The following is a 57,369-nucleotide window of genomic DNA, read 5'->3' as shown; positions in this document are numbered from 1 at the left end:
AATCACCCCTTATCGAATTCAGGTTGGATAAATTTCGCGCAAACGCAAAGCGAGTGGTCGACATGACCGAATGAATGAATCAACCTCAGGCTGAGTTGGTGTGCGCGCGTTGCGCTCGTTAAGTTGGCAGAGAAGGTCGGGCAGGAGCAGCACTGAATGGAGGGGATTGGATGAACCAACTTGTCGCGGGGCTTTTAGAAATCAGCGCTGTCGCGCATGACGATGCAACGCTGAGAGCCGCCCTGGCGGATTTGGCAGAAGGGTTCGAATTTTCCGGCTACGACTATGCCAAAATGCTGCCGGGCGACTTTTACGTGATATCGAACCTCCATCCCGATTGGCTGAAACGAAGTCGAAAGTTGGACCTGGACCGACGACATCCGATTATGAAGCGTGCCCAACAATCACGCCGCGCCTTTATCTGGTCTGATAACCCCCAAACGGGAACGCAGCTGGAGGAAGACCAGGCTTTCTATGAAACTGCAGCGCAGTTCGGGATCCGTTCAGGCATCACCATTCCAATCGCTATTTCCAGCGGCGCCATCTCAGTCCTCAGCTTCGTCTCTCCAAAGTCCGTTCTGACCGCGGAGGTCGAAATCGATCCGATCGCCGCATCCTCTGCGGTTGGGCAGCTACATGCCCGCATTGAGCAGCTAAAGATAACTCCTTCAATCCAGGAACCGTTTTACCTCTCTCCGAAGGAGGGGACCTACACGCGATGGCTTTCACTCGGCAAAACGGTGGAAGACACGGCCGATATTGAGCAGGTTAAATATAATACCGTCCGCATTGCGCTCGCCGAAGCAAGACGGCGGTACGACCTGTGCAACAACACGCAGCTCGTGGCTCTGGCAATTCGACGTGGCCTGATTTGATCAGACTTTCGGCGTTCGACCAAGGATGTTGAGAAGTGTTGTGAGCGCAGACATTTGCGCATGCATTTCGATCGTTGCTTCCAGATAGGCTAGGTGAGCGTCACTAGGCTTGTTCTCGTCGTCTCGGTCACCGGCATGGGCGACCTGGAACATTCTTTCGGCGCGGTCGACAAGCTTGCGATGTTTCTTGATCGCGCCGACCGTCAGGATTTCGACAACTTGCTGGGACTCGTTGGAGAGCAATCCGATGATTGGCCGCAGGTCGATGTCCGTGGCAGTGTCATTTCTCTCGTAACCCATAAGATCTCCCAACGCCCACGCTCAGCCTGCGGTGTACGCCTAGTTTGCTCGACTGAGAATCGAGCAACGCAGTGCGTACAGCCTTGGGAGTTATTTTAGCGATTGGCTGGGGACTCATCCACTGCAGTTTTGCAGCGATTTTTTATTTGGTCGACGGAGCCGGTATCCGTCGCCTGCACGTCACCTTCCATCGTGCTCATATCTCAGTTGCTGTAATTACCCGGGAAAATGATGTCCTGATCGACTAGGATATTGAATCGGAAGCCGGGTCGGATCTTGATTGTCGGTTGGACATTGAGGTTCTTCGAAATGGTCTGTTCCGCAACACGCCCAAAGGTCTCCGCAAAATTCCTGCGGGCGGCGTCGGAGGCCGTGTCTTGTGTGGCAAGAGTCGAGCTTTGAGGCATCGACATGTCGATCCCTGTCCCGATAAGCGCGACAAGCGCAGCCGAGCCGAAGGTCCGGAGATAGTGGTTGTCGACCTTGTCGCTGAAACCGCCATAACCTTCCGAGTCGGTCCCGGCCATACCGCCGATCTGCAGAGTCGATCCATTCGGGAAGATGATATCGGTCCAGACCACGAGCACGCGGTTTTGGCCGAATGAGACCTTGCTGTCGTAACGGCCAAGGAGCTTCGTCCCCTGCGGCACCAGCGTGTAATGGCCGGTCGCGCTATCATAGACGGTCTGGCTAGCCTGGGCAGTGATGCGGCCTGGCAAGTCGGAATTGATGCCGGTGATCAGTGTCGCGGGGATCACCGATCCACGTTTCAGTTCGTAGCGTGACTGCTGAGGCACGACCTGATTGGGCAGGTAGCCGAGATCCTTGATGTCCGCGTTGAAGAAATCTTCCTTGGACCCTTGTCCGTTCTGATCGACCTGACCCGCTGCGCCGGCTCTCAAAGCTGCTGCATAGAGATCCTGCGAGCCGTTTGGCGCGGAATTCGATTGACGCGATGCGGCAGACGCAGTGCCTGGCGCTTGTGCGGCGACATCGTTGATGTCGACTTTCAGCGGCGAGTCGAGGGCCGCGCCCCTTGCCTGAAGGCGTGCCATGCGTTGGCGCTGCTGTTCACGAAAGATCTGTTCGCGCTGTTCACGAAGCATCCGAGCATTCCACTCCTCGTCCGACTCCATGCGAGACCTGCGCGGCTCACGCAGTTCGACCTTCGGTTCGACTTCCACCGGACGGGCATTGGTCTGCTGCTGGGGGACCGGGCTCGGCTGAAATACCGGCCGCTGTTGTTCCTCCCGGTCGCCGATAATTCCATCTTTAACACCCCGCTTCAGCTGATCGGCGAAGGTCGAAGCCGGCGTGCCAGAACCGCTCTCGTTCGGGTCGTGCTGCCCAAACCTCAGCCCACGTGAGGAGAGGCCGTAAACGAGAACGGCGAGGAACAGAACCAGGATCCCGATGCCGAAGAACAGGGGCACGCGATTGAGGCGCTTCATCCCTTTCTCGTCAGCAGACTGATTTGACGTTCCCAGTTGCAGCGATTGGACCATAGTCGTCTCCGCCTGTCAGTTTCGCTTCATGAGGGAAAGGGGGCTTGCCGGCGTCGCCACGCCATTGGTGACCGAATAAGCTCGGCCGAGCTCCATCGTGTCAGTCGAAAGGCGTGCCAGCACCTGTCCGTCGGCGGCGAGGATCGAATAGGCTAGCTCGACGGGCTTTGAAACATCCTTCGCGTTTGCGCTCTTGTCATCGGTGACCATCGCAAAGCCCCAACCTTTCAAAGCGGCCTCGAGCGCGACGGCGAATTCGGATGTATCCTTGTGCAGTTTGATGGGGGGGGTCGTCGATCCAGCTTGCTCGGCAAAGCGCGCTGCCATGTCGCCGGCGATGGCGCCGGCGGCGGGCCCGGAGACGTCAGCGGGTGCTGCACTGGTGGACAGTCCGTCGGTTGCGGTCTGGCATCCGGCGAGGCTTAGGATGAAGACAATCGGGAGGAAACGTTGAAACAGCATGGATCACCCTCCCCGCCGGATCGTGATCTTCTGCTGCCTCCAGCCAACCCCGGAAATCAGGATCGCCTTGTCGATATTGTAGTCGACGATCATCATGTCGTTTTTCATCCGGTAATTGACGATGCGGTTCTGTCCTCCTGACACGACGAAGAGAACTGGCGCGTCCTGGCCGGAGATCGCGCGGGGAAACTGGATGTAGGTCTTCTGACCATCGGAATAGACCCGCTTCGGCCGCCATGGGGCGCTTCCGCTCAACGAATAGGAGAAGGCAAGCTGTTCCGGAGCCACTCCGCCGTCTGGTCCGGTCATCGCCTGGATGCGCGCATTGATATCGGAGAGTTTCGTGGCGGCATCTTCGGGATATTCGAACCCGATGCGGGCCATGTATTGTGTCGGATGCGATTTCAGCTGGATATGATAAGTGCGGCGTGAGGTCGTCACCACCATGGAAGTGACAAGCCCTGGCTCGGACGGCTTGACGATCAGGTGGATCGCCTGACCACCGGCGGCGCCCGACGTTGCTGGCTCCACCTTCCAGCGAACCGTATCGCCGACCAGGACATCGCGGACGATTTCGCCACCCTGCAGCTCGATATCGCAGACCTGTAAGGGGGAGCAGACGACAGACGGCTGTGTCTCACCGAAGAGAAAGATCACCTTGCCGTCTGGTCCCCGTGTCACCAGTCCGGCCTGTCCCCGCCATTTGCCGGAAAGGCTTGTCCCCTTCGCCTCATTGCCCGTCAGACTTTGAGCAATAGTCGTCGTTGAAACTGCGGCTGATACGGCAAGCGCCAGCATGCAGCGAAGAGCGACGCGTTTGTGTTTGATCCTCATTGCAGATCCCTGCCCTTAAAGTTGCGCGGTCCAGTCGAAATCGGTCACATAGACACCGATCGGATTGAGCCGGATTGTTGCTTCGTCCTGTGGTGATGTGATCGACACGGTCGCGATGCCCCGGAAGCGTCGGGTCGCGACCTCCTTGCCTTTCCGATCGCGCTCGTACTCGGTCCAGTCGATCTGATAGGTCTGGTTCGAAAGCGCGACGATGTTGTTCACCTCGATCGCGACAGTCGCGTTGACCGCTTTTTCGAACGGCGAGTTGCCGCGGAACCAGGCGTTGACCTTTTGCGTCGAGGCATCGCTTGTTCGCAGCAGGGCATAGGTCCGGTCGATATACTGCTTCTGGACGACCGCATCTGGTGTGATCGAACGAAAGCTGGTCACGAAATTCCCAAGGGTCGCGCGAACGACCCGCGTATCCGCATATTCGATCTGCTGCGGGAAGCCGCCGGAAACCGTGTTCCCCAGCTTGTCGACCTCGACGATGTAAGGGACGAGTTTGACCTGCGTGCTCAGATAAAGCGCGTAACCGAAGCCGATGACGGCCATTCCCAGGCTCAAAATGCCGACGGCCCGCCAGGCGGAAGCCGCCTTGACGTAGGAGCCGTAGCGTTCTGACCATTCCTGCCGTGCGGCAAGGTACGGGTTCTCAGGTGCGGGATGCCCTGCCATTTGTGTGATCCTGTCCGTGAATTATGGTTTGTCCGGTCTTTCCGGAGGGGGCGTCGGAGTTGACGGATTGCCTCTTGCCTGGTCGAGCTTCGCGTTGGCCAGGCCGAGAAGGGAGCCGGCATAAGCGCCGGGTGATCCGATTGCCTTCTCCTTGGCGGCGGATCCGGCAGCCATGGCACCGGAACTGAAACTCGCGCCCATGCCCCGGAGTACTGAACCTGCGGCCGATGATCCACCGGCGCGCGCTGCCTGCGCGGCGGCAAAACCAGCGCCGACGGCGCCAGCTCCGAGAAACGCGCCGCCCGCTGCGAACGAGGCCGCCTGTCCGCCGTGGCGGATTGTCTCCATGCCGCCGGAGACGGAGGCTCCTTGCACGACGCCCTGGATGATGCTCGGAACGTACATCGCGATGATGAAGACGACCACGGAGATGCCAGCAATCGCGAGTGTGGTGATGAACTGGTCGCTTTCGGCTGTCGGAGCCTGCGCGAGCCCAAGCAGGACGTTAGAGCCGATCTTGGCGATCATGACCAAGGCCATCAGCTTCATCCCAACGCCGAAGGCATAAACGAGATAGCGGATCGCAAAGTCTTTGGTGAAGGATGAGCCGCCGAGCCCGAGCATGATCATGCCTGCCAGCAGGCCGACATACATCTCGACCATGACCGAGACGAAGATTGCCGCAACGAGTGAGAAGCAGATGACGACGATGCCCATAGCAAGCACTGCGGCGATCGCTAGGGCATTGTCCTCAAAGACGCCGAACTTCGCCTGTTCTGACATCTGAGACGCAACGCGAATGCCGGCGTCGAAGACTTCGGCCGGAGACGCAGAGCCGCCACCGGCGCCGATCTGGAACAGGCTATCGACGACGGCCTTGGCAAAAGTCGGGCCCTGTGTGAGTGCAAAGGCGAAAAAGCCAATGAACATGATGCGTCGGACGAGCTCGGCAAACCAGCTGTCGAGCGACGCTGCCTGGATCGCGAGCCACACGGCGGCAATGCCAACCTCGATACCTGCGAGGATCCAGAACAGCGATTTAGCCGCATCCATGACGGTGGTTTCCCACCCTTTGGCGGCCGTCGAGACCTGATTTTCCAACTCCGTAAGAACTTGGCCTTGTTGGGCGAGAGCCGGTGCTGCCAAAGCGAGGAAGGCGATACCCGCAACCAGGATGGTGCTTCTCCGACCGCGCTTTACCATCTCGGGCGCATCTCCTGGCCCTTTTCGATCGGCGGCAGCGCCTTGCCCGTGCCAAAGAACTTCTCGCGTGTTGCTCGTTGCTCTTCACTCATCTGCGGCGGGGCGGAGCTTTCTCCACGCACCAGAACGACTGTGGTGACCGCAGCAATCCCTGCGATCACAATGCACACGACGGCGATCAGTACGGGGCGGGTCACCAGCGAGGCTCCATCTTCTGTCCGGCGGGAATGGATTGGACGTTCGCGTTGAAGAATTTCTCGCGACGCGCCTGTGCCAGATCCTTGTCCGTCTGTTCGCTCTGCAGCCAGGTCCCCATCATCGTCGTCTGCTGGGAGACAATTCCGCGGAGCTTCTGCATCTGGGCGACTTGCTGAGCGGCGATCTGGTGGCCGACCTGAAGTGCCTTCATCTGGCCGTCCGCCGATTGCGACATTGATCGCAGTTGGCCCATCGTATCCTCTTCGCTGTCGAACTGATCGGCGGTGAGGCTTGCGGCCTTGAGCGTGCTGGAAATCGTGTCGCGGTTCGTGTTCGACCACGTCTGATAGGTGGACGAGAAGCTCTCGGCGTTCGGCAGGCTTGTCTTCAGGTCCGCATAGCTTTTGAAGCGTTGTTTCAAAAGATCGTCGGCGTTACCCATGGAGAAGGCGATGCCCTGACCCTGATTGACGATATCGCGCAGCTGGTTCAGGTCACCTTCGACCTGGCCCCAGATATGGTTCGGAAGCTGGGCCGTATTCTGCAGCATGTTTTGATAGATATTGAGCTGGTTTTGGATCTGCTCGGCAAGCTGGGTAATCTGGGTGATCTGATTGGTGATCTGCTCACTCGATTGCCCGACCAAAGATATCAGCTCGCCGTTGTTCAAGAGCTGCGTCATTTCGGTCGCGCCAGTTACTGCGCCTCCTGCATAGGAGACAGTGGGCGTAGCGGTAAGGCCGGCGGCGACCAATATAGCCACCAACGATTTGCCGAGCTTCAAAAACTGGACTGCTTCACTCATAGCGGTTGATCCCCCTTTCGATGAGCCACTGACCCGGCCATTCGTGGCCGTGGGTCGATGAGAGCGCCCTGATGCGGGCGAGATCGGCTTTGCCAGAGGCGCCGACAAAGGAGAGCGTAACCGGACCGAGAGACATGTCGAAAAGCCTGCGGCCGTCAGGCGAGGTCACGTAATATTCGCGTTTCGGGATGGCGTTCGCAACAATCTCGATCTGCCGCTCGTTGAAGCCGATCCGCTCGTAGAATTCGCGGGTGCCGGATTCCCGGGCTGCGCCGTTCGGAAGGCAAATCTTGGTGGGGCAAGATTCCTTCAGGACGTCGATAATGCCGGAGCGCTCAGCGTCGGAGATCGACTGCGTCGCGAGGATGACGGCGCAGTTCGCCTTGCGCAGCACCTTGAGCCATTCCCGGATCTTGTCGCGGAACACAGGATGGCCCAGCATCAGCCATGCTTCGTCCAGAACGATGAGGCTCGGTGAACCATCGAGCCGCTTCTCTATGCGTCTGAAGAGATAGGTTAGAACGGGAACGAGATTACGCTCGCCCATATTCATCAGCTGCTCGATCTCGAAGCACTGGAAGCGCCCAAGCGTTAGGCCATCCTCTTCCGCATCGAGGAGCTGACCCATCGGGCCGTCTACCGTGTAGTGGTGGAGCGCATCCTTGATCTCCCGCATCTGGACGCCGCTGACGAAATCCGACAGCGAGCGACCGGGCGCCGACGCCATCAACCCTATCTGCCTCGAAATCGCGTTTCGATGGTCCGGCGCAATCGTGACCCCTTGAAGCGAAACGAGGGTTTCAATCCACTCGGAGGCCCACGCCCGATGAGCGTCGGTCGAAAGCTCTGACAATGGGCAAAAGGCAAGACTGGCCCCCTCCCCGTTCTCGCCACCGATCTCGTAGTGATCACCGCCGACACCGAGCGTCAGCGGCAGCATCGAATTGCCTTTGTCGAATGCGAAAACCTGCGCCTTCTCGTAGCGGCAGAATTGCGCAGCGATCAGAGCGAGGAGCGTGGATTTGCCGGAACCGGTCGGACCGAAAATCAGGGTATGGCCGACATCGTCGACATGCAGGTTCAGTCGGAAGGGAGTCGAGCCGGACGCCACCTGCATGAGCGGCGGCGCATCGGGGGGATAGAAAGGACATGGCGCGGATGGCTGACCCGACCAGACCGAGTTGAGCGGAACAAGGTCGGCAAGATTGCGCGTGTTGATCAACGGTTCGCGGATGTTGCAATACCAGTTGCCCGGCAGGCTGCCGAGAAAGGCATCGGTCGCGTTCAGCGTCTCGATGCGGGCTCCGAAGCCTTCCGCCTGGATGAGGCGACGGACCGTTTCCGCCTTGTCCTGCAGTGCAGATCGGTTTTCGTCGAAGAGAATGATGACCGGGGTGTAATAGCCATAGGCCACCAATTGAGATGAGGCTTCGGCGATCGCATCCTCAGTTTCGGCGACCATCGCCATCGCATCCTGATCGATCGAGCGGGATTGTGTCTGGAACAGCTGATCGAAAAACGGCCGTACTTTCTGCTGCCACTTCTTGCGGGTCCGCTCGAGGCGCTGCTTGGCTTCCTCCGCATCCAGGAAGATGAAACGCGATGACCATCGATATGTCAGTGGCATTAGGTTCAGGCTATTCAAGATCCCCGGCCAGCTCTCGGCCGGAAGCCCATCGATCGCGATTGCGCCGAGAAACCGGCTCTCGACCCGCGGCGTCAGTCCATGCTCCAGCTCCGCCGTAGCGAGCCAGTCCAAGTACATGGGGATTTCTGGCAGGCGGACGGGGTGGTTCTCGCCGGTGATCGCAAACCGAATGAATTGGAAAAGATCGTCGTAGCGTGCAACGCGTGCACCTTCGCGCTCGGGAACCTCCCGGGTTTGCATCCGCTGCACGGAAAGGATGTTGCCGAGATATTGCTCGATTTCACGGATCGAGCGGCGAAATGCATCAAGAGCGGTATTGGCATATTTCGCCGAGCGGCTTTCCGTGTCCGAGTAAATGTATCGGGTCAGTCCCGATCGGCGCCGCTCTGGCGGCCGATAGGTCAGAATGAGCGCATGACGGCTTTCGAAGTGCCCGCGCTCCTGTCCAAAATGCCTGCGGCGCTCGTCGTCGATAAGCAGCGTCACGGTGTCGGGAAAGTGGCTTCGTTCAGCAGACGGGTATTCCGTCGTCGGCACGCGCACGGCCTCGACCTGGATCATCCAGCCGGTACCAAGTCGCGAGAGGACCGAGTTGATCTGACGGGAAAGCTCGTTGCGCTCGAAATCCGTAGCGCTTTCGGAATCAGGACCGGCAAAATACCACCCGGCCATCAGACTGCCGTCCTTCAGCAGGAGGATGCCGTTATCGACAAGGCCCGCATAAGGAACGAGGTCGGCGAATGATGGACCAGTCGATCGAAATGTTCGTAAAGCGACCATCGCGAGATCCTCAGTATTGGCGCCAGGGCGCGGAGGTCGAGAGGTAATGCGCCCGATACCGCATATGACGCGCATAGACTTTGCGCATCATGGGGTCCGATTTCGCCATCATGCGGAGCGCGCCGACGACCACGATCCAGATCGCGATGCCGAACAGGGCCGAATAGACGGTCAACACCACGAAGATGAGAATGATCGCCGCGAGCCCGGTCAGAAGCACGAGCTCTCGATCCGCTCCCATCAAGAGGTTCGGCCGCGACAAAGCGCGGTGGATCCGGTTGCGATGAAGCCCTGTGCCGGCGTCAGCCATGACGCCCCTCCCCTCCCCCGACCCGATTTGCATTCGGGACCGCGGTTTGCTCGGCGACAAACGAGCCACCGATAGAAGCGCCGGTCGAGCCGAAAAGGCCGACGATCGTTGTCGCGCCGAGCAGGATCCCTGCGACCAGCACCACATACATCAATCGCCGCGCGAAATCGTTGAGCTCGCCGCCGAAGATCAGCATGCCGCCGGCAATCGCGACAGCCGCCAACGCAATATAGCCAGCAACCGGTCCCGTGATTGATTGCTGGATCTGCTCCAGCGGGCCTTCCCAAGGGAGGCTTCCGCCTGAGCCTGCGAGTGCGGGGCCGGCAAGAGAGACGCAAATCAATGCGCCGATAGTTCCCAAACGGAGAAAGCGATTATGCAGCATGACTGTCCTCATCGATCTGCGGATAGTGTTCTGTGTGGTAGCGCGAGCCGTTGAACCCCTCCACATGGAGGACCTCCCTCACCCGGCGGCCCCGCCCGGCGCGCTCGATCGAGACGACGAGATCGACCGCCTCGCCAATTACGGCTTGCATTGGCTGCTGGCTGGCTTCCGACGTCAGTTGCTCGAGGCGGCGAAGCGCCGACATGGCTGAATTGGAATGGATCGTCGTGACGCCGCCGGGGTGTCCTGTGTTCCAGGCTTTCAGGAGCGTCAGTGCGGCGCCGTCGCGCACCTCGCCAACGATGATGCGGTCGGGACGCAGGCGCATCGTGCTCTTGAGAAGTCGGGCCATGTCGACCGCGTCGCTCGTGTGGAGGCAGACGGCATTTTCCGCGGCGCATTGGATTTCGGACGTGTCCTCGAGGATCACCATCCTGTCTTCCGGCGCGGCGGAAACGATTTCGGCGATGACCGCGTTCGCGAGTGTTGTCTTACCTGAGCCCGTGCCGCCAGCGATGACGATGTTCAGCCGGTTGGTGATGGCGCTGCGGATGATGGAAGCCTGGGCTTCCGTCATGATGTTCGCGGCCACATAGTCGTCGAGTGGAATGAGCCGTGAAGCGCGCCTGCGGATCGTAAACGTTGGCGAGTTGACGACGGGAGGCAGAAGGCCTTCGAAGCGGTGGCCGCCAATCGGTAGTTCGCCGGAGACGATTGGTCGATCTCCGTCGGCTTCGGATTGGAGAGCGTGCGCTACCGATCCGATGACAGTCTCGGCTGCGGTCGCCTGCATTTCACCAGCTGGCGCAACGCCGTGACCCAAGCGTTCTATGAACAGCTTGCCATCTGGATTGAGCATGATCTCGACGACTGTCGGGTCTTCAAGGGCAACGCAAAGGCGCTCGCCAAGTGCGTCCTGGAGTTTGCGGACAAGGCGGGAGTGCGACTGAAGCATGGGGAAGATCGTCTCCTCGGTTGAGTGCGTGAGGAGACAGACCCCGGTGGCCGCGCGAAGTCCATGTGCAAATTTGCACCTCGCGAGTCGCGGGTGATTCCGTCAGGGTCGCGTCGATTCGGTGGCGGGCCAGCAAGTTCCGCTATTGGAGCAGAATATGAATCACAGGAAATGTCGGCAGGGAGAATGCATCATAAGATGGATAAATCGCTGGAATCTAAGGATTAGTTGTGGTGGCGCTCGAATGTTCGTTTCGCGTTAAGGCTTTGTTAACTTTAAAAATCTTGCAAAACGCGCTGGAATGAGTTGTCCTATCCACGGCAAAAAGATGTATTTACGAAATTTACCGTGTGTACGAGAGGACGTCGTGGAGAATCCCGCTCAGCTTCAGAAGGCTATTCATAAACTGATAGCGGCGCACGCGCGAGATCTCTCGGGCGCGCTTCACGAGCATCGCGTGAAACTCTATCCACCCGAAGCTCGAAAGACGCTTCGGTCGTTTTCATCGACAGAGGCTGCGAAGCTCATAGGTGTCAACGATGGCTACCTTCGCCACCTCTCGATCGAGGGCAAGGGGCCGCAGCCTGAGATCGGAAATAACAATCGCCGTTCGTATTCAGTCGAGACTATTCAGGCGCTCCGCGAGTATCTCGACGAGAATGGCAAGGGTGACCGTCGCTACTCACCGCGTCGCAGTGGTCGTGAGCACTTGCAGGTTATAACCGCGGTAAACTTCAAGGGAGGCAGCGGTAAAACCACGACGGCTGCTCATCTAGCTCAGTATCTTGCGCTCAATGGATATCGGGTTCTTGCGATTGATCTTGATCCGCAGGCCAGTATGTCCGCGTTGCACGGATTCCAGCCTGAGTTTGACGTCGGGGACAACGAGACGCTGTACGGCGCCGTTCGTTACGATGAAGAGCGTCGCCCGCTGAAGGACGTAATCAAGAAAACCTACTTTGCGAACCTTGATCTCGTTCCGGGCAATCTCGAGCTTATGGAATTCGAGCACGATACCGCCAAAGTACTCAGCTCTAGCGACCGCAAGAACATCTTCTTCACGCGAATGGACGACGCAATTGCGTCAGTGGCGGACGATTATGACGTTGTCGTCGTCGATTGCCCTCCCCAGCTCGGCTTTCTGACAATCTCCGCTCTGTGCGCCGCAACGGCCGTTCTTGTCACCGTCCACCCTCAGATGCTCGATGTGATGTCGATGTGCCAGTTTCTGTTGATGACCTCAGAGCTTTTGAGCGTCGTGGCGGATGCCGGCGGCAGCATGAACTACGATTGGATGCGTTATCTCGTTACGCGCTATGAGCCAGGGGACGGACCGCAAAACCAGATGGTGTCGTTTATGCGCACGATGTTTGGCGACCATGTCCTGAACCACCCGATGCTCAAGAGTACAGCCATTTCAGACGCGGGGATTACCAAGCAGACTCTTTATGAGGTGAGCCGCGACCAGTTCACGCGAGCAACATACGACCGAGCCATGGAATCGCTCGACAACGTGAACAGCGAAATCGAACAGCTCATTCAATCATCTTGGGGCCGCAAATAATGGCAGTAGAGATCCCACGAAACGCGACATTGACGGAGAAGTTGCCAGCCGGAAACTTTTCAAATTTTGCACTCTCTATGTCCACGCATCAGGCTTATCACGAGCGCCTCAAGGGAAAGCAAGATGGCTAGAAAACATCTCCTTTCAGATTTGAAAGCCCCTGCTTCATCAGCTACGGAGGTCGATGGAGCCAGGGCGGCCGCTACCCCCCAATACGCGCCTCGAGGTGCAATCGGTGCAGTTTCTCGTTCGATTGAAGCCTTGAAGTCGCAGGGACTGAGCGAACTCGATCCCGAACTGATAGATGCGCCGTCCGTTACTGATCGACTTGATGAGGATGGGGCTCAGTTTGAGGAGTTTGCTCGCAACATCCGCGAGAATGGGCAGCAGGTTCCAATTCTTGTCCGCCCTCACCCGACCGTGGAAGGACGGTATCAGATCGCTTACGGCCGCAGACGATTGAGAGCGGTCAAAGCGGCCGGCCTCAAGGTAAAGGCCGCAATCAGAAATCTGACAGATGACGAGCTTGTACTGGCGCAAGGTCAGGAAAACAGTGCGCGTCAGGATCTGTCGTTTATCGAGCGGGCGCTCTATGCGGCCCAGCTCGAAGCGAGTGGGTACCAGCGCCCCGTCATCATGGCAGCGCTGGCTGTCGACAAGAGCAACCTTTCACGGTTGATTCAGGCTGCGACCCAATTGCCGGACGACATCATCCGGCTGATTGGTGCTGCCCCAAAGACGGGCCGTGATCGCTGGTATGAGCTCTCATCGCGATTGGCTGTAGGAGGGGCGGCAGAGAAGGCGCGTGCCCTTCTGTCGACCAGCGACGTCGGCTCCCTAGGTTCTGATGAGCGATTTGTCCGCGTTTTCGACGCAGTTGCACCAAAGAAACCTAAGAACGGAAAAGTTCAGGCAGATGTCTGGCAAGCCGACGATGGGGTCAAGGTTGCGAATTTCCGCCAGGACAGACGAACACTGACATTGATGATCGACAAGAAGGCAGCGCCGGAATTCGGTGAGTACCTGATGTCGGCTCTCCCAGAGATCTACGCTTCGTTCAAGAAGTCGAAGCAATAGATGAGTCGTAACGAAGAAAGGTGCCGATAGCGCAAAGAAAAAGCCCTCCGAAACGGTGTTCCAGAAGGCCTCTCTCAGTTTGGTCGCTTAGAGAATCGCATTTCCCGGAATCACAGTCAAGAGTCAACGCCACACCGGCGTAGCCTTTTCTTTGCCTTGTGAAAGGTGAAGGACATGGAAACGGGTTATATCACGACGCCCTTTGGGCGGCGGCCGATGACGCTTGCCCTGGTGAAGCGTCAGGTGAAGACCGAGCAGGCTGTAACAGCCGGTCCGGTGGATAAGTGGCGTGTGTTTCGCGACGTAAGCGACGCCCGCTCGCGCCTTGGCCTTCAAGATCGAGCCTTGGCCGTCTTGAATGCACTGTTAACATTCTTCCCAGTTGCCGAACTCAGCAACGAGAGGAACTTGGTCGTCTTCCCATCGAATGCTCAGCTATCAGCCCGCACAAATGGCATCGCTGGGACAACCCTGCGCAAGTGCCTCGGTTCGCTGGTGGAGGCCGGTGTAATCATCCGCAAGGATAGCCCTAACGGCAAGCGCTACGCTCGAAAAGGCGACGAAGGAAAAATCGAGGATGCGTACGGCTTCAGCCTCGCGCCGCTTCTTGCGCGCGCCAGCGAGTTTGCTGCCCTCGCCCAAGACGTGGCTACTGAACAGCGCCGCTTCCGCATCACGAAGGACCGCCTCACGATCGTTCGGCGAGATGTCCGCAAGCTGATCACTGTTGGGATGGAAGAGAACCTTGCGGGCGATTGGACTGCCGCGGAAACGTGCTTTGTCGAGATTGTAGGAAGGTTCGTTCGGCGCCCGACTCTACAGGATCTGATAGCGAGCCTCGACGAGATGAGCCTTCTTCACGAGGAAGTCTCCAGGATGCTGGAAATTAAAGAAGAAACCGCAAAAAACGATGGCAATGCCATCGCCGACGGATGCCACATACAGAATTCAAATACCGAATCCTGCAATGAACTTGAACCTCGCTTCGAAAAAAAGCAGGGCGAAAAGTCCGAGACAAACAAGCGGACAGAGCGGAAAGCCGAACCGGAGGCGTTCCCGTTGTCCATGGTGCTGCGTGCCTGCCCGGAGATTGCACCGTTTGGCCCAGGGGGATCTATCGGTAGCTGGCGCGAAATGATGTCAGCCGCGGTAACAGTTCGGTCCATGCTTGGTGTTAGCCCCTCGGCCTACGAGGAGGCGTGCGAAGTCATGGGGCAGGCCGGGGCGGCGATAGCGATAGCGTGCATCTACGAGCGTGGTGGGCACATCAACTCGGCGGGGGGATATCTTCGGGATCTGACCGCGAAAGCGCGGCGAGGGGAGTTTTCGCTTGGGCCGATGCTCTTTGCGCAGCTGAGGGCGAACTCGGTGCCGAACAACGCCACCGCGTGAATCGAACGAAATTGAGGTGTTTCAGGCTAAGCCACTGAAGATTATTGGTAAATTCTCAAAGTTTCCGGCCGGAAACTCGTACTGCCGATGTCTGAGCTTGCGGGCTGGTGCCGCTCTTCATGCCCTGGACATCTGAGCATTGGACGAATGGCCGATTTCAGGGCGGGGGAGGCGAAGGCGCCGTCAAACCCGCGTGTTGTATGGCACTTATATGCGACTTAATCCGCTGGCGAGAATTATTCGCACCTCTCGTTGCGATGACGTCGGTAACTAAGAGCCTGAAAACTCTTCGACTGTCACCGATTAACCCATTGAACGACTATGGGTTTCTCCATATCTTCCGCTCGGCATTTGGGTTGGGGACTTTGAAAGAATGGCTGCTGTAACATCTACGACGGTGGAGGTCGACGACGACGTCACCGGCCTCCAATGGGCGGTTAATGATTTCGAAGAATTGGCGAAATTGATTGCGGTCATCGCGCTTGGGCAGGCGCAGCATGCTGTGAGGATCATCGACGCCCTTGAACCTCATGGTCCTGCTCTGTCAGACGAGGAACTGTTCCGCGGAGCGCGGGGTCAAATGTTGATCCGGGGACAAACCGATGCGCAGAAAGAAGTCTCGCGCTACCATCGGGACGGCTTTTTGTTTGAATGCATTTCCTGGATTGTTGCCCGTCAGTCGAGCAGTTCCCGGACCTTCATGAAGGATCCGCACATTGCTTCCACGACGCAAGGTCTCGACGGCCTTGCGATCGAAATGGATCCGACTGAGCCGGTGATGGTTGGCGCAACTATCTTCGAGGACAAATGCACGGAAAATCCGCGGAAGAAGTTCAAGGGCGAGGTACTCGTGACCTTTGGGGAGCACCACGCCAGCAAACGAATGCGCGATTTGGTTGCCAACGCGGTGAGTTTGATCCGAGAAACTGGGCTTAACGGGACCGAAGCAACGAAGGCAGCCGCCAGGGTGCTCGACAAGAGCTTTCGGACCTATCGGGCGGCCCTGACCGTTGGAGCCGAGGTATCGACGGCCACGAGACGGAAGAAGCTCTTCAAGGGTTACAACGGTCTAGCCGATATCACCAAGGACCAGCGCATTGGAGCAACATTGATTGTCAGCGAGTTGCGCGGGTGGTTTCAGGAACTCGCTGAAGAAGTAATTAAAGAACTCAAGCAATTTGAAGCCGACCATGTTTGACATCCGCACATCGGAACTCTCTTCGAGCCGCGCCTAGTTTGCCCGAGCTCGATGCCCAACAAATCCCTCAGATGCTGACGCGGCACTATGCCGAGCTAGTCTCGGCAAGGCTCAAGGGGGAAAATGACGCCGCTTCAGAGAAGGAAACATGGTCGCTCGATCGTATCGCTGACGTTTATGAGATTGTCGCGTCCATTGAAGAGGATCCGGAACTACGCCGGGCTGCCGCCTTCGTAGCGGGTACAGCTCAGCAAATTATTGCACGGCGATCGTCTCCCGCTTTTGAGACCGAGCATACATCGCCGATCAGTCGCGATGGTGTTGATCCGGCGGTATCGGCAGCTGTGCTCTTCCTGGGAGCTGAACAATATGCTGACGCCTACGAGGCAGGAGCATCCATTCCCCGGAGTCGGGGACCTTTCGAAATCAGGATCCTCGGTGACCACATTCGCGATTTGGTCCAGGGTAGGCTGACCTCGATACTCACCCGCGCCAATCGCTGGCGCGTCGACGCGCCGATAATTGGTACGATCCAGACCCGAGCCTTTCGTAGCCTCGCATCGGCTGTGATCGAAGGCATTGAGAGACTTGCAGCGAACTTGATGTCAGTCGCGGTCCCTGAAGCGACGCCTGGAAGGTTCGCTACTGCTCAGGATGCCTTTCGGAAAGTCATAGAGCTTTGCGCGAATGTGGAAGTGGCCGGTGAGGAGATGCTCGGTGGTGAGCTGCGCACTGCCTATGCGGGGCCAACCCATCTTGCCTCCATGTTGCTTTCCGCGTCTGATGCCATTGACAAGGCTGCGCTCACCAAATTGCCTCCGCCCGATGGCGCAGACGCCGGCTTTTGGCAACGATGGCTCACATTTAGGGCCGAGGACGCGCCCTATGTTTGGCGAAACCATAGGGAAGCAATCCACAAGGGGTTTTACGAGACTGGGAATTCCGCGGTCCTCGTCTTGCCGACCGGGGCCGGTAAGACGACAATCAGCGTGCTGAAGATCGCCGCAACGCTCGCTCGTAAGAAAAAGGTCATCTTCCTTGCTCCTACGCACGCCCTCGTGGAGCAACTCACCGACGACCTGCAGAAGATGTTCCCAACCGACAAGTTTGGGCTAGAGGTTTCCAGCGACTACGATTCCCTGCTCCTGGAAGAAGCGCAGCTGCAGGACATCGAGGTCATGACACCGGAGCGATGCCTGGCGATGCTCTCCTATTCCCCGACGTCGTTCCATAAGGTTGGATTGCTGGTTTTTGACGAATGCCATCTCCTAAGCGCGGAATCGGGAAAAATCGGCCGTGCCCTTGATGGCATGCTGTGCCTGTTGGCGTTTCGAGCTGCTGTTCCGGAAGCGGATATGCTTTTCCTTTCGGCGATGCTGAAAAACGGACCAGAGTTTTCCGAGTGGATTGCAAAACTCACCGGTCGGCCCTGTCTGGCGGTCGATCTGCTCTGGAAGCCAAGCCGCCAGGCTCGTGGAGTCGTTACGTACGAGGAAAATGAAATCGCGCAGGCTGTCGAACGCGCAAAAACCGTCCAGAAAGCAAAAAACGTTCAAGAAAAAAAGATTGCAAAAGGCCTGCGCGCACCTGCCGAACGTGAGATCACGGCGCAGCCCTACGTGGTCTGGGGATTGCAACATAATTGGACGAGATCGACGACGGCGCATGCGTTCACGAGTATTTCGGACGACGCATTCCAGTTGGCAGGTGGCTTCAAAGGAGTAAGGATTTGGGCAACCCCTAACGCCAACGACGTCGCTGCGGCGATCTCGTTAAGCGCCCACAAAAGCGGGCTCAAAACCATCGTTTTCGTCAACACAAAAGCCGATGCAGTCGGAACGGCGAAGAAGATAGCCAGTGAACTGGGCGAAGCCGTCGTTCTCAACGAAAGCGAAGTGTCGTTATGGGATGCTCTCGTACTGGAGCTCGGCGATGCTAAGCATTCGATCTTTGGCGAACCAAACTTCGGTGCTGTCCCGCATAATTCATCGATGCTTCGGCTAGAGCGCGCTTTATCTGAGCGGCTGTTTCGCCGAAACGACGGTGCGCGCGTGATTGTAGCTACGCCTACTCTTGCGCAAGGTTTGAATCTCCCGGCCCATCTCGCCGTATTGGCGGGCGATAAACGTTCGAGTGCGACAGATGGGAAGCGAGAAGCGCTCGAAGCCCATGAACTCCTGAACGCCGCAGCACGTGCGGGCAGGGCGGGCCACCTGGCCAATGGCGTCGTCATCTTGGTTCCCGAACCGATAACGACGTTCAAGCCAGGAGCGGTGCTGAACGCGGATTTGAAGGGTAAGCTGAAGTCTGTTCTGCCTGAGGACGATCGCTGTGTCACGATTACCGATCCTCTCGAGGTAGTTCTCGACCGCGTCATGGAGGGGAAGCTGGATGATCGACAGGTAACTTATACGATCAATCGCCTCGTGGCGTTGAGCGCGGCGGACGTCGACGTCGCATCAACCGATAACTTGATGTCCCGGTCATTCGGTTCGTTTCTGGCCGAGAAAAAGAAGAAGCAGGACGACCACCTGAAGAAGGTCGAAGAACTGTGGGACTTCGCAAAGGAGGCCGTCGAGAACGATCCTCAGGCGGTCGTCCTATTGATGGCATCCCAGAGCGGGCTTCCCCTTGACCTTCTGGAAAAGCTCAGGGTGCGTCTTTCCGATGGGCTAGGGAACTTGCCAACGACCATAGAGGGATGGATCGGATGGGTGTTTAGATGGCTGAAGGAAGATGCCGATGCGTGCGAGCATTTGCTGAGAGATGTGGAAAAATCCGCCATATCAGCGGCGGGCAAGAAGGCTGGTACCCCGCTCACAGCTGCCGTGCTTGAAGCCATACAACCCGGCATTGAAGCTTGGATTAGCGGCCAACCGGTAAACGAGATTCAGCGAGCGTTGGGTGGCAATCCGAACGGCACGCCCGAGAGTTCGAAGATGTGCCTGCGGGCGCGTGAACTGATAGCGACATTTATTCCTCGTGGCCTCTCATTTGTGATTGGCGTAGTCGCTCGAATGGCCGAGGAACTTGACGCTGATAAGTCTCAACCGCCGCTCGACTTGGAGTTGCTGCAAAGCCTCTCAGGGGCGGTTCGCCGAGGGTTTGATACAGTCGGGAAACTCCAGTTTGCAAATGGACACCGGGAAATCCTGGGTCGGGTGCAATTGCATCGACTTTATGAGGAAACTTATGGCTTCGCAAACGAGGAGTTTGATGAAGAGCTATAGGGCAGGGTATGCAAACTCGCACCTCTGTCTGTTGGTGCCTCGTGCTATGGTGGCGTCACCACACGAAAGTGCTCGATCTGTCGAGATTTAAGTAGCGTGACCATATCGACCGGGCTGCGGTGCCTACCCGTGGCATCCATCTTGCGGTCATAGCAGTCTTGCTGCGCGACCGCTGCGACGTTCGGCACTGTTATAGTAGCTCGATGCCTGCTGCAGCGATCGGTGTCTTGACTGCTCCATCGCTTCAGGAAGCGGGATGCCGCGGTTTGCGGCCTCCGTAAGATAGCCCGAACGGATTCCGTGTGCGGAAAACTCCCCACTGTCCAATCCAGCCATCGCCACCCGCTGCTTGATCATCGCATTGACCGACTGGGGATCGAGCGCGCGCCGCGAAACAGTTCCCCATCGCCCAATCGCCCTAAACACACTTCCCTTATCGATCTTGGCAGCAGTCATCCAGGCATTGAGCGCCTCCACTGATCGACCGGTAAGATAGACAACATCGTCTTGCTCGCCGCTGGTGGTCTTGGTGCGACCGAGATGGATGGCGAGAGAGCGGAGGGGGCTTCCGCCTTCGACCAGAATCGGCGGCTCGACGGTCAGTTGTTCGCGGCGCAGTCCGGCGATCTCGCTGCGCCGACGGCCGCCAGAGGCGAAGGCGACCATCAGGATGGCGCGGTCGCGGAGATCGCGCAGGCTGTCGGTCGCGCAGGTCGCCAGCAGTTTGGCCAGCACGTCACCGGTGACGGCCTTGGCGCTCTTGCGACGCCGGGTCCGAGGAACAGCGCGTATAGCGAGGCGAATGGCGGATTTGAGGGCAGGGGAGGCGAGGGCGCCGTCAAGGCCGCGCCATTTGGTTAGCGTCGACCAGTTTGCCAGCCGGCGGCGCACCGTCGCCGGCGCATGCGGACCGACGGATTTGAGAAACCCCTGGCGCCGGAGGCTTTCGTCGACGTCGGCCGGCATCCCGTGATCGGGATCCGTGTCGCGGCGTTGCGGGTCCCAGAGGTGATGGGCGACGAATTTCAAAAGCAGCGCCTCGGGCGCCGGCCACGGCAGCGAGCGTCCGGTGGCGGCTATCCCCCAGGCTTCGAGATAGGCGAGATCCGAGGTCAGGGCGCGAAGGGTATTGTCGCCCATGCCCTGGTTGACGAGATGGCGCAGCGTTTCGACATCCTGGTCGGTCAACAGTTCGGCGAGTTCGTCTCGGCGCTCGATCGGCAGGACGGCGGCGATCGTGTCGAGTTCTTCAGCGCGGCGCTCGACGGCATTTTGGGTTTTCTTGGCTTTGGCCACGGGGCGCTCCAAAAGGACGGTTTCAGCGGCCGCCAGGACCGTGATTTGCCCCGATTCTTTCTGATTTGCACCCTGAAATCAATCAACCACCGATAACCAGTACTTATCGATGGTTCGAACTGCAGCCGAAGATTGTCATGAGCAGCGGAAGCAATCCCCTGTATCGCTTCTTATAACGGAATTGTTACCATAAGTTCAACGTGTTATGATTTAGCGAATCTGCCCATCCAGACCTGTTTCGGTGTAAGCGGGGCTGATTTGGTGGCAGACCCGACGAATTTTACGGATTTTGGAGCGCCGTCGCTGTCGTCCCATAGGGGACGATGCTCTCAGGCTCGTCCCGCAACGATGAAGGGGAGTGGCGGAATAAAATGGTCGCCGTCGCCAATGCCCAGCCGTTCCCCAAGATAATGCCCGAACGACAGGCCGAGCTTTTGGCAGGTCTTCATCAGACCGAGCATGCTATCGCGCGCCTGCCGACCATTGCCGCTCACGGTGCCGCCGTGATATCTTTCGCTTGATGACAAAGCAGCGCAGATCTCTTTCCGACGCGTTCGTATGCAGTGGCATTTCAGGTCGCTCCAGAACCCGCAGCAGGTCGGCCTTGTGGCGCCTCAGCCCAGACAACAGTTTGTCGAGGTCCCATAGCCGGTACGAATGGAAAAGATCCGATCGAACCGGAGCTTTAGACTTCAATACGAGTGCCTGGACGCCACCCGCTGGGAGGCCGGAGAGCTTTGTCACCCAATACAGGGCGTTTCAATCGGGGTGGGCTTCCATGATGCTCGTCGCCAACCCAGTGGGATTGTATGACGGAGGGACATGGCAGTGCGCTACGTCGAAATCCGGTTCAAAACTTCATTGTGCGATCCCGGGGCAGTTTTTAGTGGTCGATGGATGAAATGAAACGCCGCCGACCGTCTGCTATTGCCTTCGAACAGCCGGCGGCAGCGTTTCCACTCAGTTTGAGCCGGATGAGGCTATGATGCATTGCTAAAAAAGAATACTCAATCTGGCAGCTTTCTCCTTGCGACTGTTCCAGTTGCCTAGTGAGAGTGGCAATTCTGATACACCGGGCTTCGTGATCAGGCCTCGCTCCCCATGTTTCATCTTGAGCGGCAATCGGATCGAAAAACGTCTACAGATCACACCCGATCAGCTGCGCGAGGGGATTAAGTCCCGCACGCCACTGGCAGAGGCAAGACGTTGCGGGGGCGTGCCCGTCCGAAATAGTGCCCTAATGAGATCCGTTCTAATGCCCAGCCATATCCCCAGACCTTGATGGTGGCCGTTTTTGCGTCATTGAGGTTCTTGCACTGGGCGGTAACCCTGGTGAGGCGACCCTTGTGCCTGGAGCGTCCCTCGCAGCCGTTTGTCCTCCCGATTTTAGGACTCCGAGATCAGTGGTCGTCTCGTCTCGGCGATTGTTCCACGACTTTCTCAATCTTCACATCAGAGCCGTGAGCAGAGAGCTTAGAAATAGGCTTATACTCAAGTCTGTGCTTGAGGCTTCCTGCTTATGCTGATGGGGGGGAACGGCCCGCTCCAACAGCATCATTGTGCTAAAACGTGGTCGTTGTTCAAACGCCACAAGGGAGGGACCGTTCCATGAAGCAGATTAGCACCATCGGGCTGGATTTGGCGAAGCACATTTTTCAAGTTCACGGAGCAGATGAGGACGGCTCTCAACTTTTCAGCCGGAGGCTGCGACGTAGTGAAGTGCTGCATTTCTTCTCGAAGCAACCTGCCTGCGTTGTCGGAATCGAAGCCTGTGGCAGCGCCCATTATTAGGCTCGCGAGATCGCCAGGTTCGGCCACGACGTGCGGCTTATTCCCCCGGCCTATGTCTAGCCCCTCGTTAAAAGGAGTAAAACAGATGCAGCGGACGCCGAGGCCATCAGTGAGGCCGTGACGCGCAAGACCATGGGGTTCGTTCCGGTCAAAACGGCTGCGCAACAAGCGGAAGCGATAGTGCTTAAGAGCCGCAGTCTTCTGGTGAAGCAGCGAACGTAGGTGGTCAATGCCCTGCGTTCGCATCTGAGCGAATTGGGTATCATTGATGCCGCCGGCATGGGAAAGGTCGAGACGCTGGTGGCGGTCCGATTTCACGGATGTCCGCTTACCTGCGGCAGCGCGGCTCGCCTTGATGGCGATTGCCAATCAGATCGATGCTCTGGCAGGCCAGATCGACCGGCTTGATCGCGCTATTGTTGCCGAAGCAAGGACTGATGAGGATATGCGCCGGCTGACCACGATCCCTGGCGTTGGCGCCATCATCGCGGCTACTGTCAAGGCGCTGGTGCCAGACCCCGGTGGTTTCAAATCAGCTCGTCACTTTGCCGCCTGGCTGGGACTTACGCCGAGACAGTATTCGAGTGGAGGGAAAGAACGGATGGGGCGCATCTCGAAGATGGGAAATCCCGAACTTCGATGCCTCCTCGTTCTTGGAGCGACAGCAGTCCTCCGTGGCGCCCGCAAAAATGAGCGAGCACAGCCCTGGCTGAGGACGCTGCTTGCCCGTCGCCCATTCAAGGTGGCCGCAGTTGCGCTGGCCAATAAGATGGCGCGGATTGTCTGGGCGCTTCTAAACAAGAGTGGAGTTTATCGACGCCCGGAGGTGTCGGAGACGGCTGCGGTTGCCCGTTGATGAGCAGCACGGTGACCTACCAAACGATCTGACCGGCGCGGGCCGGCAGAGGGCAAGGAGCAACAACGGACGGTGAACCCACGGGACGAAATCCTGACAGGAGAGAAACCGGACACTCATGCGCTTCGAGCGCGTTATGCTGATTAGTCGCTCCTGTCGCGGACCTCATCGAGGCCAGTAGTACCCATTTCGGGTATAGATACATTCTCCGGCAGCGATTGGGAATTTGTATCGTCCGCCGAGATTTTTTGAGCCCCGTGACGTTGAACGCGTCAACGCATACATCTAGGAAGCGGAACAACTCGTTGTTGATGCCACGGAAAGCCCTGTGATCAATTCCGCTTCATCGCCGTGAACCGCGCCGGGTTTACCGACAACATCCTCCAGAAGTCGAAGTTGTTCGACTGCTTATGGTGCACTCGTGGGGAGAGTGCACGCTACTGGACGTGTGTAAGAATTCCACCTCGCTACTGAGTGGCAAAGGTCAATATAGGACCTCAATGCAATGGTGGCGGCGTCAGTGCCGCCACCGGCAAAATATCCTACATCTTGGATACTGCTTCCATGGCGTCGGCGAGGGTAGAACTGGGGTTGCTCTTGCAATAAGCAGCGACCTTCTCCGCATTCGCGTGGGCTTTGTCGCCGTCAATCATGGCGCTGCCAGCTTTGCCGTGAACGTACCCATTCACCCACATGGCCACGCCAATGGTCTTGGCGGCCGGCATGTCTCCGACATCCTTGCAGGTCACCTTCGACATGTCTGCTTCCGCGGTCAATGCTTGGCCAGCCAAGCCAAGGCCCGCGACTGCTAGTGCGATTGAAACAAGACGTATCATGGTCGTCCTCCCATAGCCTCGCCCTGCCAGAGCGAGTGCTCGTGTGTGCAGTGATATGTTTGGAAACCACAAGGGGCCGTAGCCAGAACCGACCTCGGCAGGTCGCAGTTTAGAAACAACTAATAATAGCACGATAGAATGAAGAATACGCGCATTTTCATAGAATTTGCTCAGACGTCCTTTTCCTCCCCGCACGAAGCAACTGCGAGTGCACCTGTAATGTCCTCGAAGGCGGGATGAACGCCGTGGCCAGCAAGCGGCAGAATAATTCTCAAAAGCGTGCTTTCGGTTACGATGGCGACCCGTTCGATCGATGATGACTAATGATGAATCTCAAATAGGCCGTGATTGCTTCGAACCTCTCCCAGCCGGGAACGATCTCGACTTGTCAACAATGACCGCGACAATCCATATCGCCGCGCCGTCACTGAGCCTGCAGAAAGGCTTGCAAGCTCTCCTCGACGATCCGAACCTTCCCTTCGTCCGACCAATCCCCTCGGCGACCAAGTAATTGTAGCGCATGACATAAGCTATGGACTTAACGTCAATCAGCAGATCAGAACAGACGGCCGTCGGCGGAGGGATACCCCCGCTAGGACGGCGCGGAGGAACTGGCGCGCAATGACTTTGCTTGAAAAAGGCCGTCGGAAGCGATACCGCGCACGAACTGCGGCCCAACGCCGTAGCCGACCGCGAACAGGAACATCAGGAAGAAGACCGATTTGACGTTCGGCGATATGACGATGCCGAGCTGCCCGATGACCACGGCGGCGAGCAGGGTCGAGGTGACGGCACCGAGACCGAGACCCTTATAGGTGAACTTGCCAACGAAATAGCCGATCGCAAGCGACAGGAAGATGGCGATTTCGGGATATTTCTGAAGCGTTGCGGCAAACCATTGAAGCATGGTGGCGATCTCCGGCGTAGGATCTCTTCGGCTGTGTCTTCTACAAATCGAATAGCGTCCCGCCCTACGGCTGAGCTGTCTCGCCCTTGGCGGCGCGGTAGGCCTGCAGATAGCCTCGCGCCACCGAACGGATGGCCCTGCCGATCGAATCGTAGGCTTCGTCCGGCAAATTGGCGAAGGATACGCGTACCGACCAGTTGGGCGCATCGAAGCCGGATCCATTGAGGACGACGATGCCATGGTCCTCGGCTAGCTTGAAGGCGATATCGAGCGGATGAACGTTCTCCTTCACCCAGTCCGTCACCTCGTCGCCGACGTACTTACGTGCCCAATATTCATAGTCGATGATGCCGTAGTAGCGGTCGAAATAGGGGCGAGCCTTGAACTCGATCCCCATTCCGTTCATCAGCTTGTCGAACCGGCGCTGGCAAATGGCCATGCACGCCTTCTGATAGATTTTTTCCTCGTCCATCATTTCGACAAGGCCGAACAGCGACATCATCACCTGCTGTGGTAGCGACAGACCGGCCGTGTGGTTTAGCGCCACATCGCGGCTGTCGGCAACGATGCGATCAATGAACTTGAGATCGCTCGGATGTGGCGTCAGCGCCTTGTAGCGTGCGTCGAGGAGCTTTTGCGTCGCCGCAGGCATCTCTCGGATCATCTTGTCGAAAATGTTGTCCTGGGCGACGGCGACGACGCCGAGGCGCCAGCCCGTGCATCCGAAATACTTCGAATAGGAATAGACGCCGATCGTGTTGTGAGGCAGATGGCCCATGACGGATTCGAAATTCGGCACGAAGGTGCCGTAGACGTCATCGGTCAGGATCATCAGATCGGGGCGCTTGGTTTTGACGAATTTGACCAGCCGGTCCATGCTTTCCGGATCGATCGCGACCGCGGAGGGATTACCTGGATTAACGATGAACAGCGCCTTGACGGACTTGTCCGCGAGCGGCTTCAGGTCTTCCTCGGTCAACTGGAAACGGTCTTCCGCCTCCGCCGAAACATGGATCTGCTTCAGCGAATAGTCTTCGAGATGCGGCATCTCGAGATAGGGCGTGAAGATCGGCGTGACGAGCGCAATCGTATCAGCGGAGTTCAGAAGGCGAGCATTCTTGAGTGCTTTGAAGATGTAGCACATGGCCGCGGTACCGCCTTCGACCGGGTAGAGGTCGAATTTCGCGTTCGGGCGGTGGCCAGCGCACATGGCCCACATCAGATATTCATGAGTGATCGCTTCGTTGTGCACCAACGCGCGGTCGGGAACCGGATAGTGGTCGCCGATGATCGAATCCGTGAGTTCGTTGACGAACTTGTCAGGCTCGAAGGCGAATTTCTTGATGGCAAAATCCACCACAGCGTCGAGCGTCTCAGCGCCGGGCGTGTCCGGATCGCCCTTGCGTTTTTCTACCCATGCCTTCAGCCGCTTGTAGCATCCGTCGACGGGCGGCATTCCCGCGAGACCCGCTTCCTCATCGAAGGAAACACGCTTGGCCTCGGTCAGCGCGAACTGACCGAGAAGGAAGAAAGCTTCGCGCGCCTTGGTTGCGATCCAGTTGGGGTTGCCTCGCCCGGCGTTGAGATATGCACGACCCGATTTGTCGGCCTGAGCCAGTCTGATGAGTTCGTCCTTAATCTCAAAAGGGCTGAGATCGACAAATTTTGCGTAGATTCCCGCTTCCGTCATTATCATTCCTCCCACTGTGGTATGCCTGCCGGGCATTGGACACATCGAAATGCGGACTTCGAGTTCTGTTAGTTGGAATGGTATTCGATGAGATTGCTCCGGCAAAGGATGTTACATCTTCAAGAAGGTAGTATACGGTAGTCGGACTTCCAGGATGGACGGTCGGAAACGCGCGACTTTCAGTCATACTGTGGAAATCTTTCGACGCGGCGGCAGGCATATATAGAAACCCCTTCGAAGTCAGGAGTCATCGAACGAAGCAAGTTCGCGGCCCACTTCCGCCTACGCGTTTCAGGCTCTCAGGCACGGCCGTTGTCGGACCGCACTGCAATTGGCGACGACGTGCGGGGGCAAGATCCCAATTGCCTATCTCGGACAGAGTGGAGTCTTCGCGTTCTGATCGTCCAATTCGATACACCCGGAGCAATGGTATCGGTTGCCACCGCCATTGAGACGGACCTCCCGGTCGATGAGGGTAGTCTGCAGGTTCGACCCTGTCGCACCCAAAAGTGGCACCCCTTGGAGCAAGGGACGCATCGCCACTGGGGCGATCTTCACATCAGCAAATTTGCTTGTCACATGAAAACAACAATCATCTAAAATGGCGGTCGCAAGCAACGATTTTAACACGTGGCGAATTGATCGATTTAGCCGAGAGTGAAATGACTATCACGGCAATTGTCGGAATGCCCGATCCCGGTGGCGGGGTGCATCGAGGAAAGGATTTTCAAATGAACATACGGATGGCTTTGATGACCTCCGCCGCAGCATTTGCTGCTGCGTCCACGCCGGTCTTTGCTGCTGACGCAATCGTCGCCGCTGAACCCGAGCCAGTTGAATACGTCCGCGTCTGCGACGCCTATGGCACCGGCTACTTCTATATCATAGGCACCGAAACCTGCCTCAAGGTCAGCGGTTACCTGCGTTTCGAAGTCTATGCCGGCCCGGATGAGAAAGGCACCTCGGACTGGAACGCTCGCACGCGCGCTCATGTGCAGTTCACCGCCAAGAGCGACACCGAATATGGTCCGCTCACCGGCCTGATCGTTATACGAAACAACGGTGACAATCCCGAGACGACCTCGATCCTGGACTCGGCCTACATCGACATCGCCGGCTTCCGCGCTGGTCTGTTTTACAGCTGGTGGGATGACGACCTTTCCGGCGAACCGGACGTCCTGTCGAGCTTTGAAACCCTGCACAACTCCATCCGCTACCAGTATGAAAACGGCGACTTCTACGCTGGCGTCACCGTCGACGAGCTGGAAGACGGCTATTACAAACCCGGTGAGAACCCGAACAATTTCGGTGTGGGCCTTGGCATCGGCGGCAAGGCCGGAGCAATCAGCTATCAGGTCATCGGCAGCTACGACACCGACAACGAAGACGGTGCAGTGCGCGGAATGCTCTTTGCTGATATCGGCCCCGGGACCCTTGGACTGGCAGCGATTTACGCATCTGGTCCGAACTCCTACTACTCCCAGTCGGAATGGACCGTTGCTGCCGAATACGCGTACAAGGCCAACGAAAAGTGGACCATCACCCCGGAGGCCCAGTACTTCGGCAATTACGTCCCTGATCTCGGTAGCTTCAGTGGCGACTCGTTCGACGGCCTGGGCGACGCGTGGACGGTCGGCATCACGATTGACTACCAGATCGCTGACAACCTCTATGCCAAGGCAACGGCCGATTACACTGATCCCGACGATGCTGACGAGGTAACCAAGGGTTTCTTCCGTCTGCAGCGCTCGTTCTAGTTCGGGAGTCGGTGTCACGGTCCCAAGCTTGGGCACCATTTTGCCGACCCAGCCCTTGACCGGTCGGGTTAAGATGACTTCGCCGCTTCGTAAAGCGCTGTGCGCACGCCAAAGCCCGTATAGGGGTCGAACAAGATGGGGTGGTTGCCGTCCTCCCCGCTGCACGTCAACCCGAGATTCGCTTTGTCCCTTCCAAGACAGCGGATCAGCAGGCCCGGGCCGTCTTGTTTGGGCTCGGGAACGCGCAGAACGCCGGAGCTTTCGGCTCTGTAGATTGGAGGGCCGCACGAAGACACAGTACCAGATGCTGCTCATCGAACGACTTAGGAAGGTAACAAACGACCCCATTTTTCCGGGCGCGGGCGTGGTCGACGTCGTCGGGATAGGCAGTTAACGAGGATCATAGGAATCGCGTAACCAGGCCTCAGCTTTCGTCCGCTTCGAGCTCAGATGCGCCTGTACCTGTCGTTCATCCGCAGCACTGTGCTGACGCGACAAAGCCGGCGGCTTTCCAGTCGTTTCACGGCTGGCGTTATCGTACTTGGCTCCAGCGCCAGTCGATCGGCAATCGCGGTAAGGGTCGGAAGCCAGCAGCAACCAGTTCAGGGTAGATATTACGGTAAGTTACTTGTCTGAGGTTGCGTCCTGAGGCAGATTAGCAATGGCACATCGGAGTTGTAGTCCGCTCCTCTGCCTTTCCAGCGCGGCTGGAGTTAGCGAGGCGGGCTTCATACGATGGCAGCGTTGGCGCGAGTTCGGCTCGCGGTGGAAACACCTGGGCTGTGTCTGGTGCTGGGGACGCGCAAGGATGTTACTTCAGATTGTCACGGCTTGCTACGATCTTTATTCATGGCATGGCGATTGCGCTGCTGTTCCGGATAGGACGAGGTTCCCTCCCGGCGGCCTGCGGATCAAAACATCGCACAACCGTGAAGCAAGGACTTGCGGTGCGAGACGAGGCCCGGTGCACGGGACCGACGTACGTAACCATCAGTGGCTATCCCTTGCAAAAAGGGCTTCGCCGACTTCTGATCCAAGCCAGGAGGTGTTGTCATGCAGGGAGTGCATGTTGAAGGCGGTCGACACCAGAAGGTCATAGAGGCAGCTTTGGCTTTGCTGCTTATGTCCATGCTGATCGTCGCGAGCTTCTGGGTACTGCTGGCCTTTGTCGGTGTCCTCACCTACGCGGTGATCCTTGCCATTGCGACAGCGGGGCTGTTTGACCGAATAGTCGAGCTGCTGAACGGAAGGCGTCGCCTCGCTGCCGTGTTGTTCGGCGTGGTCGCCGTGACGATCATCGTCGTGCCATTGATCTATCTCTGTTCCGCTGTCGCCGACTATCTGAGTGTTGCCGAGGCGTGGTTGAGCACGGCCAGCACTCGCGGTATCCCCAATCTTCCCGAGTGGATTGCGGGACTTCCGCTCGTTGGGAAAAAGATGTTGGCGGCATGGCAGGAACTGCAGCGCGAGGGCCTGGTGTTGATGCAGCGCTACCAAACCCAGCTTGCTGCCGCGGGCCGCTGGCTCATCAATCTGGGTGCGGGCCTTCTGGTGGCCGTCCTTGAAATCTTCGTGGGCGTCATCATAGCCGCAGTACTTCATGCGTCGCGCACCTGGGTGGTGTGGTTTGTCTCCGCCATCATGGTCCGCATAGTTGGACCGAAGGGGCCAGAATTGCTGAATGCCGCGGGAAGGGCCATAAGCGGCGTTGCAATCGGCGTCATTGGAACGGCTCTGCTAGAGGGAGTGCTGGCTTGGATCGGCTTCGCAATCGCCGGCGTTCCAGGAGCCGTTGCCTTGGCCGCAGCGACCTTTTTTCTGGCCGTTATCCAGATTGGACCGCTTCTGGTTTGGCTGCCGGTAGCGATCTGGCTGGGTTCCGAGGGGCAAACCGGCTGGGCCATTTTCACCGCTGCATGGGGGATCATTCTGCTCATGGGAGCAGACAATATCGTGAAGCCTATGCTGATCGCCCGCAGCGGGCAGTTACCGATGCTCGTGCTTTTCATGGGAGTGATCGGGGGCCTGGCAGCCTGGGGCTTTACTGGCATGTTCATCGGTGCGACGACCCTGGCGGTGCTCTGGACCGTGTTGCAGGCTTGGCTCGGCACTAAGGAGGAGCAGCCGGCGGCGGTCACCTGAGTGCGTCCTCCAGCTTTGATGCTGCTATTTGGGTCGTTGGTGCCCGGACGGCTCGAGAAAAGAGTTCCAAGTGGGACACGCCCGCAAGTGGAACCCTTTGAAGAGGCAAGGCGGGTCATTTGGCATGAGTTTCTCGTGTTTCCGATTGCGGCCAGAAGATTGCAGCCATCAGGAGCGTGTAGATCAGGGCCGCGCCGACGTAGACAATGCGGGTCGCGAAGGATTCAGCGGCGCTGCCGGGCACCGGTGACACGCCAAGGCCAAACAGGATCAGGAATGTCGTGAGAGCGCCGGCGTACATCTTGGCATCTTGCGACCGGCCCGCAGCGCGCCCGCCCAAGATCAACGTCACCACAAGGATGATGAGAAAGATCGAGAGCAGGTTCGGACGTAGCATGAGGATGGAATAGGCGATGGATGCCAGGATCCCTCCTGACAGATTGATGACCACAAGGCCGATTGCCATTCGGCTGCTCGCAGCGGCATCGAATTGGCCAAGCAGTGAGGCGATTGTAATGGGGATGACTAGCGCTGCGGACAGTTGATCGTTGATCAGGCAGACCGCGACCGCCCCCAGCAGTATCGCTGTGTTCGCCAATGCTCGCCCATAGGAGGGAGGTCCGGCTGCTGCTCGAGCCGGCACGCGGCGCGTCGAAGGGGGCTCCGGGAATACCGCATGGGCGAGCCACATCAGGAGTGTGCCGCCGAGAATGCCGCTTATCAGGATCGACAGGATTGAATTCGCAAGGTCCTTGTTGAGGATTCCGATCAAGGGAACCATAATTGCGACGACCTGCACTAGAAAGATCGCGGGCCCGCCTGTGCCGGCGGACTGGGCCGCGAAACAGAAGAAGTAGATCAGCGCCAGCAGGATCAGGAATGTTGAAGGGCGATCGCCAAACAGATTCGTCAAGACCATCATGCCGATCCCCGTGAACAGGATCAGCAAGGCAGCCCCCAATGTCTTGCCTAGCGGCATCGGACCGGAGCTACCCAACAGGAACTGTGCGGCAAAAATAGGCACGAGGAACGGCACGATGGCACCGAGCGAGACAGCGGAGGTAAATCCCACGGAGACCACAAATGCCACCCGCAGTCCCTTTCGACGCTGCTCCGCAAGCGCGGTGTCGTTGTCAGCCGACATAGCTGAGCACCGATATGATGCGGATCCACAGCCAGCCCCAGGCATTTGTGATCGGATGATCGCCAGTGTAGATGACGACAGTCGCCTGCGAGCCATATCGCACGCCCTTTGGCCGTTCTACGTCCATGACCAGGCGAACCGGAAAGCGCTGCGCCTCCTGGACCCAGCCGGTGTCGGTCCGGATCGTCGGCAGACCGGTGTTCGGGTCAGTCCCGCCGCCACCCTGCTGAGATACGCCGAGACCGACGCTTTCGACCTTGGCAGGAAAGAGCCGTCCGGGGAGTGCATCGAAAAGCAGCTCGGCCCGATTGCCGACAGCGACATTCTCCAGGCTGTTCTCCTTGAAGGCCGCGGCAATCCAGATCGTCCCGACATCGATGAATGTCATGGCCGGCTGACCGACGCTGACGACCTTGCCGATGGAAAGCTGCAGGTTCGTGACGACGCCGCCCGATGGTGCGTGAACGGCGGTTCGAACCAAGTCTAGCTGGGCAGCCTCCAGCGCCGCTAGCGCTTCCCGGAACTGCGGGTTCTCGTTGCCTGCCGGGCCGAGTTCTTCCTTGGCCTTGGCGAGATCGGCCTGCGCACCAGTCACCGAGGCCTCAGCTTGCTCGTAAGTGGATTTCGCCGCATCATACCTTGCCTTTGAAAACACGCCCCGCTTGACCAGTTCGGTAGCCCGCGCGTACTCGTCGCGCTGGTTGTCCCGATCCGCCTCCATCTCCACCAGCTTGGCCTGGGCGGCGTCCACAGTCGCAGTGGAAGCGCCGAGGGTCTGGCCGACAAGCGCCAGATTGGCCTCCGCTTGGGTTACGGCGATCTGATAGGTGCTGGGATCGATGCGGAACAGCACCTGACCGGCTTCGACCAGCGCATTGTCGTCGACATTGACCTCGACGACCCGGCCGGCCACCTCAGGCGCAATCCCGACGACATAGGCCTGAACCTGCGCCTGCGAGGTCGACGGTGTACGCCGCTCCATGAAGACGGACAGCACAAACAGGACGAGCGCCAGGAGCACCATTATGAACGCCGTGCGGCGCAACGGATTGCGGCCGGCAATGACAACTGCAGGCTGGGTTGAATCCACGACTCTTCCCCCCGAAAGACGCTTTTCATCGAGTCGATGGCCCGCGGCGCGGCATACCTGGAAGCCGAACTGGACCAAACCGCATGCTACACCTTACCATCAGAGATGTCGTCCGAATAGACGATGCGGGCGCTCAAAGCATAGCGCCGACGAGGCAGCACGGCGGATAGGCGACCGTTTTCCACGTTACCGCGCGGGTGTTTAGTTCTCCCGGTGATACAGATTGACGCGGCCGGCGGCCAGCTGATCCACGAATGGTTATCATCGACAGGCTACTGCTGTACGGCCAGCGGAGGAACTGAAGGCTGCTCATTTGGCTTCAATAGTCCGACTTTGCATGAGGTACGGGAATAGCGGATATCGTGGAAAAACCGCGTGCACAGCGTCCCGGATGTTCCCCCAGCCTTTCAATGATATCGACCCATGGGCGACCGTCTCCTATTGGTTTTCGTCAAGCAGATCTTGCTTAAGAACGCGCGGAAAGCGGTTGCATTGTCTGGAGCGGAAAGCCTCTTGTCAGGGAATAGTCTGTAGCCTCGCGTAAACTCTATAAGGATACCGGTATCCCGCAGCGTATCATGCTATTATTAGGTGTTTCTAAATCGCGCCCTGCCGAGGTCGATTCTGATCGCGGGCCGGTGCGGTTTCAAAAATACCGCCACATACAAGAGCACTCGCTCTTGGAACGGGCGAGGCCGTTTGGGAGGCCGAACATGATACGGCTTGTTTCAATCGCAATGGCAATGACAGTTGCATGTCTCGGCATGGCTCGCCAAGCGATGATCGCAGAGGTGTGCAGAGAAGACCGCGGCCCATAGTGCAGCGTCAGTTCTGCGTTAGTGGACGCAATAGAGGCAGCCTCTAAGATGTAGCAGCAGCTGGCGAGACGGTGGCGGCATTGACGCCGCCACCAAGGGCATTGAGACCACAACCACAATTGTGGCTCTTCAACAGGAGGACGGACAATGTTAAGATTCAAGCCTCTCTTCGCCGCCTTGGTGGCTGCGATGTTCCTTGCGGGTTTGCCAGCTATGTCGTGGGCGACGGAGCAAGGTCAACAGCGCAAGGCTGCGCGTGATGTCCGCCAGGATACCCGCCAAGGCGCACGGGATACGAAGCAGGCGTGCCGCTCCGCTAACGACAAAAGCAATGCCGCGTGCCGTCAAGACAAACGAGATACCAAGCAGACGGGACGTCAGACGGGCAGAGACATCAAATATTAGCCGCATACAACTTGATACGACTTGCGGCACCGCAACCCCTCTGCCGCAGGGCGGGTGACGTCAAGCCTTCTGATCGGTTTGAGGTCCGACTCAGACGTACCCTCAAGCCCCGAGCGGATGGTTTCGGATAACCAGTGCCCCGCCGAAGCCATTTGGTCCCTCAACCTCAGGCGGAGGGTGCGTCTGAGTGCCTGGCTCCTTGCTGAAAGCACCACTCGAGCAAGTGCGTCCAGTAGCACATCGCGAATCAGACGATGTTCGCGGCAGGTGCCGGGTCATGCGACCGAACGGTCGTCGTACAGCAATTCGATATCGATGGCTTTCGGGCCCTTACCCATCCGATCCGGTTCGGTATTGAAGGAGACTTTCTGGCCGTCCCTGCAGGGGCGAGATGTGAACGAACACATCCTTAGCTCCTCCGTCTGGCTGATGAACCAGAATCCCTTGTCCGCATTGAAGAACTTCACCGTACCTGTGGCCACGAATATTCCCTCAAAGTTAAATGGCGTTTCCAGCATGCAACCAACACGACTGTTTGAAAAGGTGGGCGGCAAAACGCCAGGTTACATACTGCATTGACAATACATCAATTGTGCCCATTATCTTTTATATTACTAAAACGAGAGCAGCCTGATGCATTCAGCAAAAGTCATTCCTCTCTTTCCGGAAGCTCCGGACAGGCAACCCGCCACAAACTTGTCTAAAGACAAAAAAACGAAAACAGATCGGGCGATCTTTCTTCTACTTTGCGGCCTCTCCGCCGTTCTTGCGAGCACGCTCTACGTGTCATTCGCAGACGACGTTGTCGCGCCTGTGGCTGGCACTCAATTGATGCCGTAGCCGGCCGCTGCGCTCTTTCCTTTTCTGTCAGTTGTTGAAAGGCTAATCATGGAGATGCGCCGCTCGTCGCACGCCTGCCGCTTGCAATACGGTCGGAGGATCCGGCTACAAGATAGTAGTGTTCCAGTTCTCTTCTTATGCGCCCAGCCTCTATCCGAACATATGGGTCTTTTTGCGCGCCGAAGTTCCCATCTCGCCCGAAAACTGCTTGTGCGATGGTGAACGCCTTCAGATTAACCGCGGCGGCCAGCAAGTGTCTCGCTGACTACGAAGTGGTTTCGTCCCCGCTGCGGTAGCAGGATTCATCGCTACCGAGAATGTGCTCAACCTGCTCCTGCACCTCGTGAGCCGGTGGAACAGGCGGTCCAACCTTGTATGTCTCCTGCGTCCCCGGTTCCTCCCGACCAAGCACAATGGTGGATCGATTCATTCAGCGCACGCCAACATCGAACGGACGAAATAATACCCCGCGGAAGTAGGCAGCGCGTAGACCGCCGCGGGATCCCGACGAGGCGGTCGGCTTCTCTGGCCGCCCAGTGCACCTTGCGACCCGTCTGACCCATGGCTGACCGTGCCATACTACAGTGGCTACCGTAACATACTTCTCACGCGCGCGAGTCCTTGACATCATCTAACTAAAATGTGGGGGAGCGCGCGATGGTATCGACCCGGACGAGAACCAGGACGCGGCGCGGCGTGGTCGGATCAGGCTGATGCTGAAGCTTCCGGCTGTGAGAACCCAACTTCAGAACGTCAAGGAGGGTTGGCCGTTCGGTGAAATCTTTGAAGCCTATGACACGGCATGTTCCACACTTGAAAGGTTTCGCCACAGTCTGGATTGCCGCGATGGCGTTCTGATCGAGGAGTATGAAACGGTAGGTGCCGAGATCGAGGCTGACGTAGTGCGAGAGATTTTACGCGCACCTTAGGGCGAGACTATGTTGGCAGTGGCTTCCGAATAGAGAGAGCCGACGAGTGCTGGAAGAATAGAGAGAGGCCATGATTGGCGTTGAGACCCTAGACGACAAACGCATACTGATCATCACGCCGCAAGGTCCCCTCGAGCGGGCGGACTTCGAGGCGATTTCAAGAGAGTTTGAACGTGTGATCTCTTCAACGGGCAAGGTGGCTGGATTGATGATCAAGATGAAGTCGTTCCCCGGGTGGGAGACATTCGAAGCAATCACCACGCACTTGAAGTTTGTCGCCGGTCACCATCGCACCATCGAACGCATTGCGGTTGTGACAGACAGTAGCTGTCTGAGAATCATTCCGGGCCTCGCTGGTTATTTCGTTCACCCAAAAATCTGCGTTTTCGCCCTCGGGGAAACGGAGCAAGCGCTCTCATGGCTTGAGAGGGGAAATTGAAGACGCTGACCGAGCACTCTGATCCTTGGAGAGCTGTTGAAAGATGGAGAGAACCCTCCCGCATGCAGGTTTAGTCGCATAGTCGCAGACGCGAGCGTCGCGCAACCTTCGAAGCTCGCAGCAGAGATGCCTACATGAATCGCAATAGCGAAGTGTAGCGATGGGAAAGTCACGTACCAGCACTCAAGCGGATCGCTGTCGGGAGGACACTTCAGCATGGCAAGCAAACTGCCTGAAATCCCTTCGCCGGAAGATCCAGCGTGGTTGGCCGAGGTGACTTACCGCTTTGCCTTTGACGCAGCCCATAGGCCGCTCCCGTCGGATGCAAACGCTGCCCGGCGACGACTAGACGGCGGAAACCGCGCCTTCGCCGAACTCCTTGATCGGGCGGCTCTCTCCAAACCGGCAAAATTGCGAATTGATGTCGATCCGCGTGATGTCGGCCTTTCCCATCGGCACAGTGCAGCCCCCAAACAGCAACCGTTTGCTGCAGTCGTAGGCTGCGCTGATGCGCGTGTTCCGGTGGAGCTTATCTTTTCAGAAGGGCCGAATGACCTCTTCGTTGTCCGGGCTGACGGCAATGGGTTGGGCGACGATGTGATGGGCAGCCTCAGCTATGCGGTCCACCATCTGAAGGACAGCCTGCGCACCATCGTCGTTCTCGGCCACAGTCGTTGCGGTGCGGTTTCGGCAGCGGTCGATATCCATCTGGAACCCGCCAAGTACATGAAAATCATGACGCAGAAGGATCTGCGTCAGATCGTGGACCGCACGCTGGTCGTGGTCCAACTGGGCGCGACCTGGCTAGAGCGCGTGCATGGGACGGAGGTCATACGCCAGCCGGGCTATCGGGCCACGCTGATTGAGGTGGCGATCGTGCTGAATGCGGCATTGACTGCCTACGGCATGCGTCCGGGCCTGAACTTGGGAACTCGTGAGGGCATTGACGTCGTCTACGGCGTCTATCTTCTGGAAGAGCGACTGGTGTGGGCGCCAAGACCTGACGCGTCGGACTGGTTCGGTCTGGCGGCTGCGCCACACGACCCGAATGAGTTTGTTGCGCTGTGTGACCTTTTAACGTCGTGCGAGCGAGTGCAGACCCTGCTCGACGGGCCTTGAGTTCTTGCGATTTGCAGTGCCGAGAGGTGGCCACGATTGCTCAATGCGGTGTCGGAGGCGTACTGCCGGCGAGAGAGGATGCTTTGCAGGTCGTGGAATATAAAGATCGCAGCTTGTCCTGAACATCTCGGCGCAGCAGGTACGGCGCGATGATTGCACCAAAGGACTGTATTGTTCCTGAGACGGAAGGGGAGGAACGTGATCGTCGCGTCGGTGCCTTCAGGTCGGGCGCCTGAAGGCGTTTGCGGGGGGCGTTCGCATACGGAAAATAACAGCGTTGCCGGGCATTGGAACGCTGGGTGAGATCCGCGAAGAAACGGCATCAAATGAGCTGGAACAAGCTTTACGCACTCAGGAGCTATCTGCGATCATCGTTGTGGATCGTGCCCTTCTTCGCGCTTGTTCTTCAGCAGATACTCTTTCGCGCGGCGCTAGTGCTTGAGGAGTGGACGACGTGGGTCCCGCGTTGGCCGCTCGGTACCGAAGGCACGGTCGCCGCGATGCAAGCCATCATCAGCTTGGCGCTATCTTTCATTGTTTTCACCTTTGGCTCGCTCCTTGTGGCCATACAGATCGCAAGTGGGCAGCTTACGCCCCGGATCATCGCCACCACGCTCCTGCGCGACAATGTCATCCGCTTCACGGTGGGCTTGTTTATCTTCACGCTTCTCTTTGCGATCGGCGTAATAAGTCGCGTAAACACATCCGCTCCGTCATTCATTGTTTGGTTTTCAGGCATTCTTGGTGTGGCATCGCTGGCCGCCTTTCTTTATTTCATTGACTATTCGGCCCGCCTGCTTCGACCTGTCAGCATTATCCATCGCGTTGCCGAGCAGGGCTTTGAGGTGCTAAACCTCGTCTACCCTGCTCCCCTATCGAAGGACGAGGGAGGGTCTCTGCCGCACCATCCGCTTGGAGAGCCTGCGCGGATCGTCGCCCATAGCTCTTCCTCCGCCATCGTCCTTGCTGTCGACGTGAAGTCGCTGGTGGCCCAAGCGAAGCGGGCAGACGGCATCATCGAGCTCGGGGCGCGCATCGGTGATTTCGTGTCGCAACGCCAACCGCTGTTTCGCCTCCATGGCGGTGCATCGACGGTCGCCGACCACGAGCTTCGCCGGACCGTCGCTTTCGGGCGGGAGCGGACCATCGAGCAGGACCCAACCTTCGCCTTCAGGGTGATTGTCGACATCGCCACCAAAGCCCTTTCCAAGGCGATAAACGACCCGACCACAGCCGTGTTAGCAATCGATCAGCTCCATCGACTCCTACGCAGCGTCGGCCGGCGCCAACTCGGCAACGACTATATACGTGATGCCGAGGGGCGCCTCCGCGTCGTATTTCCGACGCCCAATTGGGAGGATTTCGTACAACTGACCTGCCGCGAAATCAGGATCTACGGGACGGAGAATCTTCAAATCGCACGACGCCTTCGCGCTATGATCGAAAACCTGGATGCGGTCCTGCCGGAAACCCGGAGGCCCGCGTTGCGACTGGAACTGGATCTGCTCGATAGGATGATTGAAAGGGTCTATCTATTGCCTGAGGACGCAGCACTTGCTCGGATCGCAGATACGCAAGGGCTTGGCGGTTCGGCACAGGGTTAACGTCTTTCCCGACGTTGCTGAGAGCGACGAATGCGGGCGGCGAGTCCCGCGCGCGGGATCGGAATTGAACGACGCGCACCGCTGACAAGCGGCGGCGGTAGCGGTTTATACCAATGCTACTATTGCATGTATTGCATCGCACTGACGTTCTATAGCCAGACAGGGTAAGCTGACTAGCGGATGCGTCAGCTTTCAGAGGGAGGAAACTTCGATGGCCTATCTGTCCATCCCGCCGCTATCGAACACGTAGTTTAGGGGATGTTACGAGCGGAGAGGGCACCCGAGCGTGATGTCCTGTCGGATCGTTGACTATTTACCGAGAGTGCTGGGTGAGGTTTGAGTCCAGCACCTCCTTGTCGTTGGTTCCGCGACCGTGCTCACGACAGCTATTCAGGGCTTTTGGTCGATTGGTGCGTCGCAGCACGCCTGGCAGGCCGAAAACACGTCTAACCCTTACAAAAAAAACGTAGCTTTCTACTAATTTAGCGAGTAGGTATTTCTAATATCAGGTCAACGTAGAGTTTCGGCAGGCAGGCTTACTTTTCCAGCGAATATTCTTCGGCGGAGGTAATTATGTCGCGTGATCCGATGCATAAATCTAGCCGGATTGACCAATTTTTCTCAGGGCCGAATGCCAGGGGTGATCGATGGCGCGATCTCGCCGATTCTGCCGATGCATGGCTTGCCGGTTCGCTTGATCGGGCTGGGTTCGAAGAAGAACTCGCAGACCTGACGATTACCGAGGCCTATTTCGCTTACCCTGGTGGACAGCTTTTATCGGCGTTGCGGGAAAACGCCGCAGCGGATGAAGCCGCTGCCACGGTGCATCTCGTAAACCGCATCGTCCGTGCTGTGATGACGAGGTCGTTTCGGCAGGACGCGGGCGACTGGGATCCGGGTGAGGATGTTCGTGACAGCGTTCCGGAAATCGTGCCGTCGTCGCTCACCGCGCGGGAGCATCACCGACCCTATTTCGAGACACTGATCGTCACGGGGGTTCCCGCGTCGAGCTGGCTGGCGCTTTGCACCGAATGGCGTAAACTTCGCCGTCCGCTGGACACGTTCATTTACGAGCCGGTTTTCGTCGGAAGCCTCGAGGATGCATTCTGCGCGACGATTCTCAATCCCAATGTAGGAGCGATCGTCATAAACGAGGGATTTTCCTTGCGCTCGCGGCAGGATGCGCCGGTGTTGCGGTCCTTGATAGCGTCTCTCAACTCCAAGGAAGCGAACACTGCGTCGGCCCTCGGGCTGGCCAAGATTCTGAAGCGTGTTCGTCCTGAACTCGATCTGTATCTGATGGTAAATCGGCGCGTCGAGGAATTGGCTGGCCAGGCCGATGCAAGCGTCGCACGCCGCATCTTCTATTCAGTCGAGGAGTTGCTGGAACTTCATCTGGCGATCCTCGAGGGGGTGCAAGCGCGATATGAGACGCCCTTCTTCGACAATCTCAAGAAGTATGCGCAGCGACCGGTCGGCACCTTTCATGCCCTGCCGATCGCCAGAGGCAAGTCGATCTTCAAGTCCGACTGGATTCGGGACATGGGCGAGTTCTACGGACCGACTCTGTTTCTTGCCGAAAGCAGCGCGACCACCGGGGGCCTCGACAGCCTGTTGGAACCGACGGGCAATATCAAGAAGGCGCAGGAACTGGCCGCAAGGGCGTTCGGCGCCGACCACGTCTTCTTCGTGACCAACGGGACGTCGACGTCGAACAAGATGGCGGTTCAGGCGCTGCTGGCGCCGGGCGATATCGTGATCGTCGATCGCAATTGCCATAAGTCGCACCATTACGGAGTGGTGCTCGCAGGTGCGCAGCCGCTCTATGTCGAGGCATTCCCGATGACGGAATACTCGATGTACGGAGCAGTCCCCCTTCGCACTATCAAGCAGGCGCTGTTGAACCTGAAGGCGGACGGAAGGCTGAACCGCGCCAAGATGGTCGACCTGACCAACTGCACCTTCGACGGCCATATCTACAATACGCGGCGAGTCATGGAAGAGTGCCTCGCGATCAAGCCGGATCTGATTTTCCTGTGGGACGAGGCATGGTTCGGATTTGCGCGGTTCTCCCCGTTCTTGCGTCCCCGCACGGCCATGGGCGCGGCCCACGATATCGAGACGTGGATTCACGATCCGGATTCCGTTGCAGCCTACGAGGCGCAACAGGCGGAGTTGGGTGCGAGCCCGTCCGACGACACGCTGCTGGACAAGCGTCTGATCCCCGACCCGCGCAAGGTTAAGCTGCGCGTCTATCAGACGAATTCCACGCACAAATCGATGTCTGCCCTGCGCCAGGGCTCGATGCTGTTGGTCAAGGATGTCGAGTTCCGCAGCGTGGAAGCACAATTCCACGAAGCGGTGTTCACTCACGCCTCCACCAGCCCGAACCAGCAATTGATTGCCAGTCTCGACGTCGCGCGACGGCAGATGGAGCTGGAGGGCTATGGCCTGGTGCACAATGCGATCGAGATCGCGCTGGCAATCCGACAGGCGATTGGGCGGCACCCCCTGATCTCCAAATATTTCCATGTGCTCGGCTCCGACAAGATGGTGCCAGATCAGTTCCGTGAGAGTGGCTTCACCGACTTCCTCGACCCCGGGTCAAACTGGGTGGCTGCCTGGCGCAGCTTCAAGGATGATGAATTCTGCCTTGACCCAACGCGCATGACGCTTGTTTGCGGCACGGCGGGGTTTGACGGTACGCAGTTCAAGAAACTTCTGGCAGACCGCTACAACATACAGCTCAACAAGACGTCCCGGAATTCGGTCCTGCTGCAATCGAACATCAACAACACGCGTAGCGACGTTGCTCATCTGATCCGGGTGCTGGTCGAGATCAGCAGCGAGATCGATCAGCGCCTGGTCGGAAGCGGTCCCAACGTCCGGAAGGAATTCGAAGCCCGGGTGAAGAGCCTTATGACAGATGTGCCGGACCTGCCGAACTTTTCCCATTTTCATGATGCCTTCCGGGCAGACGCCGGCCAACGGACGAACGAAGGCGACATTCGTGGCGGTTTCTACTCCGCCTACAATGCCGACGGATGCGAGTATATTCGGCTTGCGGATCCGGAGATCGACAGGCGGCTGAAAGAGGGCCCCGATCTCGTTTCCGCGAATTTCGTCATCCCGTACCCGCCGGGCTTTCCGATCATGGTGCCGGGGCAGGTGATCACCCAGGAAACGATCGACTTCATGCGCAAACTCGACGTGAAGGAAATCCATGGCTATGACGCCGCCGAAGGCTTGAAGCTGGTGCGTGCGGAAGCGCTGGCGAACGCACCGGTAAGTCGACGAAGCGAGCCGCCTGAGGAATGCACCAGAGCATAGGGCAGGAAGGTTTTAGGCCGTGTCGACAAATCGCTTACGGGTCTCGGCACATGCACTGTCACAGGGATGGGTGACTTCATGATCGACTGGTTTTTCCAGACGCTGCGAAGCTACCCGGAAATCGCCATCTTTCTGGCCCTGGGCTTTGGGTATTATTTTGGCTCATTCTTCTACAGAGGCTTGGGCCTTGGCGCGGTCACCGCGACGCTCATTGCCGCCGTGATCATCGGCCAGATTGGCATTGCGGTTTCGGGGCCGCTGAAACCGACGTTTTTCTTGATGTTCCTTTTCGCCATCGGCTATGGCGTTGGACCGCAATTCGTCCGGGGCATCTCGCAGGACGGAATACCGCAGGCGTTGTTCTCGGTGTTGGTTAGCTCGTTCTGCCTCGGCACCGCCTATATCGGCGCAAGGTTGGCCGGTTATAGCGTAGGTTCCGCTGCCGGCCTCTACGCCGGTTCGACGACGATCTCCGCTTCGATGGGGCTTGCGACCGATGCGATCGGCCGGCTGGGTCTGCCAGCCGAGGAAACGAAGGCGCTCCTCGACGCGATGCCGGTTGCATATGCCGTCACCTACATCTTCGGCACAATGGGCTCCGCGATCATTCTTTCCACCATCGGCCCTGCGCTTCTTGGCATCGATCTGCCGGCCGCCTGCAAGCGCTACGAGGAAAGCCGCGGAGGCAAGAAGCAATTGGGAGGGCCGGGGACGGCCTGGCACCGCTTTGAATTGCGGGCATTTCGCGTGCGGGAGGAGGCGCCCATCGTCGGTAAGACGGCGCAGGCGGCCGAGGCACTCCTTCCCGATCAGCGCGTTTTCGTAGAGGGTATTCGACGCGGCCAGCAGATTATCGACGCCACTGGCGACACGCTCATCCAGGCCGGCGATGTCGTGGCCGTGGCTGGCCGCCGAGAGGTACTGGTCAATCTGATCGGCACAGCGGCGGATGAAGTCGACGATCGGGAACTGCTGGCGGTGCCGATCGAAGGCGTCGACGTCTACGTCACCAGCAAAGAGGTGGACGGCATGACGCTGGCCGAGTTGGCCAGAGCTCCAGGCGCTCGCGGTGTGTTCCTGCGAAAAATCACCCGTGGAGTGACCGCGACGGATATTCCGATTTTCGCCGACACGACGTTGCACCGGGGTGATATCGTCAATCTTGTCGGACGAACCCAGGACATAGCGGCGGCCACAAAGTTGCTGGGTCGCCCGGACCGCGCGACCGATGTGGCGGATGTGGCGTTTATCGGTGCGGCAATAGCGATAGGCGCCTTGCTCGGTGCATTGGTTTACAAGATCGGCAGCGTGCCTCTTACGCTGTCCACCGCTGGCGGCACGTTGGTTTCCGGCCTCTTTTTCGGTTGGCTTCGCTCGGTGCGCCCAACCTTTGGCCGTATCCCGTCCTCGACCGTGTGGTTCATGAATTCCGTTGGCCTGAATGTGTTTATCGCCGTGGTTGGGATCTCCTCGGGGCCGAGCTTTGTCGCGGGGCTGAGGGAACTCGGTTTTAGCCTGTTCCTCTGGGGTGTTTTTGTAACGACTGTGCCTCTCGTACTGGCGATGTATGTCGCAAAATACGTGTTTCGCTTCGATGAAGCGATACTGCTTGGATGCTGCGCCGGTGCACGCACAACGACCGCCGCCCTTGGCATGATCAACGACCGCGCCAGCAGCCACATTCCCGCACTCGGCTACACGGTTTCCTACGCCGTCGGAAGCATATTGCTGACGACCTGGGGCATGGTCCTGGTGATGTTGATGACATAACCGCGAAAGACTGACCTTTCGCGCGATCGTTCAAAACAGGAGCGGGTCATGGCTGACGCCCTTACGCTATACAAGTCCGAGGTCCTACGTCCTTTCGAGATCAAGGATGAGCTAATCCAGCTTGCCAAGAATACCTCAAAGGCCATCCCAATCAGCGTACCGGAATGCTGGTCGCGGCAATCCCAACTGGAATGGGCGGCCAAGTCCGATTTTGAAGCAGCTGAGTCAGACAAGGCATCGTTGTCAAACAAACAGGGAGGCGGACTTCAATGAAGAGGATAACGCGAAAAGTCATGTGGCCGAATGCGGCTGCGCTTTCATCGGCGCTATTGCTGATCTTTGTGTTGGGATCACCGCCGGGCGCAACGGCCGGCGACGCGGAGGCCAAGCAGCTGCTCAAGGCGATGTCGGACTATTTGGATGCGCAGAAGGCCATTTCATTTGCATATGACAGCAATCTCGAGGTCGTCACCAAGCAACACCAGAAATTGCTACTTGCGAGCTCGGGCAAGATTGAGATAGGCCGGCCCGACAAGATCCGCGTCGCCCGGACCGGGGGCTTTGCCGATGTCGAAATGGTTTTCGACGGAAAGACGCTCACTGTGCTGGGAAAGGACCTCAATGTCTACACTCAGGTGGAGGTGCCCGGTACGGTCAAACATCTGGTTGACGAATTGAGGGAAAAGCTTGACAAGCCCATACCCGGCGCTGACCTGCTGCTTCCCAATGTCTACGATAAATTGATGGCCGACGTAGTCGATGTGAAGGATCTCGGCAGTGGTGTGATCGGGGGTACGGAATGCGATCATCTCGCGTTTCGCAACAAGGACGTCGATTGGCAGATATGGATCGCCCAAGGCGAGCACCCTTATCCCTGCCGATATGTGGTCACCGCCATGAAGGTTGACCGAGCACCACAGTACAGCATCCAGATCAGGGATTGGAAAACAGGCGCTGACGTTGCCGCTGACGATTTCGCCTTCAACAACACAACCGGCGCCAAGAAGGCCGACCTCAAGGACCTAAAGGATATCGACGAACTACCCGCACACTTTGCCGTAGGAGGAAAAAAATGACAATGTTCAGGAAACTGGGAGTTCTCTTGATTGCCGCCGTCATGGGATTTGTCGCGCTCGAGTTGGGCGAAGTTCTTACGATCCCAAGTGTTCATAGTTTTGTCTCGACTGCGGAGGCAAGAGTCGGGCGCCCCTTGACCCCGGTCAGCGTGGCCGGCGTGGCGAGACGCTCGTCGCGGCGTTGCGCAGCCGGAGTGTATAACTGCTAGTCAAACAATGAACCGAACTTCAGATTCAGGTGACTAGGAGCCTCACTCAGAAAGGCATCGTTTAAAGCAGTATCTGCCACGTCTGGTGACGATGCGGATGTAGGCAATAATGATCCGGCTGCTCGGGATGCGATCGACTTGCCTCTCACGCGGCCCGAGGGTTCGTTGCGCTGGTGGTCAAGCGCTCCAGACAAAAAGGAGGTGGGACGGGCTGTACGCCCTGCGGCCTCGGCTCCTATGACACTAACCGCAGAAAGGTCGAAGCTCGTGACAGCAGAAACAGGCAGCGGGCAGAACGCGAAGCAAATGAGGCGCCTATTCTTCAACGCCCTCATCGAGCAGATTGGCGTGGTCTGGCCAATCTTGTCCGGGATCATCACCGTAATGGTTGGATGCGGCCTTGCAATTTGGCGCATTGAGGACTGGGGGATGGGCGAAGCTCTCTACTTCACCTTCGTCACAGGACTTACCATCGGCTACGGCGATTTCACGCCCAAACATTTCACGGCTCGGGTGCTGGCATTGGTAATCGGTTTTGCCGGGATTGTGCTGACCGGTCTGATTGCAGCGGTAACCGTCAAGGCTCTGAGCGCTGCTGATCGGAAAGTCCCTTGAGGTTCGCGTCCCTTGGACGGCCCCCCAAAGATTTAGCCGGACGAACAAGCGGCCGCTCGGGGCTCCCGTATGCTTGTCAGAACGCCCGAAACTTTCATTCTTACCTACGCTGATTCTGAGTCTTAGGCTCGCCTACACCGGATCAGTCCATTTCTCTTGGGCGTTGGTGGAAGGATCGCGCCCATGGCGGAATATTTATCTTTGATGCAGTCTTTTATGCGACGCCGGCGTCTCTGGGGGGTCGGCTTGAAAATTACACCCAGGTCGGTCCACCCAGATGCTCACGCATTTGGATGCAACCTGTGGCATGGCTTTTCCGACAGCGGCAACGCCACCTTCAACGCCGTCCCTTCGCGATCGGAAGCGAGAGCACGTCACTCGAATGGAAGGCCGGCGCGGTCTTCCATTCGAGTGGAACGAGGCGACCAGCGTCTTTGCCGATGTTGACTACGCCTTCGATCTCGCCGGCAGCGACGATAACAGTTTCGGGGACGCGCTCGCCAGCATTGCGCGGTGGCCTTCACGCCGATCCTAAATCAGGAGCGTACCCAAATCCACAGATCGGTTCGGCGGGTGAAGGAGATCGCCAGACAAGGCATCGCAGTCGACGCATCAGGATCATGCCTTGACGTTACCTCCGCGTGGAGCAGATTATGTCTCGGTAAAGGGAACCCGCCACGCCTAAGCCCGGCGCCCGCCATCTAATTCTTCGGCAGCGCCCCTGCAACTCGCTTCGTTGTTGACGCTGGCCCGAAAATCAGGACGAAAGGATCCATCATGCGCCGGTACGCTGTGGAATTCATAGGGACTTTCTTTCTCGTGTTGACAATCGGCTGCACCGGGATGGCAGCGGCACCGGGCGTCATTGCTCCGTTGGCCATCGGAAGCGTGCTGATGGTGATGATCTACGCGGGGGGCCACATCTCGGGCGCCCACTACAACCCGGCAGTCACGCTCGGGGTGCACCTACGGGGACGGTGTCCTGCGTCTGATGTGCTGCCCTACTGGGGCGCGCAACTGCTCGGGGCCGTCGTTGCAGCGTGGATCGTCGGCTTCGCCCTCAAAGGGGCGCCGGTTAGCCCGTTCATTGCCCCCGTATTGGGGGCGGTTCTGGCTGAGTTTCTTTTCACCTTTGCGCTTGTATACGTGGTGTTGAACGTGGCCACGGCCGAGGCAACGGAAGGCAATTCCTATTTTGGTCTTGCCATCGGCTTCACCGTTCTGGCTGGCGCCTTCGCCGTCGGTCAGGTCTCTGGAGCCGCTTTCAATCCGGCCGTCGCCATCGGCGCCGCCATGCGCGGAATGCTCCTATGGTCCAGCATGTGGTTTTACATCATTGCGGAACTATTGGGAGGGGCCGCAGCGGCGTTCTCCTTCAAGGCGCTCAACTAGCCGGCTTGGGAATTCATAGGACGGGTATCAACGCGACGACCGCGGAACACACCGTACTCACACAAACCGTTGGCTTCCTGGGCCTAAAGCGTCGTGCATTCAGACGTATCCGGCGGTGTCGCTTGCCAGTTAAAAGTGCGAATGTGGCCGTTTCGGCCGGTTTTAGCATTTAAAGCTGAGAATCTAAGCGCCGAATTCTCAAATTAACTGCAACTGCGAAGACGCCATAGTGTTGATTTGCACTGAGAAGTGACCCGGCATTGGAGTGGCTGGACCAGCGAGGCGCTTCAAACTAAGCCGCCTGCTGGGCGAGTTGGGTTTCAAATTCTGCTGGTGACCTGTAGCCGAGGGCTGAGTGCAACCGCCTGGCATTGTAGATCTCATCGATGAACCTGGGCAAGCGGTCGGCCACGTCCACGAAGGTCTCGTAGCCGGCGGGGTAGATATCTTCCACTTTCAAGGTCTTCATAAAGCTCTCTGCCTGCGCATTATGATAAGGGTTGCCGACGGCGCTCATGGAACCCTGTAGACCAGCGGCATCAAGCGCCCGTCGTCACTTGCGTATTGGCATCCGCGATCCGTGTGGTGAATGCAGCCGGGAGGAGGCTTTCTGTTCTCGATTGCGGACTGCAATGCCGCGAGCGCGAGCGGCGTGTCCAGGCGTTTTGACAGGCCATAACCGACGACTTTCCGGCTACAGGCATCGAGAATGACAGCCAGATAGCAGAAACCGGCGGCAATGCGAATGTATGTAAAATCAGCGACCCAGACCATGTTGGGTCGATCCGGGATCACATTGCGATAGAGGTTCGGGTAGATTGGTGAATCGTGGTTGCTGTCCGTCGTGCGAACATAGCGCTTGCGTGGCTTGATCCCCAATTCATTTTCCCGCATGACGCGCGCTACACGCTTATGGTTGACGAGGTGGCCTCGCCGCTGAAGCTCGTACGTCACACGACGGTATCCGTAGTATGGCAACTCGTCCTGGATGTCCTCAATGATTGCAACGAGCTCGGTATCGCCGAGATTCAAAGCCCTTGCCGTCGATCGGTAATAGTAGCTGCTTCTTGGGAGGTCGATCATTTTGCACCCCCGTCTGACGGAGCAGGGCGCGGGCCGGTGACGATGGAGGATTTCTCGTTGCCGTCGGCGATCGGCTGGCGCGGTGTTTTTTTCACCAGGTCCAGCTCCATCGTGAGCTGGCCGACCTTTCGTTCCAGCGCCGCGATTTGCGCTTCATATTCAGCGATGACGCTCGCCTCGGCCTCCTCATCGCTGAGTTCGCCCCGATCGAACTGTGTCAGCCACAACTGAATGAGGTTGGCCGAAACGCTGTAAATGCGCTGCGCATCGCGACGTCCGATGACACCACTTCGAATATCCTGGCAGAGCTGCAGCTTGAACGGTGTCGAATGCCGTCGATATGGACCTCGTGACTTCATGAGCCTTCTCCGATTGAGGCCCACAGAGCGTATCAGTTTTTCCGTTTCCCGTGGTCCAGCCCGAGGGGTTCACTCCACATTTGCGCCGAGAATTGACACGCCTCTTAGGTATGTTTTGGGTCGGTGGTGGTGGTCAAGTTCCTACTTTTCTCCTTTGCGGTTTTGGGTTCATGCGCTGAGCTGTTCTTGAATCGGAAGCTGTCGTTTCCGGTTTCGAGGATGTGGCAGTGATGCGTCAGGCGATCGAGCAGCGCGGTAGTCATCTTGGCGTCGCCGAACACACTGGCCCATTCGCTGAAGCTCAGGTTGGTGGTAATGATGACGCTGGTTCGCTCGTAGAGTTTGCTCAACAGATGGAAGAGCAGTGCACCGCCTGACGCGCTGAATGGCAGGTATCCAAGTTCGTCGAGGATAACGAGATCGGAGTGTATGAGCCGGTTGGCGTTCTGACCGGACCGTCCATGAGCTTTCTCCTGCTCGAGAGCGTTGACCAGTTCGACGGTCGAGAAGAAGCGAACCCGCTTATGATGATGCTCGATGGCTTGAACGCCGATCGCGGTGGCGACATGCGTTTTACCTGTGCCGGGTCCGCCGACCAGAACGATCTTGTTGGCCTCGTCGAGGAAGTCACAGCGATGAAGCTGGCGCACGAGCGCCTCGTTGATCTCGCTGCTTGCGAAGTCGAAACCGTTCAGATCACGGTAGGCGGGAAAGCGTGCCGTCTTGAGCTGATAGGCTGTCGATCTGACCTCCCTTTCTGCCGTCTCCGCTTTGAGGAGCTGCGACAGGACCGGAATCGCGGCCTCGAACGCCGGGGCTCCCTGTTCGGTCAGTTCCCCGACAGCCTGGGCCATGCCATGCATCTTCAATTGCCGCAGCATGATCACGATCGCGCCGCTTGCTGGGTTATGACGCATGGCGAACCTCCGTCTTTCTCAGGGTGTCGTAGCGTTCGACGTTGGCCTTTGGTTCATTGGTGAGTGTCAGTGCCTGGGGCGTGTCTATCGGCGGCGGCGTGAAGGTTTTGCCATCGACGAGGCGATGCAGCAGGTTCAAAACATGCGTCTTGGTTGGAACGCCCGACTTCAGCGCCATGTCGACGGCCGACAGGACGGCCTGTTCATCGTGCTGCCGGACGAGCGCCAGGATGTCGACCATCTCACGGTCTCCGCCGGGCTTCTTGAGCAGGTATTGCTGCAAGGTCCGGAACGCGTCCGGTAGCTCAACGAACGGCGCACCATTGCGAAGAGCGCCGGGCTTGCGCTTTACGACAGCCAGATAATGCCGCCAGTCGTAAATCGTCTGCCCCGGCCGGTCGTGGGAGCGATCGATGACGCGGTGATGCTCGCAGACGATCTGACCTTCCGCAGCGACAACGACACGATCCGGATAGACCCGAAGGCTTACCGGACGATTGGCGAAGGATGCCGGGACGCTGTAGCGATTGCGTTCCAGATGGACGAGGCAGGTCGGCGTGACACGCTTTGTATATTCGACGAACCCATCGAACGGCCAAGAGACCGGCATTAATGCCAGAGCCTCCTCAGCCCAGATATCGGCAATGGTGCCACGCATCTGGCCGTGTGGGGTCTTTGCCCAGAACTCCTTGCACCGAAGCTCAAGCCAGTCGTTCAGGGCTTCCAGCGATGGAAAGCGTGGGATCGGTTGAAAGAAGCGATGACGTGCATCCTGCACGTTCTTCTCGACCTGTCCCTTCTCCCAGCCGGACGCAGGATTGCAGAACTCCGGCTCGAACACATAGTGGCTGGCCATCGCCAGAAAGCGCACGTTGACGTCTCGCTCCTTACCACGGCCGACCTTGTCGATTGCCGTGCGCAGGTCGTCGTAGATGCCCCGGCCGGGGATGCCGCCAAACACGCGGAACGCATGATTGTGGGCGTCAAACAGCATCTCGTGCGTCTGCAACAGATAGGCCCGGACGATGAAGGCGCGGCTGTAGCTTAGCTTCGTATGTGCGACCTGCAGCTTCGTGCGCTCATTGCCGATGATCGCCCGGTCCTCCGACCAGCCGAAGTGGAAAGCTTCTCCGGGCGCACGCCGCGACTTGAAATCTCTCGCTATCAACAATATCTGAGCATCACTTCCCGTTTCGATGATGTTCTGCCGCCGGCAACCGCCCCGGCTTTCGATATCGTCCGGGATCCGAGAAAAGGGCGCTCCCCTCACGGGTCGAGCGCCCTTTTCGCTTCGGCCGCCAAGTCGATGTGAATATTAGATACGGATCTCGTTTTCGCTCCCGGCGCCTTGACCGATGCTCGAACGCGATGAGATCTAAGAAAAACACCGCGGGAACCTATGCCTTTTTATCTTGTAATCCAGACCTCTCTCACTGAAGCCGACGACGAGGAGGCTGCTGCTCGAACTGTGGTCGACCAGATCCGATCCGGCAACAAAGTCGCCGTCACTGTGAAGTCCGACGAAACGACAGTCTCGCACATCGTCGTTCCTCCGAAATCGGATATCTCATTCGCAGCTCCGGTTGCGAATGCTGATGCTGGCGGGCAGGTTCCGGCCACTTTGCCTGCCCCATTGTCCATCGTCGAGGCCGATCGAAAGGCGACGCTGAAGAGGATAATTGCTGATGCGTTCTCGCTTCTGAAACGGCGCCCCTAAGTCTTTCAAACGGGCCACGTCTATATGCAGCTCTGGCGGTGCAACGCGTCATTTGGTCGGTTAGTCGCCGCGATGTAAATTAGGCCATGGTAAAATAAAGGAACGGAATTGGAACCGGTCGCAGATCGGTCCTCCTGCCGTCGCTTTCGCTCAACCGCCGCCTGCGCGATCCCGGCTGGGTTGTCCATCGCAGGGCAGATGCCCCGCTCGTCCCGCCCAGCAGGGATGCTCGGCCGCAGTTGCGGTAGTCCGGCCGCCCCGCGGTCCGGGAGGTGTCTTCGAGAAAAATGAAGACAGGAAGGGCTGGCAAGGCGCCGGCTCGCAAATCTCCCGAAAGGACAGTCCCATGCAGATCAAGAAGGTGGATCCCCGCGCTCTGAAGGAAAATCCCGACCGCATGCGCCAGACGAAATCATCGCCGCAGGCCGATGCGCTGATGCTGGCGACGATCAAGGCCGTCGGCATCGTACAGCCGCCGATCGTCGCGCCTGAAACGGGTGGTGGCAATGGCTTTATCATCGATGCAGGTCATCGCCGTGTCCGACTTGCGATAGCCGCCGGCCTCGAGGAGATCGAGATCTTGGTGGCGGATGCCGCAAACGACAATGGCGCCATGCGCTCGATGGTCGAAAACAGCGTGCGCGAAGCGCTGAACCCGGTCGACCAATGGCGCGGCATTGAGCGGCTGGTCGCACTCGGCTGGACCGAGGAAGCGATCGCCGTCGCGCTGGCGCTGCCCGTTCGCCAGATCCGCAAGCTGCGCCTGCTTGCAAACGTCCTTCCGGCAATGCTCGAGCAGATGGCGCTGGGTGACATGCCGTCCGAGCAGCAGCTGCGGATCATTGCAGCCGCCGGCGAGGTCGAGCAGAAAGAGGTCTGGAAGGCGCATAAGCCGAAGAAGGGCGACACCGCAGCCTGGTGGTCGATCGCCAATGCCCTGACCAAGAAGCGCATGTATGCCAAGGATGCCAGCTTCGGCGACGATCTGCGCGAGGCTTATGGCATCGAGTGGGTCGAAGATCTGTTCGCGCCGGCCGACCAGGACAGCCGCTACACCACCAATGTCGAAGGTTTTCTGGGCGCCCAGCACGAATGGATGACGTCCAATCTGCCGAAGCGTGGCTCGATTGTCGAGGTCAACAGCTGGGGCCAGCCGGAACTGCCGAAGAAGGCAAACCAGGTCTACGGCAAACCGTCGAAGTCCGACCACGCGGCGCTCTATCTCGATCGCGACGGCAAAGTTCAGACCGTCCACTACCGCATGCCCGAGGCGGCGAAGCCGAAGGGCGGCAGTGCGACGGGTGCCGACGGTGCCATCAATGACGATACCGTCTCAACGCCGAAGGCACGTCCTGATGTCACCCAGAAGGGTCAGGATATGATTGGCGACTTCCGCACCGACGCTCTGCACGATGCCCTAAGCCGCGCCCCGATCGAAGACGATATGCTGATGGCGTTGCTTGTGCTCGCCTTCGCGGGACAGAACGTTCGCGTCGACTCCGGCGCAGGCGGCGGCCTCTACGGCAGCGCTCGCTTCGGCCGCCATGCAGCTCGGCTCTTCACCGATGATGGCAAGCTGTCTTTCGACATGGATACAGTTCGCGTCGCTGCTCGTGCGGCCCTGATCGACGTGTTCTCATGCCGGCGTGGCGTGTCGAATAGCGGCGTCGTCTCCCGTGTCGCCGGTGAGGCGATCGGCGCGGACAGCTACCTGCCGAACATGGGGATGGAGGAGTTCCTCGCATCCCTGTCGCGTCGGGCGCTTGAAACTGTCGCCAAGAATGCCGGTCTCGAGCCGCGAGCGCGTGTCCGCGAGACCCGCTCAGCTCTCGTCACCCACTTCGAAGGCGATACGACCCTCGTCCATCCCTCTGCCCTATTCGCGCCGGAGCCAACGGAGGTTCTCGCCCTCCTCAAGCATCTTGATCACGATGCAAATCCGCAAGACGAGGGCGCAACCGCCGAAGCCGTTGCCAGCGATATCGTCACCGATGACGCTGATGAAGAGGGCGAAGCCTCCGACATGGTCGGCTCCCATGAGTATCCGGGCACGCTAGACGATCACGAAACGGCCTACGGGATCGCGGCCGAATAGTCCCATCAGCCTTTTCCAGATCTTCCGCTCCGCCGCCAGTCCTTCCGGCGGCGTTTGCTTTTCAGCACCTTCAAACAAAGGAGCCTGACCATGAACGGACCTTCAATCACCTCCGCCACAGACCCCGTATCCGCGTCTCTCGCAGCCGATGGCGTTGAGTTCGGGACAAGCGCCGACGGATTTCCCGTCGCACGCATTGGCGAAATCCTCCTTGGTCTCATTGCTAACGGAAGCGGCGACTTCTTTCTGGCCACTGCCTGGCGTATCACCAAGCCGTTAGCCGAAGTGCGGCGTCACCATTTTTACCGCCACGATGGCCGTGTAAAGGACGAAGCGACTTTCCGTCGCCGCGCGCTGGAGACCGCGGAGCACATGAGGGAACTCTCAGCCCTCGCTCGTGTCCAGACACGCATTTCCGCAAGCACGCCATGGGGCGGCTCTCAGCTGGCGACGGTCTATGCCGAGGGAATTGTCAGCCACTCGACGTCAGGCCATGGCGGTTTTCATCTTTCTCCCGATCGAAATCTCCAGGTTGATGCCTCGGTTCGCGGCGTTGGTGGCTGGTACGAGGAAGATTGCGAATGGGCGATCGTCGCCTTGACGTTCCCGGATCTTTTCACCGGCTACGAGCGCCGCTGTGCCTACGAAACCGCGCGCCATACCTTTCCGGAGTATTGGGAAAAGCTCAGTGGCCGTCAGCTCAGCCCCGGGGAATCCTGGTCGAAGGATCGCGCGGAGTTCGATCGCGCGCATGCCGACGACTGGATCGTCATTTCTGCAATCACCTCCTCTCAGCACTCCGGCATGACCGAGGTTGTCGCCACCAGAGGCGGCGGACGCGAGTTCCAGCGAGAGGAGCGTCGCTTTCTCGTTCCTCATGAAGAATATGGTAGGCGCGGCCGCTTTGGCTTTGTCATCGATCTCGCGCGTCATGCCGTCTACGATGGCCCGTCGAGCTTCGTCGGTTGGAGTGCGAGGGCGGCATGATGGCACCGGTGATGTCACCCGAAACCCAGCTCTCTCGTATGGAAGACGCTCGCCGTCAGACCCAGAGACAGCTGGAAATCATTGACAGGCAGATCACCCGTCGCATGACGGCAATCCTGCCGCAACTTGCGAGGCGCCAGACCGGCTATCGTCGCGGTAAGGCGCTTGACGGGCGCACCCTGCTCGAGCGCTATCGCGCCAATCTTGCCGGGCTCACGGCAGAGCGCCAGCCGGAAGTCGATGCGCTCTTGCGAAAGCTGGCTCGACAGGACGCGGCGATAGTAGCGATGAGAGACCGTCTTTCCGTGGCCGGCCCACATCATCCCGCGAGCCAGGAGGGCTGATCACATGGCAACAATCGGCGACCTCGAGCAGCAGGCCGGGATCGGATCTTCCGATGCCGAGCGAACTGCGTTCTGGCTTCGGTTTCATCATCTCGAAGGGAAAGCATGCCTCGACGGGGGCGTGGCGGAGCTCAAGCGGATGATCGCAGAACGCAGCGGGATGACTCTGCGCGCTGCCAAACACGGGCGCCAGCGATGGCCAGCCCTGAGCGACGATCAGGAAGCTGCACTACGAGCCTATGCCGCCAAGCATGGCCGACGCTGGGAGAGCATCCTCAGCGATGTCTGGATGGGTGGACCGCCTTATGACGATGGCGGGACCCTACGGGGTCTTCGAAATACCCACGGTCCAACATGGCTTCTATCCTACCGGTTGCCCAAGGCAGTATTGCGGAGCAAGCCCGACGGGAAAGCACCGGTCTCGGATGTGGGCATCGGCAAAAGCGAGGAGTAGAACGGGCTGGAGCCATATCCCTGTCGTGTCCGGTGATGGCACCGTGACGGTTTGTCCTTCGGTTTTGCTGCGGTCTGAACCAGCGGCCGTCCGCTTCAAGGCCGCTGTCGCGCCGCGGGGCGGCCGGAACCCGCCATCCTGCACGGAGCAGCTCCGCTCGGCCTCGCAGGGCGGTTGCCTTGCTTGCTCGCAGATCGACTCCGCTTGGTCTGGACAGGCCCGGACCTTGAACAGCCCGTCTTCCGCCGGTTCGGGTCGACCGCACCGAAGGGCAAGCCGGCACGGGGCCGGAACCGCTTCGGCTCGAAAGGAAGAGACATGGCCAAGCCCGCAACCAATCCTCGCCAGACCGCTCGGGTCGTCCAGCTCCGCAAGGGCGCCACCGTCGAAATGGTCCGCCTCACCTGCCCAGACAGCGCCCAGGCGATCAAGATCGCCGAAAGCTTCGGGACCGCCGTCATCGACAGCGACGGAATCCGCGATCTCCACGAACGGCTGATCTCCGAGACCGCCGATGCTCTAAGCGAAGGCCTTGGCGAGCGCGCCATGCAGATCCACCTCCAGCGGATCGTCGGCGCCTTCGTCGGGTCGGCTCATGGCGCCGGCCAGTTCTACAGCAATGCCGTCACCCAGGCACGCGACGCCACGGCCAAGGCTGCGAACGACGCCCGCGACGAGGACCTCGACGGTCCTGTCGGCTACGATAGCGCCGCCCACCGCAAGCGGGAATTTGCCGCCGACATGGGCGTCCAGGCTCATGCCTTGCGGATGGCAGCCGAAGGTGCCGTCGCCGCCTACAAGCACATCGTCGGCGAGAGCTGGAAGCCCTTCGATCGCCCGGTCGAAAACCCCGGACAATCCGTGGATCGTAAGGCGGCCGCGGCCCAGATGTCCGCCTTCGATTGATACCATCGGCGGGGCTTGCGCCCCGCCGCACTCGCGTGAGCAGGGCCGGTCCTTATGGTGCCGGCCCTTTTTACTGCCTGCGGCGCAGATGAGAGGGAAGGAAGGAAAAGAAGGACCCGGCGATCCGGCCGATGCGGTCCGTCTTCGCTTCGGGCCTGCAGGAGCCGCCGGCGCCAGGCAACGGCTTCGCCGTCCTCCACGCTGTTACGGCCGTTCCGGTGCTTGGCCCCGCCTCCGGAGCTCCTGCCTTTTGCCTCCGCGAGGGGACCGCGATTGGCGCGGTTCGCACATATGGAGATGGAAATGAGCAGGAATTCGCAATCACAGCGCGCTGACATATACAGCAGGATCACCGACCGGATTATCGAAGAGCTCGCTCAAGGCGTCCGCCCCTGGATGAAGCCATGGTGTGCTTCCAACACCGACGGTCGCATCACGCGACCGCTTCGCCACAATGGCCTTCCCTATTCGGGGATGAATGTGCTCCTGCTCTGGTCGGAACAGATATCGCGTGGCTTTGCCTCGTCGATGTGGATGACATTTAAGCAGGCGCTGGAATTGGGTGCTTCCGTCCGGAAGGGCGAGACAGGCTCAACGGTTGTCTTTGCCAGCCGGTTTACCAAGTCCGAGGTGGATGGGAAAGGCGGCGAGATAGACCGGGAAATCCCGTTTCTCAAAGCCTATTCTGTCTTTAATATCGAACAGATCGACGGCCTGCCCGATCACTACTTTGATCGACCGACGCCCGACCTCAGCCCAGTCGAACGGATTGAAGCCGCCGAGCGCTTCTTCCGGAACACTGGCGCCGTTATCCGCCACGGCGGCAACCAGGCTTTCTATGCGCCTGGGCCGGATTTCATTCAGATGCCGCCGCTTCAGGCGTTCAAGGATGCTGCCAGCTACTACGCGACGTTGAGTCATGAATCGACCCATTATGCCGTGGGCCGGATTATGCCGCATGACCGAGTTTAGCCGTTGTCGAGCCTCGTTTCGGCCATGCGGTAGTTCGGCATAATCGGAGCAGTTAGTCATCAAGCAGCTTCAATGCCCAAT

General features: G+C 58.5%; 49 protein-coding genes and 6 pseudogenes. 28 read left to right on the top strand and 27 right to left on the bottom strand.

From position 1 onward, the window contains the following. Window positions 1-170: 170 nt before the first annotated feature. Complete coding sequence (locus IB244_RS27925; protein WP_192240497.1) at window positions 171-875, top strand: autoinducer binding domain-containing protein; 705 nt, start codon at window positions 171-173, stop codon at window positions 873-875. Here the strand turns inward: IB244_RS27925 and IB244_RS27920 are convergent, their stop codons facing one another. From IB244_RS27920 to trbB, 12 genes are all read right to left on the bottom strand, one after another. Beyond that, window positions 876-1,175 (bottom strand): transcriptional repressor TraM, encoded by a 300-nt coding sequence (locus IB244_RS27920; RefSeq protein ID WP_192240496.1) that lies wholly within the window; start codon window positions 1,173-1,175, stop codon window positions 876-878. 203 nt (window positions 1,176-1,378) lie between these two features. Continuing rightward, window positions 1,379-2,680 carry an IncP-type conjugal transfer protein TrbI gene (trbI, locus tag IB244_RS27915; protein WP_192240495.1) on the bottom strand — a complete coding sequence of 434 codons (1,302 nt, stop codon included), beginning with the start codon at window positions 2,678-2,680 and terminating at the stop codon, window positions 1,379-1,381. Window positions 2,681-2,695: 15 nt separating this feature from the next. Next, on the bottom strand, window positions 2,696-3,142 hold the full coding sequence (gene trbH / locus IB244_RS27910) for a conjugal transfer protein TrbH (RefSeq protein WP_192240494.1): 447 nt from the start codon (window positions 3,140-3,142) through the stop codon (window positions 2,696-2,698). A 3-nt stretch (window positions 3,143-3,145) separates the two neighbouring features. Continuing rightward, window positions 3,146-3,976 carry a P-type conjugative transfer protein TrbG gene (gene trbG / locus IB244_RS27905; RefSeq protein ID WP_192240493.1) on the bottom strand — a complete coding sequence of 277 codons (831 nt, stop codon included), beginning with the start codon at window positions 3,974-3,976 and terminating at the stop codon, window positions 3,146-3,148. A gap of 15 nt (window positions 3,977-3,991) precedes the next feature. Continuing rightward, window positions 3,992-4,654 (bottom strand): conjugal transfer protein TrbF, encoded by a 663-nt coding sequence (locus tag IB244_RS27900; RefSeq protein ID WP_112949656.1) that lies wholly within the window; start codon window positions 4,652-4,654, stop codon window positions 3,992-3,994. Between the two features lie 21 nt (window positions 4,655-4,675). Next, on the bottom strand, window positions 4,676-5,857 hold the full coding sequence (gene trbL / locus IB244_RS27895) for a P-type conjugative transfer protein TrbL (protein ID WP_192240492.1): 1,182 nt from the start codon (window positions 5,855-5,857) through the stop codon (window positions 4,676-4,678). After that, entirely contained in the window at window positions 5,851-6,054 is a 204-nt protein-coding gene (trbK, locus tag IB244_RS27890; RefSeq protein ID WP_192240491.1) for an entry exclusion protein TrbK, read from the bottom strand. The genes trbL and trbK overlap by 7 nt, the downstream gene beginning before the upstream one ends. Further along, window positions 6,051-6,860 (bottom strand): P-type conjugative transfer protein TrbJ, encoded by an 810-nt coding sequence (trbJ, locus tag IB244_RS27885; RefSeq protein ID WP_192240490.1) that lies wholly within the window; start codon window positions 6,858-6,860, stop codon window positions 6,051-6,053. The genes trbK and trbJ overlap by 4 nt, the downstream gene beginning before the upstream one ends. Continuing rightward, complete coding sequence (locus tag IB244_RS27880; RefSeq protein ID WP_192240489.1) at window positions 6,853-9,288, bottom strand: conjugal transfer protein TrbE; 2,436 nt, start codon at window positions 9,286-9,288, stop codon at window positions 6,853-6,855. Before IB244_RS27880 ends, trbJ begins: the two co-directional genes overlap by 8 nt. A gap of 10 nt (window positions 9,289-9,298) precedes the next feature. Beyond that, a complete protein-coding gene (locus tag IB244_RS27875; RefSeq protein WP_192240488.1) occupies window positions 9,299-9,598 on the bottom strand; it encodes a conjugal transfer protein TrbD in 300 nt (99 codons plus the stop codon). Further along, window positions 9,591-9,983: a TrbC/VirB2 family protein gene (locus tag IB244_RS27870; protein ID WP_192240487.1), complete on the bottom strand. Its 393-nt coding sequence runs from the start codon at window positions 9,981-9,983 to the stop codon at window positions 9,591-9,593. The genes IB244_RS27875 and IB244_RS27870 overlap by 8 nt, the downstream gene beginning before the upstream one ends. Then, window positions 9,973-10,938, bottom strand: coding sequence for a P-type conjugative transfer ATPase TrbB (gene trbB, locus IB244_RS27865; RefSeq protein ID WP_192240486.1), 966 nt, complete (start codon window positions 10,936-10,938; stop codon window positions 9,973-9,975). Before trbB ends, IB244_RS27870 begins: the two co-directional genes overlap by 11 nt. Window positions 10,939-11,305: 367 nt before the next feature. Between trbB and repA the strand changes: the two genes are divergently transcribed. From repA to IB244_RS27840, 5 genes are all read left to right on the top strand, one after another. Next, window positions 11,306-12,502 carry a plasmid partitioning protein RepA gene (gene repA / locus IB244_RS27860; RefSeq protein WP_192240538.1) on the top strand — a complete coding sequence of 399 codons (1,197 nt, stop codon included), beginning with the start codon at window positions 11,306-11,308 and terminating at the stop codon, window positions 12,500-12,502. Window positions 12,503-12,625: 123 nt separating this feature from the next. Continuing rightward, window positions 12,626-13,579 (top strand): plasmid partitioning protein RepB, encoded by a 954-nt coding sequence (gene repB / locus IB244_RS27855; protein ID WP_192306317.1) that lies wholly within the window; start codon window positions 12,626-12,628, stop codon window positions 13,577-13,579. A gap of 174 nt (window positions 13,580-13,753) precedes the next feature. Beyond that, window positions 13,754-14,971, top strand: coding sequence for a plasmid replication protein RepC (gene repC / locus IB244_RS27850; protein ID WP_192240537.1), 1,218 nt, complete (start codon window positions 13,754-13,756; stop codon window positions 14,969-14,971). A gap of 373 nt (window positions 14,972-15,344) precedes the next feature. Further along, complete coding sequence (locus IB244_RS27845; RefSeq protein ID WP_192240484.1) at window positions 15,345-16,169, top strand: hypothetical protein; 825 nt, start codon at window positions 15,345-15,347, stop codon at window positions 16,167-16,169. 38 nt (window positions 16,170-16,207) lie between these two features. Further along, entirely contained in the window at window positions 16,208-19,399 is a 3,192-nt protein-coding gene (locus IB244_RS27840) for a DEAD/DEAH box helicase (protein WP_192240483.1), read from the top strand. A 147-nt stretch (window positions 19,400-19,546) separates the two neighbouring features. On the opposite strand, the gene IB244_RS27835 is transcribed toward IB244_RS27840, so the two are convergent. The 3 genes from IB244_RS27835 to IB244_RS32990 form a co-directional block, all read right to left on the bottom strand. Next, window positions 19,547-20,695 (bottom strand): site-specific integrase, encoded by a 1,149-nt coding sequence (locus tag IB244_RS27835; protein WP_192240482.1) that lies wholly within the window; start codon window positions 20,693-20,695, stop codon window positions 19,547-19,549. Window positions 20,696-21,024: 329 nt separating this feature from the next. Next, the gene (locus tag IB244_RS32590) at window positions 21,025-21,189 is read right to left on the bottom strand and encodes a hypothetical protein (RefSeq protein WP_246734720.1); all 165 of its coding nucleotides are present in this window, start codon (window positions 21,187-21,189) and stop codon (window positions 21,025-21,027) included. Beyond that, window positions 21,158-21,439: a transposase gene (locus IB244_RS32990; RefSeq protein WP_312867271.1), complete on the bottom strand. Its 282-nt coding sequence runs from the start codon at window positions 21,437-21,439 to the stop codon at window positions 21,158-21,160. Before IB244_RS32990 ends, IB244_RS32590 begins: the two co-directional genes overlap by 32 nt. Before the next feature lie 864 nt (window positions 21,440-22,303). Between IB244_RS32990 and IB244_RS27825 the strand changes: the two are divergent. Then, window positions 22,304-23,342 (top strand): annotated as a pseudogene (locus IB244_RS27825) (IS110 family transposase). A gap of 542 nt (window positions 23,343-23,884) precedes the next feature. Here the strand turns inward: IB244_RS27825 and IB244_RS27820 are convergent. The 3 genes and pseudogenes from IB244_RS27820 to IB244_RS27810 all read right to left on the bottom strand — a co-directional run bounded on the left by IB244_RS27820 (window position 23,885) and on the right by IB244_RS27810 (window position 26,775). Beyond that, entirely contained in the window at window positions 23,885-24,178 is a 294-nt protein-coding gene (locus IB244_RS27820) for an HdeA/HdeB family chaperone (RefSeq protein WP_192240481.1), read from the bottom strand. 628 nt (window positions 24,179-24,806) lie between these two features. Then, window positions 24,807-25,085: pseudogene (locus tag IB244_RS27815) on the bottom strand (aspartate-alanine antiporter); the annotation flags it as partial. Between the two features lie 64 nt (window positions 25,086-25,149). Continuing rightward, entirely contained in the window at window positions 25,150-26,775 is a 1,626-nt protein-coding gene (locus tag IB244_RS27810; protein ID WP_192306314.1) for a bifunctional aspartate transaminase/aspartate 4-decarboxylase, read from the bottom strand. A gap of 731 nt (window positions 26,776-27,506) precedes the next feature. Here IB244_RS27810 and IB244_RS27805 point away from each other — a divergent pair. Both IB244_RS27805 and IB244_RS27800 read left to right on the top strand, forming a co-directional pair. Then, window positions 27,507-28,532 (top strand): porin, encoded by a 1,026-nt coding sequence (locus tag IB244_RS27805; RefSeq protein WP_192240513.1) that lies wholly within the window; start codon window positions 27,507-27,509, stop codon window positions 28,530-28,532. A gap of 1,053 nt (window positions 28,533-29,585) precedes the next feature. After that, on the top strand, window positions 29,586-30,674 hold the full coding sequence (locus IB244_RS27800) for an AI-2E family transporter (RefSeq protein WP_192240512.1): 1,089 nt from the start codon (window positions 29,586-29,588) through the stop codon (window positions 30,672-30,674). 115 nt (window positions 30,675-30,789) lie between these two features. On the opposite strand, the gene IB244_RS27795 is transcribed toward IB244_RS27800, so the two are convergent. The 4 genes and pseudogenes from IB244_RS27795 to IB244_RS32985 all read right to left on the bottom strand — a co-directional run. Further along, window positions 30,790-31,818, bottom strand: coding sequence for a DUF2955 domain-containing protein (locus IB244_RS27795; protein ID WP_192240511.1), 1,029 nt, complete (start codon window positions 31,816-31,818; stop codon window positions 30,790-30,792). Further along, complete coding sequence (locus IB244_RS27790) at window positions 31,808-32,908, bottom strand: HlyD family secretion protein (protein WP_312867270.1); 1,101 nt, start codon at window positions 32,906-32,908, stop codon at window positions 31,808-31,810. Before IB244_RS27790 ends, IB244_RS27795 begins: the two co-directional genes overlap by 11 nt. Before the next feature lie 1,498 nt (window positions 32,909-34,406). Beyond that, window positions 34,407-34,649: pseudogene (locus IB244_RS32580) on the bottom strand (cold-shock protein). Between the two features lie 407 nt (window positions 34,650-35,056). Next, window positions 35,057-35,311: pseudogene (locus IB244_RS32985) on the bottom strand (hypothetical protein); the annotation flags it as partial. 373 nt (window positions 35,312-35,684) lie between these two features. Here IB244_RS32985 and IB244_RS27780 point away from each other — a divergent pair. From IB244_RS27780 to IB244_RS27730, 12 genes are all read left to right on the top strand, one after another. After that, window positions 35,685-35,900, top strand: a complete 216-nt coding sequence (locus IB244_RS27780) for a hypothetical protein (protein WP_210332953.1) — start codon at window positions 35,685-35,687, stop codon at window positions 35,898-35,900. Between the two features lie 70 nt (window positions 35,901-35,970). Then, window positions 35,971-36,339 (top strand): STAS/SEC14 domain-containing protein, encoded by a 369-nt coding sequence (locus tag IB244_RS27775; protein ID WP_192240508.1) that lies wholly within the window; start codon window positions 35,971-35,973, stop codon window positions 36,337-36,339. Between the two features lie 216 nt (window positions 36,340-36,555). Next, window positions 36,556-37,458: a carbonic anhydrase gene (locus IB244_RS27770; RefSeq protein WP_192240507.1), complete on the top strand. Its 903-nt coding sequence runs from the start codon at window positions 36,556-36,558 to the stop codon at window positions 37,456-37,458. Window positions 37,459-37,784: 326 nt separating this feature from the next. Further along, window positions 37,785-39,062 (top strand): DUF2254 domain-containing protein, encoded by a 1,278-nt coding sequence (locus tag IB244_RS27765; RefSeq protein ID WP_192240506.1) that lies wholly within the window; start codon window positions 37,785-37,787, stop codon window positions 39,060-39,062. Between the two features lie 573 nt (window positions 39,063-39,635). Further along, on the top strand, window positions 39,636-42,392 hold the full coding sequence (locus IB244_RS27760) for a decarboxylase (RefSeq protein ID WP_049809275.1): 2,757 nt from the start codon (window positions 39,636-39,638) through the stop codon (window positions 42,390-42,392). Between the two features lie 78 nt (window positions 42,393-42,470). Next, on the top strand, window positions 42,471-44,162 hold the full coding sequence (gene aspT / locus IB244_RS27755; RefSeq protein WP_192240505.1) for an aspartate-alanine antiporter: 1,692 nt from the start codon (window positions 42,471-42,473) through the stop codon (window positions 44,160-44,162). Between the two features lie 48 nt (window positions 44,163-44,210). Then, window positions 44,211-44,435 (top strand): hypothetical protein, encoded by a 225-nt coding sequence (locus IB244_RS27750; RefSeq protein WP_192306323.1) that lies wholly within the window; start codon window positions 44,211-44,213, stop codon window positions 44,433-44,435. Next, entirely contained in the window at window positions 44,432-45,238 is an 807-nt protein-coding gene (locus tag IB244_RS27745) for a DUF2092 domain-containing protein (RefSeq protein WP_029792812.1), read from the top strand. The genes IB244_RS27750 and IB244_RS27745 overlap by 4 nt, the downstream gene beginning before the upstream one ends. Continuing rightward, the gene (locus IB244_RS32575; RefSeq protein WP_246734708.1) at window positions 45,235-45,447 is read left to right on the top strand and encodes a hypothetical protein; all 213 of its coding nucleotides are present in this window, start codon (window positions 45,235-45,237) and stop codon (window positions 45,445-45,447) included. The genes IB244_RS27745 and IB244_RS32575 overlap by 4 nt, the downstream gene beginning before the upstream one ends. A gap of 306 nt (window positions 45,448-45,753) precedes the next feature. After that, complete coding sequence (locus IB244_RS27740; RefSeq protein ID WP_192240504.1) at window positions 45,754-46,062, top strand: potassium channel family protein; 309 nt, start codon at window positions 45,754-45,756, stop codon at window positions 46,060-46,062. Window positions 46,063-46,369: 307 nt separating this feature from the next. Further along, a complete protein-coding gene (locus IB244_RS27735) occupies window positions 46,370-46,597 on the top strand; it encodes a hypothetical protein (protein WP_192240503.1) in 228 nt (75 codons plus the stop codon). Window positions 46,598-46,839: 242 nt separating this feature from the next. After that, a complete protein-coding gene (locus tag IB244_RS27730; protein WP_029792369.1) occupies window positions 46,840-47,454 on the top strand; it encodes an MIP/aquaporin family protein in 615 nt (204 codons plus the stop codon). A 292-nt stretch (window positions 47,455-47,746) separates the two neighbouring features. On the opposite strand, the gene IB244_RS27725 is transcribed toward IB244_RS27730, so the two are convergent. The 5 genes and pseudogenes from IB244_RS27725 to istA form a co-directional block, all read right to left on the bottom strand. Then, window positions 47,747-47,971, bottom strand: coding sequence for an integrase core domain-containing protein (locus IB244_RS27725; RefSeq protein WP_029792371.1), 225 nt, complete (start codon window positions 47,969-47,971; stop codon window positions 47,747-47,749). Further along, a complete protein-coding gene (locus IB244_RS27720) occupies window positions 47,968-48,537 on the bottom strand; it encodes an IS3 family transposase (RefSeq protein ID WP_246734707.1) in 570 nt (189 codons plus the stop codon). The genes IB244_RS27725 and IB244_RS27720 overlap by 4 nt, the downstream gene beginning before the upstream one ends. Further along, on the bottom strand, window positions 48,534-48,896 hold the full coding sequence (locus IB244_RS27715) for a transposase (protein WP_029792374.1): 363 nt from the start codon (window positions 48,894-48,896) through the stop codon (window positions 48,534-48,536). The genes IB244_RS27720 and IB244_RS27715 overlap by 4 nt, the downstream gene beginning before the upstream one ends. 104 nt (window positions 48,897-49,000) lie before the next feature. Beyond that, window positions 49,001-49,813 (bottom strand): IS21-like element helper ATPase IstB, encoded by an 813-nt coding sequence (istB, locus tag IB244_RS27710; protein WP_029792376.1) that lies wholly within the window; start codon window positions 49,811-49,813, stop codon window positions 49,001-49,003. After that, window positions 49,803-50,957 (bottom strand): annotated as a pseudogene (gene istA, locus IB244_RS27705) (IS21 family transposase); the annotation flags it as partial. The gene istB and the pseudogene istA, both read right to left, overlap by 11 nt. Before the next feature lie 255 nt (window positions 50,958-51,212). Between istA and IB244_RS27700 the strand changes: the two are divergent. The 7 genes and pseudogenes from IB244_RS27700 to IB244_RS27670 form a co-directional block, all read left to right on the top strand. Continuing rightward, complete coding sequence (locus tag IB244_RS27700; RefSeq protein WP_029792378.1) at window positions 51,213-51,530, top strand: hypothetical protein; 318 nt, start codon at window positions 51,213-51,215, stop codon at window positions 51,528-51,530. Between the two features lie 346 nt (window positions 51,531-51,876). Then, window positions 51,877-53,625, top strand: coding sequence for a ParB N-terminal domain-containing protein (locus tag IB244_RS27695; RefSeq protein ID WP_192306312.1), 1,749 nt, complete (start codon window positions 51,877-51,879; stop codon window positions 53,623-53,625). A gap of 90 nt (window positions 53,626-53,715) precedes the next feature. Next, window positions 53,716-54,612 (top strand): DUF7007 domain-containing protein, encoded by an 897-nt coding sequence (locus IB244_RS27690; RefSeq protein ID WP_029792380.1) that lies wholly within the window; start codon window positions 53,716-53,718, stop codon window positions 54,610-54,612. Then, on the top strand, window positions 54,609-54,956 hold the full coding sequence (locus IB244_RS27685) for a hypothetical protein (protein ID WP_029792381.1): 348 nt from the start codon (window positions 54,609-54,611) through the stop codon (window positions 54,954-54,956). Before IB244_RS27690 ends, IB244_RS27685 begins: the two co-directional genes overlap by 4 nt. Before the next feature lie 4 nt (window positions 54,957-54,960). Further along, window positions 54,961-55,410, top strand: a complete 450-nt coding sequence (locus tag IB244_RS27680) for a hypothetical protein (RefSeq protein ID WP_029792382.1) — start codon at window positions 54,961-54,963, stop codon at window positions 55,408-55,410. A gap of 318 nt (window positions 55,411-55,728) precedes the next feature. Next, window positions 55,729-56,316 (top strand): hypothetical protein, encoded by a 588-nt coding sequence (locus IB244_RS27675; RefSeq protein ID WP_029792383.1) that lies wholly within the window; start codon window positions 55,729-55,731, stop codon window positions 56,314-56,316. A 303-nt stretch (window positions 56,317-56,619) separates the two neighbouring features. Continuing rightward, a pseudogene (locus IB244_RS27670) lies at window positions 56,620-57,252 on the top strand (ArdC family protein); the annotation flags it as partial. Window positions 57,253-57,369: the final 117 nt, after the last annotated feature.

It is taken from the genome of Rhizobium sp. RHZ02 (assembly GCF_014851575.1).
Lineage (GTDB): Bacteria > Pseudomonadota > Alphaproteobacteria > Rhizobiales > Rhizobiaceae > Rhizobium > Rhizobium altiplani.
This window is presented reverse-complemented; position numbering and strand designations above follow the sequence as displayed.

What these genes read in the sequence shown, in the direction of transcription:
- IB244_RS27925 (WP_192240497.1), top strand. Translation starts at nt 171, where the DNA reads ATGAACCAACTTGTCGCGGGGCTTTTAGAAATCAGCGCTGTCGCGCAT.
- IB244_RS27920 (WP_192240496.1), bottom strand. Translation starts at nt 1,175, where the DNA reads ATGGGTTACGAGAGAAATGACACTGCCACGGACATCGACCTGCGGCCA.
- trbI (WP_192240495.1), bottom strand. Translation starts at nt 2,680, where the DNA reads ATGGTCCAATCGCTGCAACTGGGAACGTCAAATCAGTCTGCTGACGAG.
- trbH (WP_192240494.1), bottom strand. Translation starts at nt 3,142, where the DNA reads ATGCTGTTTCAACGTTTCCTCCCGATTGTCTTCATCCTAAGCCTCGCC.
- trbG (WP_192240493.1), bottom strand. Translation starts at nt 3,976, where the DNA reads ATGAGGATCAAACACAAACGCGTCGCTCTTCGCTGCATGCTGGCGCTT.
- IB244_RS27900 (WP_112949656.1), bottom strand. Translation starts at nt 4,654, where the DNA reads ATGGCAGGGCATCCCGCACCTGAGAACCCGTACCTTGCCGCACGGCAG.
- trbL (WP_192240492.1), bottom strand. Translation starts at nt 5,857, where the DNA reads ATGGTAAAGCGCGGTCGGAGAAGCACCATCCTGGTTGCGGGTATCGCC.
- trbJ (WP_192240490.1), bottom strand. Translation starts at nt 6,860, where the DNA reads ATGAGTGAAGCAGTCCAGTTTTTGAAGCTCGGCAAATCGTTGGTGGCT.
- IB244_RS27880 (WP_192240489.1), bottom strand. Translation starts at nt 9,288, where the DNA reads ATGGTCGCTTTACGAACATTTCGATCGACTGGTCCATCATTCGCCGAC.
- IB244_RS27875 (WP_192240488.1), bottom strand. Translation starts at nt 9,598, where the DNA reads ATGGCTGACGCCGGCACAGGGCTTCATCGCAACCGGATCCACCGCGCT.
- IB244_RS27870 (WP_192240487.1), bottom strand. Translation starts at nt 9,983, where the DNA reads ATGCTGCATAATCGCTTTCTCCGTTTGGGAACTATCGGCGCATTGATT.
- trbB (WP_192240486.1), bottom strand. Translation starts at nt 10,938, where the DNA reads ATGCTTCAGTCGCACTCCCGCCTTGTCCGCAAACTCCAGGACGCACTT.
- repB (WP_192306317.1), top strand. Translation starts at nt 12,626, where the DNA reads ATGGCTAGAAAACATCTCCTTTCAGATTTGAAAGCCCCTGCTTCATCA.
- repC (WP_192240537.1), top strand. Translation starts at nt 13,754, where the DNA reads ATGGAAACGGGTTATATCACGACGCCCTTTGGGCGGCGGCCGATGACG.
- IB244_RS27845 (WP_192240484.1), top strand. Translation starts at nt 15,345, where the DNA reads ATGGCTGCTGTAACATCTACGACGGTGGAGGTCGACGACGACGTCACC.
- IB244_RS27820 (WP_192240481.1), bottom strand. Translation starts at nt 24,178, where the DNA reads ATGATACGTCTTGTTTCAATCGCACTAGCAGTCGCGGGCCTTGGCTTG.
- IB244_RS27810 (WP_192306314.1), bottom strand. Translation starts at nt 26,775, where the DNA reads ATGACGGAAGCGGGAATCTACGCAAAATTTGTCGATCTCAGCCCTTTT.
- IB244_RS27805 (WP_192240513.1), top strand. Translation starts at nt 27,507, where the DNA reads ATGAACATACGGATGGCTTTGATGACCTCCGCCGCAGCATTTGCTGCT.
- IB244_RS27800 (WP_192240512.1), top strand. Translation starts at nt 29,586, where the DNA reads ATGCAGGGAGTGCATGTTGAAGGCGGTCGACACCAGAAGGTCATAGAG.
- IB244_RS27795 (WP_192240511.1), bottom strand. Translation starts at nt 31,818, where the DNA reads ATGTCGGCTGACAACGACACCGCGCTTGCGGAGCAGCGTCGAAAGGGA.
- IB244_RS27780 (WP_210332953.1), top strand. Translation starts at nt 35,685, where the DNA reads ATGCTGAAGCTTCCGGCTGTGAGAACCCAACTTCAGAACGTCAAGGAG.
- IB244_RS27775 (WP_192240508.1), top strand. Translation starts at nt 35,971, where the DNA reads ATGATTGGCGTTGAGACCCTAGACGACAAACGCATACTGATCATCACG.
- IB244_RS27770 (WP_192240507.1), top strand. Translation starts at nt 36,556, where the DNA reads ATGGCAAGCAAACTGCCTGAAATCCCTTCGCCGGAAGATCCAGCGTGG.
- IB244_RS27765 (WP_192240506.1), top strand. Translation starts at nt 37,785, where the DNA reads ATGAGCTGGAACAAGCTTTACGCACTCAGGAGCTATCTGCGATCATCG.
- IB244_RS27760 (WP_049809275.1), top strand. Translation starts at nt 39,636, where the DNA reads ATGTCGCGTGATCCGATGCATAAATCTAGCCGGATTGACCAATTTTTC.
- aspT (WP_192240505.1), top strand. Translation starts at nt 42,471, where the DNA reads ATGATCGACTGGTTTTTCCAGACGCTGCGAAGCTACCCGGAAATCGCC.
- IB244_RS27750 (WP_192306323.1), top strand. Translation starts at nt 44,211, where the DNA reads ATGGCTGACGCCCTTACGCTATACAAGTCCGAGGTCCTACGTCCTTTC.
- IB244_RS27745 (WP_029792812.1), top strand. Translation starts at nt 44,432, where the DNA reads ATGAAGAGGATAACGCGAAAAGTCATGTGGCCGAATGCGGCTGCGCTT.
- IB244_RS32575 (WP_246734708.1), top strand. Translation starts at nt 45,235, where the DNA reads ATGACAATGTTCAGGAAACTGGGAGTTCTCTTGATTGCCGCCGTCATG.
- IB244_RS27740 (WP_192240504.1), top strand. Translation starts at nt 45,754, where the DNA reads ATGAGGCGCCTATTCTTCAACGCCCTCATCGAGCAGATTGGCGTGGTC.
- IB244_RS27735 (WP_192240503.1), top strand. Translation starts at nt 46,370, where the DNA reads ATGGCTTTTCCGACAGCGGCAACGCCACCTTCAACGCCGTCCCTTCGC.
- IB244_RS27730 (WP_029792369.1), top strand. Translation starts at nt 46,840, where the DNA reads ATGCGCCGGTACGCTGTGGAATTCATAGGGACTTTCTTTCTCGTGTTG.
- IB244_RS27725 (WP_029792371.1), bottom strand. Translation starts at nt 47,971, where the DNA reads ATGAGCGCCGTCGGCAACCCTTATCATAATGCGCAGGCAGAGAGCTTT.
- IB244_RS27720 (WP_246734707.1), bottom strand. Translation starts at nt 48,537, where the DNA reads ATGATCGACCTCCCAAGAAGCAGCTACTATTACCGATCGACGGCAAGG.
- IB244_RS27715 (WP_029792374.1), bottom strand. Translation starts at nt 48,896, where the DNA reads ATGAAGTCACGAGGTCCATATCGACGGCATTCGACACCGTTCAAGCTG.
- istB (WP_029792376.1), bottom strand. Translation starts at nt 49,813, where the DNA reads ATGCGTCATAACCCAGCAAGCGGCGCGATCGTGATCATGCTGCGGCAA.
- IB244_RS27700 (WP_029792378.1), top strand. Translation starts at nt 51,213, where the DNA reads ATGCCTTTTTATCTTGTAATCCAGACCTCTCTCACTGAAGCCGACGAC.
- IB244_RS27695 (WP_192306312.1), top strand. Translation starts at nt 51,877, where the DNA reads ATGCAGATCAAGAAGGTGGATCCCCGCGCTCTGAAGGAAAATCCCGAC.
- IB244_RS27690 (WP_029792380.1), top strand. Translation starts at nt 53,716, where the DNA reads ATGAACGGACCTTCAATCACCTCCGCCACAGACCCCGTATCCGCGTCT.
- IB244_RS27685 (WP_029792381.1), top strand. Translation starts at nt 54,609, where the DNA reads ATGATGGCACCGGTGATGTCACCCGAAACCCAGCTCTCTCGTATGGAA.
- IB244_RS27680 (WP_029792382.1), top strand. Translation starts at nt 54,961, where the DNA reads ATGGCAACAATCGGCGACCTCGAGCAGCAGGCCGGGATCGGATCTTCC.
- IB244_RS27675 (WP_029792383.1), top strand. Translation starts at nt 55,729, where the DNA reads ATGGCCAAGCCCGCAACCAATCCTCGCCAGACCGCTCGGGTCGTCCAG.